This is a genomic window from Terrabacter aerolatus (genome assembly GCF_007991735.1).
Lineage (GTDB): Bacteria > Actinomycetota > Actinomycetes > Actinomycetales > Dermatophilaceae > Terrabacter > Terrabacter aerolatus.
Genome location: NZ_BJYX01000003.1, coordinates 115,344 through 171,847, shown reverse-complemented (window position 1 = coordinate 171,847; position 56,504 = coordinate 115,344). Strand labels below are relative to the sequence as shown.

Annotated in this window: 50 protein-coding genes (1 of these 50 only partly in view); 26 read left to right on the top strand and 24 right to left on the bottom strand. The window is 71.8% G+C overall.

Annotation, left to right across the window (positions count from 1 at the left end):
* Together TAE01_RS04590 and TAE01_RS04585 are read left to right on the top strand one after the other, a co-directional pair.
* A protein-coding gene (locus tag TAE01_RS04590) for a YgjV family protein (protein WP_147063887.1) crosses the window boundary here: on the top strand, positions 1–508 show its 3' portion. 104 nt of this gene lie to the left of the window's left edge; the window shows 508 of its 612 coding nt (coding positions 105–612); its start codon lies beyond the left edge, outside the window; the stop codon is at positions 506–508.
* A gap of 147 nt (positions 509–655) precedes the next feature.
* Complete coding sequence (locus TAE01_RS04585) at positions 656–988, top strand: 2TM domain-containing protein (protein ID WP_246111134.1); 333 nt, start codon at positions 656–658, stop codon at positions 986–988.
* 7 nt (positions 989–995) lie between these two features.
* On the opposite strand, the gene TAE01_RS04580 is transcribed toward TAE01_RS04585, so the two are convergent.
* Positions 996–1,976 carry a DMT family transporter gene (locus TAE01_RS04580; RefSeq protein WP_186815036.1) on the bottom strand — a complete coding sequence of 327 codons (981 nt, stop codon included), beginning with the start codon at positions 1,974–1,976 and terminating at the stop codon, positions 996–998.
* A 34-nt stretch (positions 1,977–2,010) separates the two neighbouring features.
* Complete coding sequence (locus TAE01_RS04575; protein ID WP_147063883.1) at positions 2,011–2,385, bottom strand: thioesterase family protein; 375 nt, start codon at positions 2,383–2,385, stop codon at positions 2,011–2,013.
* A 254-nt stretch (positions 2,386–2,639) separates the two neighbouring features.
* Here TAE01_RS04575 and leuS point away from each other — a divergent pair, with 254 nt between their 5' ends.
* From leuS to plsY, 3 genes are read left to right on the top strand one after another with little or no spacing between them, the layout of a single operon-like run.
* On the top strand, positions 2,640–5,579 hold the full coding sequence (gene leuS / locus TAE01_RS04570) for a leucine--tRNA ligase (RefSeq protein WP_147063881.1): 2,940 nt from the start codon (positions 2,640–2,642) through the stop codon (positions 5,577–5,579).
* A gap of 30 nt (positions 5,580–5,609) precedes the next feature.
* Complete coding sequence (locus tag TAE01_RS04565; RefSeq protein ID WP_147063879.1) at positions 5,610–6,506, top strand: DegV family protein; 897 nt, start codon at positions 5,610–5,612, stop codon at positions 6,504–6,506.
* The gene (plsY, locus tag TAE01_RS04560) at positions 6,503–7,105 is read left to right on the top strand and encodes a glycerol-3-phosphate 1-O-acyltransferase PlsY (RefSeq protein ID WP_147063877.1); all 603 of its coding nucleotides are present in this window, start codon (positions 6,503–6,505) and stop codon (positions 7,103–7,105) included. Before TAE01_RS04565 ends, plsY begins: the two co-directional genes overlap by 4 nt.
* Before the next feature lie 6 nt (positions 7,106–7,111).
* Here plsY and TAE01_RS04555 read toward each other — a convergent pair whose 3' ends face one another.
* The 5 genes from TAE01_RS04555 to TAE01_RS04535 are packed head-to-tail and all read right to left on the bottom strand — an operon-like array spanning position 7,112 to position 13,511.
* Complete coding sequence (locus TAE01_RS04555) at positions 7,112–9,334, bottom strand: efflux RND transporter periplasmic adaptor subunit (RefSeq protein ID WP_147063874.1); 2,223 nt, start codon at positions 9,332–9,334, stop codon at positions 7,112–7,114.
* A complete protein-coding gene (locus TAE01_RS04550) occupies positions 9,327–10,199 on the bottom strand; it encodes a DUF5666 domain-containing protein (protein WP_147063872.1) in 873 nt (290 codons plus the stop codon). Before TAE01_RS04550 ends, TAE01_RS04555 begins: the two co-directional genes overlap by 8 nt.
* Positions 10,200–10,206: 7 nt before the next feature.
* Entirely contained in the window at positions 10,207–11,430 is a 1,224-nt protein-coding gene (locus TAE01_RS04545) for an ABC transporter permease (RefSeq protein ID WP_147063870.1), read from the bottom strand.
* A complete protein-coding gene (locus TAE01_RS04540) occupies positions 11,427–12,218 on the bottom strand; it encodes an ABC transporter ATP-binding protein (RefSeq protein ID WP_147063868.1) in 792 nt (263 codons plus the stop codon). The genes TAE01_RS04545 and TAE01_RS04540 overlap by 4 nt, the downstream gene beginning before the upstream one ends.
* A 3-nt stretch (positions 12,219–12,221) precedes the next feature.
* The gene (locus TAE01_RS04535) at positions 12,222–13,511 is read right to left on the bottom strand and encodes an efflux RND transporter periplasmic adaptor subunit (protein ID WP_147063866.1); all 1,290 of its coding nucleotides are present in this window, start codon (positions 13,509–13,511) and stop codon (positions 12,222–12,224) included.
* A gap of 365 nt (positions 13,512–13,876) precedes the next feature.
* Here TAE01_RS04535 and TAE01_RS04530 point away from each other — a divergent pair, with 365 nt between their 5' ends.
* Positions 13,877–15,433 (top strand): outer membrane protein assembly factor BamB family protein, encoded by a 1,557-nt coding sequence (locus tag TAE01_RS04530; protein WP_246111133.1) that lies wholly within the window; start codon positions 13,877–13,879, stop codon positions 15,431–15,433.
* Between the two features lie 93 nt (positions 15,434–15,526).
* Here the strand turns inward: TAE01_RS04530 and purU are convergent, their stop codons facing one another.
* Positions 15,527–16,369, bottom strand: a complete 843-nt coding sequence (gene purU, locus TAE01_RS04525) for a formyltetrahydrofolate deformylase (protein WP_147063864.1) — start codon at positions 16,367–16,369, stop codon at positions 15,527–15,529.
* A 155-nt stretch (positions 16,370–16,524) separates the two neighbouring features.
* On the opposite strand from purU, the gene TAE01_RS04520 reads away from it, so the two are divergent.
* Positions 16,525–17,634, top strand: a complete 1,110-nt coding sequence (locus TAE01_RS04520; protein WP_222594059.1) for a helix-hairpin-helix domain-containing protein — start codon at positions 16,525–16,527, stop codon at positions 17,632–17,634.
* 8 nt (positions 17,635–17,642) lie between these two features.
* Positions 17,643–20,225 carry a ComEC/Rec2 family competence protein gene (locus TAE01_RS04515; protein WP_147063862.1) on the top strand — a complete coding sequence of 861 codons (2,583 nt, stop codon included), beginning with the start codon at positions 17,643–17,645 and terminating at the stop codon, positions 20,223–20,225.
* Positions 20,226–20,247: 22 nt separating this feature from the next.
* On the opposite strand, the gene TAE01_RS04510 is transcribed toward TAE01_RS04515, so the two are convergent.
* From TAE01_RS04510 to TAE01_RS04485, 6 genes are all read right to left on the bottom strand, one after another.
* A complete protein-coding gene (locus TAE01_RS04510) occupies positions 20,248–20,772 on the bottom strand; it encodes a cupin domain-containing protein (protein WP_147063860.1) in 525 nt (174 codons plus the stop codon).
* Between the two features lie 34 nt (positions 20,773–20,806).
* Entirely contained in the window at positions 20,807–21,682 is an 876-nt protein-coding gene (locus TAE01_RS04505) for a DUF1295 domain-containing protein (RefSeq protein WP_307723821.1), read from the bottom strand.
* Positions 21,683–21,687: 5 nt separating this feature from the next.
* Positions 21,688–23,013 (bottom strand): class I SAM-dependent methyltransferase, encoded by a 1,326-nt coding sequence (locus tag TAE01_RS04500; protein ID WP_371860824.1) that lies wholly within the window; start codon positions 23,011–23,013, stop codon positions 21,688–21,690.
* Positions 23,014–23,091: 78 nt separating this feature from the next.
* Complete coding sequence (locus TAE01_RS04495; RefSeq protein ID WP_147063858.1) at positions 23,092–24,615, bottom strand: gamma-glutamyltransferase; 1,524 nt, start codon at positions 24,613–24,615, stop codon at positions 23,092–23,094.
* Positions 24,612–25,193, bottom strand: coding sequence for a peroxidase-related enzyme (locus TAE01_RS04490; protein WP_147063856.1), 582 nt, complete (start codon positions 25,191–25,193; stop codon positions 24,612–24,614). Before TAE01_RS04490 ends, TAE01_RS04495 begins: the two co-directional genes overlap by 4 nt.
* A gap of 64 nt (positions 25,194–25,257) precedes the next feature.
* On the bottom strand, positions 25,258–26,205 hold the full coding sequence (locus tag TAE01_RS04485) for a LysR family transcriptional regulator (protein ID WP_147063854.1): 948 nt from the start codon (positions 26,203–26,205) through the stop codon (positions 25,258–25,260).
* Positions 26,206–26,289: 84 nt separating this feature from the next.
* Here TAE01_RS04485 and TAE01_RS04480 point away from each other — a divergent pair, with 84 nt between their 5' ends.
* Complete coding sequence (locus TAE01_RS04480; RefSeq protein ID WP_147063852.1) at positions 26,290–27,234, top strand: Sir2 family NAD-dependent protein deacetylase; 945 nt, start codon at positions 26,290–26,292, stop codon at positions 27,232–27,234.
* 37 nt (positions 27,235–27,271) lie between these two features.
* Here TAE01_RS04480 and TAE01_RS04475 read toward each other — a convergent pair whose 3' ends face one another.
* Positions 27,272–28,216 (bottom strand): hypothetical protein, encoded by a 945-nt coding sequence (locus TAE01_RS04475; protein ID WP_147063850.1) that lies wholly within the window; start codon positions 28,214–28,216, stop codon positions 27,272–27,274.
* Positions 28,217–28,225: 9 nt separating this feature from the next.
* Positions 28,226–28,951 carry a transcriptional repressor LexA gene (lexA, locus tag TAE01_RS04470; RefSeq protein ID WP_147063849.1) on the bottom strand — a complete coding sequence of 242 codons (726 nt, stop codon included), beginning with the start codon at positions 28,949–28,951 and terminating at the stop codon, positions 28,226–28,228.
* A gap of 228 nt (positions 28,952–29,179) precedes the next feature.
* Here lexA and TAE01_RS04465 point away from each other — a divergent pair, with 228 nt between their 5' ends.
* The 3 genes from TAE01_RS04465 to TAE01_RS04455 all read left to right on the top strand — a co-directional run bounded on the left by TAE01_RS04465 (position 29,180) and on the right by TAE01_RS04455 (position 31,986).
* Complete coding sequence (locus TAE01_RS04465; RefSeq protein ID WP_147063846.1) at positions 29,180–29,602, top strand: LysM peptidoglycan-binding domain-containing protein; 423 nt, start codon at positions 29,180–29,182, stop codon at positions 29,600–29,602.
* Between the two features lie 321 nt (positions 29,603–29,923).
* The gene (locus TAE01_RS04460; protein WP_147063844.1) at positions 29,924–30,226 is read left to right on the top strand and encodes a hypothetical protein; all 303 of its coding nucleotides are present in this window, start codon (positions 29,924–29,926) and stop codon (positions 30,224–30,226) included.
* Positions 30,223–31,986: an alpha/beta hydrolase gene (locus TAE01_RS04455; protein ID WP_147063842.1), complete on the top strand. Its 1,764-nt coding sequence runs from the start codon at positions 30,223–30,225 to the stop codon at positions 31,984–31,986. Before TAE01_RS04460 ends, TAE01_RS04455 begins: the two co-directional genes overlap by 4 nt.
* Positions 31,987–32,072: 86 nt before the next feature.
* Here TAE01_RS04455 and TAE01_RS04450 read toward each other — a convergent pair whose 3' ends face one another.
* On the bottom strand, positions 32,073–33,365 hold the full coding sequence (locus TAE01_RS04450) for a sensor histidine kinase (RefSeq protein WP_147063840.1): 1,293 nt from the start codon (positions 33,363–33,365) through the stop codon (positions 32,073–32,075).
* Positions 33,366–33,493: 128 nt separating this feature from the next.
* Between TAE01_RS04450 and TAE01_RS04445 the strand changes: the two genes are divergently transcribed.
* The 5 genes from TAE01_RS04445 (at position 33,494) to TAE01_RS04425 (ending at position 40,383) form a co-directional block, all read left to right on the top strand.
* Positions 33,494–34,144 (top strand): ArsR/SmtB family transcription factor, encoded by a 651-nt coding sequence (locus TAE01_RS04445; protein ID WP_147063838.1) that lies wholly within the window; start codon positions 33,494–33,496, stop codon positions 34,142–34,144.
* Entirely contained in the window at positions 34,141–35,403 is a 1,263-nt protein-coding gene (locus tag TAE01_RS04440) for an MFS transporter (protein WP_147063836.1), read from the top strand. Before TAE01_RS04445 ends, TAE01_RS04440 begins: the two co-directional genes overlap by 4 nt.
* Positions 35,404–35,866: 463 nt before the next feature.
* Entirely contained in the window at positions 35,867–36,364 is a 498-nt protein-coding gene (gene nrdR, locus TAE01_RS04435; protein ID WP_147063834.1) for a transcriptional regulator NrdR, read from the top strand.
* A gap of 95 nt (positions 36,365–36,459) precedes the next feature.
* Positions 36,460–39,384 (top strand): vitamin B12-dependent ribonucleotide reductase, encoded by a 2,925-nt coding sequence (locus TAE01_RS04430; RefSeq protein WP_147063832.1) that lies wholly within the window; start codon positions 36,460–36,462, stop codon positions 39,382–39,384.
* Between the two features lie 288 nt (positions 39,385–39,672).
* Entirely contained in the window at positions 39,673–40,383 is a 711-nt protein-coding gene (locus TAE01_RS04425) for a hypothetical protein (protein ID WP_147063830.1), read from the top strand.
* A 198-nt stretch (positions 40,384–40,581) separates the two neighbouring features.
* Here the strand turns inward: TAE01_RS04425 and TAE01_RS04420 are convergent, their stop codons facing one another.
* The 4 genes from TAE01_RS04420 to TAE01_RS20810 form a co-directional block, all read right to left on the bottom strand.
* Positions 40,582–41,514, bottom strand: a complete 933-nt coding sequence (locus tag TAE01_RS04420) for a cation diffusion facilitator family transporter (RefSeq protein ID WP_147063828.1) — start codon at positions 41,512–41,514, stop codon at positions 40,582–40,584.
* Complete coding sequence (locus TAE01_RS04415; RefSeq protein ID WP_147063826.1) at positions 41,511–41,990, bottom strand: ArsR/SmtB family transcription factor; 480 nt, start codon at positions 41,988–41,990, stop codon at positions 41,511–41,513. The genes TAE01_RS04420 and TAE01_RS04415 overlap by 4 nt, the downstream gene beginning before the upstream one ends.
* A 124-nt stretch (positions 41,991–42,114) precedes the next feature.
* On the bottom strand, positions 42,115–42,843 hold the full coding sequence (locus TAE01_RS20815) for a polysaccharide deacetylase family protein (protein ID WP_281289267.1): 729 nt from the start codon (positions 42,841–42,843) through the stop codon (positions 42,115–42,117).
* A complete protein-coding gene (locus TAE01_RS20810) occupies positions 42,737–43,015 on the bottom strand; it encodes a hypothetical protein (RefSeq protein WP_246111130.1) in 279 nt (92 codons plus the stop codon). Before TAE01_RS20810 ends, TAE01_RS20815 begins: the two co-directional genes overlap by 107 nt.
* A 214-nt stretch (positions 43,016–43,229) precedes the next feature.
* On the opposite strand from TAE01_RS20810, the gene TAE01_RS04405 reads away from it, so the two are divergent.
* Positions 43,230–44,615, top strand: coding sequence for an NAD-dependent malic enzyme (locus tag TAE01_RS04405; RefSeq protein ID WP_147063824.1), 1,386 nt, complete (start codon positions 43,230–43,232; stop codon positions 44,613–44,615).
* Positions 44,616–44,741: 126 nt separating this feature from the next.
* Here TAE01_RS04405 and TAE01_RS04400 read toward each other — a convergent pair whose 3' ends face one another.
* The gene (locus TAE01_RS04400) at positions 44,742–45,149 is read right to left on the bottom strand and encodes a transferase (RefSeq protein WP_147063822.1); all 408 of its coding nucleotides are present in this window, start codon (positions 45,147–45,149) and stop codon (positions 44,742–44,744) included.
* A 214-nt stretch (positions 45,150–45,363) separates the two neighbouring features.
* Between TAE01_RS04400 and TAE01_RS04395 the strand changes: the two genes are divergently transcribed.
* The 7 genes from TAE01_RS04395 to TAE01_RS04365 all read left to right on the top strand — a co-directional run bounded on the left by TAE01_RS04395 (position 45,364) and on the right by TAE01_RS04365 (position 53,530).
* Entirely contained in the window at positions 45,364–46,374 is a 1,011-nt protein-coding gene (locus TAE01_RS04395) for an aldo/keto reductase family protein (RefSeq protein WP_147063820.1), read from the top strand.
* Positions 46,375–46,483: 109 nt separating this feature from the next.
* Positions 46,484–48,148, top strand: a complete 1,665-nt coding sequence (locus TAE01_RS04390; RefSeq protein WP_147063818.1) for an NERD domain-containing protein — start codon at positions 46,484–46,486, stop codon at positions 48,146–48,148.
* A gap of 75 nt (positions 48,149–48,223) precedes the next feature.
* A complete protein-coding gene (locus TAE01_RS04385; protein WP_147063816.1) occupies positions 48,224–48,652 on the top strand; it encodes a hypothetical protein in 429 nt (142 codons plus the stop codon).
* A 307-nt stretch (positions 48,653–48,959) separates the two neighbouring features.
* Positions 48,960–51,050, top strand: a complete 2,091-nt coding sequence (locus TAE01_RS04380) for a CARDB domain-containing protein (RefSeq protein WP_147063814.1) — start codon at positions 48,960–48,962, stop codon at positions 51,048–51,050.
* A gap of 104 nt (positions 51,051–51,154) precedes the next feature.
* On the top strand, positions 51,155–51,523 hold the full coding sequence (locus TAE01_RS04375; RefSeq protein ID WP_147063812.1) for a hypothetical protein: 369 nt from the start codon (positions 51,155–51,157) through the stop codon (positions 51,521–51,523).
* Positions 51,524–51,688: 165 nt separating this feature from the next.
* The gene (locus TAE01_RS04370) at positions 51,689–52,606 is read left to right on the top strand and encodes a universal stress protein (protein WP_186815035.1); all 918 of its coding nucleotides are present in this window, start codon (positions 51,689–51,691) and stop codon (positions 52,604–52,606) included.
* Positions 52,607–52,648: 42 nt separating this feature from the next.
* Positions 52,649–53,530, top strand: a complete 882-nt coding sequence (locus tag TAE01_RS04365; RefSeq protein WP_147063808.1) for a universal stress protein — start codon at positions 52,649–52,651, stop codon at positions 53,528–53,530.
* Between the two features lie 102 nt (positions 53,531–53,632).
* Here the strand turns inward: TAE01_RS04365 and TAE01_RS04360 are convergent, their stop codons facing one another.
* Complete coding sequence (locus tag TAE01_RS04360; RefSeq protein ID WP_147063806.1) at positions 53,633–54,187, bottom strand: universal stress protein; 555 nt, start codon at positions 54,185–54,187, stop codon at positions 53,633–53,635.
* Positions 54,184–55,647, bottom strand: coding sequence for an MFS transporter (locus TAE01_RS04355; RefSeq protein ID WP_186815034.1), 1,464 nt, complete (start codon positions 55,645–55,647; stop codon positions 54,184–54,186). Before TAE01_RS04355 ends, TAE01_RS04360 begins: the two co-directional genes overlap by 4 nt.
* Before the next feature lie 233 nt (positions 55,648–55,880).
* Between TAE01_RS04355 and TAE01_RS04350 the strand changes: the two genes are divergently transcribed.
* Positions 55,881–56,321 (top strand): ChaB family protein, encoded by a 441-nt coding sequence (locus TAE01_RS04350; protein ID WP_147063796.1) that lies wholly within the window; start codon positions 55,881–55,883, stop codon positions 56,319–56,321.
* Positions 56,322–56,504: the final 183 nt, after the last annotated feature.

Genomic DNA, 56,504 nt, shown 5'->3' with positions numbered 1-56,504 from the left:
CGGCTGTGTCGTCCTGATCGTCTACAACGCCGTCAACCACGTCTGGCCGATGGTCGGCCTCAACGTCGTGCTCGCCGGCATCAACATCGTCCAGCTGACGCGGATGTCGCGACAGAAGCACGACGCCGGTGCCTACGAGGTGCTCGAGGTGGCTGGTGACGACACGTACCTGCGGCACGTGCTGCGGGTGCACGAGGGCGACATCCGGCGCTACAACCCCCAGTTCGTGCACGACCCCTTCGCGGGGGACCCGTCCTACCTCGTCCTCCGCGGCGACGAGACGGTCGGCGTGGTGCTCATGCACGACGCGGGTGGGGGCACCGCGCAGCTGCTCCTCGACTGGGTGACTCCACGTCACCGGGACCTGACGCCGGGGGAGTTCGTCTTCGGGGCGGAGGGCCCGTTCCGGCGCCGCGGGTTCCGGCGGGTGCTCACGCCTCCCGACATGGTCGAGCCGTACTACGAGAGTCTCGGCTTCCGCCGCGACGGCGACGCCTACGTGCTCTGACCGACGTCTGCCGTGCGACTGGGCTCGACTGCGGGAGTGGGTGATCCACCGCACGGTCCCAGGTCAGGCGACGTCGGCCGGCCTACGCTGGAGGTGGGAGCCGTGTGGGTCCGCTGCACGGCGGCCCGCGAAGGAGCGGTGAGCCCGATGACCGCGAACCAGATCCCGGTCGACCCCCACCCGGACGTGCCCGACCCGACCGTCGACCGCGTCGTTGCGCCCCAGGAGGACCTGCGCGGCAGAGCCCTCGGCCGGCTCAAGAAGAAGGCGGACTTCCGGATCCACCTGCTCATCTACGTCCTCGTCAACGCGATGCTCGTCCTCATCTGGGCCATGACCGGGGCGGCCTTCTTCTGGCCGGCCTTCGTCCTCGCCGGCTGGGGCATCGGCCTCGTGGCCAACGCCGTGGACGCCTACGTCGTGGACGAGCCGACCGAGCAGCAGATCGAGTCCGAGATGGAGCGGCTGCGTCGGCGGTGACCCGGAGTCAGGGTCGACGGGAGGCGTCGGGTGCGCCCTGCGGACTCCCCGACGTCGACGGGCTGTCGTGCTCGCCGCCTCCGGCGCGGTCGTCGGCGTCACCGGGCTCACCGGGCTCACCGGGCTCACCGGGCTCACCGGGCTCACCGGGCTCACCGGGCTCACCGGGCTCACCGGGCTCGGCCCGGCTCGCCAGGGCGATGCACCCGGCGAGGGTGACGACGAACGCCGCAGCCGCCCACGGGGCGCGCCCCGGCGCGACCCGGTCCCCGAGCGCCGCCAGGCCCACTGCCGCGGGCAGGACCGTCTCGGTCGCGAACGTCAGTGCGGCGACCGTCGTGACGCGGCCCCGGGTCAGCGCCATCCCGTAGGCGACGGTCGCCAGCACCGCGTGGACGACGAGGGCCCAGGCCAGCCCGTCGGTGGCGAGCGCCCACACCGGGGAGGGGATCACGAGGAGGCGGGCGGCGACGCCGACGCCGCCGAAGCCGAGACCCGCGGCGATGCTGAGCAGGACGGCACCGTGTCGCCGGTCGCGGACACCGGCGACGAGCAGGGCCCCGACGAGCACGGCAGCGACGAACAGCCACCACGTCGCTGCAGGCCCCGCTTGCACGGCGGGTCCGTCCGCTGCCGTGAGGGCCAGGCCGGTGAGGCCCACGCCGACCGCGAGCAGCCCGACGACCTCGGGCAGTCCGAGGCGGACGTGCAGGACGAGCACCGACAGCACGGCCGTGACGGCGACCGACGAGGCGACGGCCGACTCGACGAGGAAGAGGGGCAGCGTGCGCAACGCCGCCACGGACGCGAGGAAACCGAGCCCGTCGAGAGCGAGGCCCACGGCATACGGCCACCCGGCGCGGATGCGCCCGGTGACGGCCGTACCGGCCGGCAGGGCTGCAGCGCGGCGGACGCCCACCGCCTGGAGCACGGTGGCCGCGCCGTAGGCGAGCGCCGCGAGGAGGGCGCCGATCAGACCGAGCGTCACCCGGCCATCGTCCCAACGGCCGCTGGGAAGCCGCTCAGAGCACCCGCTGGCACTTGCTCATGAAGCGGTCGGGGTCCACGACCGCGCGGTGGATCTCGCCGCGGGCGAGCTCCTCGCCGTCGGAGTCCTTGACGGTGACGTGGCACACGAGCCGGCGCCCGTCGTTGATCGGCTCGGCGCACAGCACGGTGATCTCTGAGCCGACGGCGCTGCCCTTCACGTGCTCGATCTTCACCGTCGTCCCGACCGTCGTGTGGTCCGAGTCGATCGTCTGCTGGCAGACCTGGAAGGCGGCGTTCTCGCACCACGTGATGAGACGCGGTGTAGCGAGGACGTCGAGGTCACCACTGCCGACCTTGGCGGAGGTGTCGTCGGCGGTGACCGTGTGCTGGAACTTGCGCATGGGCATTGGACGAGTCTGGCAGACAACGCCACGTTCGCCGACTCGTCTCGACAGGTGGTGGACCCCGCAGCCGAGCAGCGGGCAGCGAGCGGGCGACGGGGCGGCGCGGAGGGCCTGCGCTAACCTTGGCACCATGGCTGGCCTGCTGCTTCTTCCGCAGCCGCGTTGACGAAGGTCGGGACTCCCGACATCAACGCGGCTTCCCCTCCTGTGCGAGGGGTTTTCTTTTGCCCGGGCCCAGCAGCGACGAAAGAGAAGACATGAGCGAGCAGACGAACGACACCCCGTTCCGCTACACCGCCGCGATGGCGCAGCAGATCGAGACCGCCTGGCAGGACCGCTGGGAGGAGGAGGGCACGTTCAACGCGCCCAACCCGGCCGGACCCTGGGCCGAGCCCGAGAAGGTCGCCGCCCGCGGCGAGAAGCTCATCGTCCTCGACATGTTCCCCTACCCCTCGGGCGTCGGCCTGCACGTCGGCCACCCGCTGGGCTACATCGCCACCGACGTCTACAGCCGGTTCCACCGGATGCTCGGCAAGAACGTCCTGCACGCGCTGGGCTACGACGCCTTCGGCCTGCCCGCGGAGCAGTTCGCCGTCCAGACCGGCCAGCACCCTCGGAAGACCACCGAGGAGAACATGACGAACATGAAGCGCCAGCTGCGCCGGCTCGGGCTGGGCTTCGACAACCGCCGCACCTTCGCGACGATCGACGACGACTACTACCGCTGGACGCAGTGGATCTTCCTGCAGATCTGGGACGCGTGGTACGACACCGACGCCGTGCGCGAGGACGGCGGCCGGGGCAGGGCGCGCCCGATCAGCGAGCTCGTCGAGGAGTTCGAGTCCGGCCGTCGTGCCGTCCTCGATGCCGAGGGTCGCGGCTGGGCCGACCTGTCCGCGACCGAGCGCGCCGAGGTCCTCGAAGGCTACCGCCTGGCCTACACCGACGAGGCGCCCGTCAACTGGTGCCCGGGCCTGGGCACGGTGCTGTCCAACGAGGAGGTCACCAACGAGGGCCGTTCCGAGCGGGGCAACTTCCCGGTCTTCCGGCGCAACCTCAGCCAGTGGAAGATGCGCATCACGGCGTATGCCGACCGGCTGGCCGACGACCTCGACGGGGTCGAGTGGCCCGAGAAGGTCAAGCTCATGCAGCGCAACTGGATCGGCCGGTCCAAGGGCGCCCGCGTCACCTTCCCCGTCGTCACCGCCTCGGGCGAGCAGCACGGCATCGACGTCTTCACGACGCGCCCCGACACGATCTTCGGCGCGACCTTCATGGTCATCGCGCCCGAGCACCCGCTCGTGGACTCCCTGGTGCCGCAGGGCAGCTGGCCCGATGGCACCAAGGAGGCCTGGAAGGGTGCGGACACCGACGCGAGCGCCACCCCCGAGGCGGCCGTGACGGCATACCAGCTCGCAGCGTCCCGCAAGGGCGACGTCGAGCGCCAGACCGAGGGCAAGGACAAGACCGGTGTCTTCACTGGCTCGTGGGCCACGAATCCCCTGACGGGAGAGCGCATCCCGGTCTTCGTCGCCGACTACGTCCTGATGGGCTACGGCACCGGCGCGATCATGGCCGTGCCCGGCCAGGACACCCGCGACTGGGAGTTCGCCGAGAAGTTCGACATCCCGATCGTCCGCACCGTGCAGCCGACGGAGGGCCACCCCGACGACGAGCCGTTCCTCGGCGACGGCGTCGCCGTCAACAGCTCGAACGAGCGCATCTCGCTCGACGGGCTCCACGTCGCGGACGCCAAGGCGAAGATCATCGACTTCCTCGACGCGGAGGGCATCGGCGAGGGCACGATCAGCTACCGCATCCGCGACTGGCTCTTCAGCCGCCAGCGCTACTGGGGCGAGCCGTTCCCCATCATGTTCGACGAGGACGGGGTGGCGTATGCCGTCCCCGACGACGAGCTGCCGCTGACCCTTCCCGACGTGCCCGACTACAGCCCCAAGACGTTCGACCCCGACGACGCGCAGAGCAGCCCGGAGCCGCCGCTGTCGCGCGTGCCCGAGTGGGTGCAGGTCGAGAAGGACCTCGGCGACGGCCGCGGGCTGCGGACGTTCCGCCGCGAGACGAACACGATGCCCAACTGGGCCGGCTCGTGCTGGTACTACCTGCGCTACCTCGACCCGGCCAACCACGAGGCCTTCGTCGACCCGGCCAACGAGGCGTACTGGCTGGGCCGACACGACACGCCCGTCGAGGGCGCCCCGGCCGGCACGCGCGACCCGGGCGGCGTCGACCTCTACGTCGGCGGCGTGGAGCACGCGGTGCTCCACCTGCTCTACGCCCGTTTCTGGCACAAGGTCCTCTTCGACCTCGGCCACGTCAGCAGCGAGGAGCCGTTCCGGAAGTACTTCTCGCAGGGCTACATCCAGGCGTACGCCTACACCGACAGCCGCGGCCAGTACGTCACCGCCTCGGAGGTCGAGGAGCACCCCGGCAGCCACGGCGCGGAGCCGACGTTCACGTGGGAGGGCCAGCAGGTCAACCGCGAGTACGGCAAGATCGGCAAGTCGCTGAAGAACTCCGTCAGCCCCGACGAGATGTACGACGTCTACGGCGCCGACACCTTCCGCGTCTACGAGATGTCGATGGGCCCGCTCGAGCTGAGCAAGCCCTGGGAGATCCGGGCCGTCGTCGGCAGCCAGCGCTTCCTGCAGCGACTGTGGCGCAACGTCGTCGACGAGGCGACCGGCGAGGTGCGCGTCGTCGACGCGGCGCTCGACCAGACGCTGACGACGCAGCTGCACCAGACGATCGCCGGGGTCCGCGAGGACTTCGAGGGCCTGCGCTTCAACACGGCCATCGCCAAGCTCATCGAGCTCAACAACGCCGTGACGAAGCTCGACGCCCCGCCGCGCGAGGTCGTCGAGGCGATGGTCCTCATGCTGGCGCCCGTCGCCCCGCACATCGCCGAGGAGATGTGGCAGCGCCTCGGTCACGAGGGCGGGGTGGCGTATGCCGCGTTCCCCGTGAGCGACCCAGCCAAGATCGTGCTGGAGCAGGTCACCTGCGTCATCCAGATCAAGGGCAAGGTGCGGGACCGGGTCGAGGTCAGCCCCGACATCTCCGAGGACGAGCTGCGCGAGCTGGCGCTCGGGCGTGAGAAGGTCAGGGCGGCCACGGAGGACGGGATCCGGACCGTGATCGTCCGGGCCCCGAAGCTCGTCAACGTCGTGCCGATGTGACGAGCTGACCGACGACGGAGGGAGCGTGACGTGACCACGAGGATCGTCACCGACTCGACGGCCTACCTGCCCGAGGAGGTCCTCGAACGGCACGCCGTCGATGTCGTGCCGCTCCACGTCGTCGTCGGTGGTCGCGACCACGTCGAGGGGCAGGACATCTCCGCGACGCAGGTCGCGGCGGCCCTGCGCGAGTACACCGTCGTCACGACGTCGCGGCCGACCCCGGAGGTCTTCGCCGAGACCTACCGGCGGCTCGTCGACGACGGGGCGACGGGCATCGTCTCGATCCACCTGTCGTCGCAGATGTCGGGCACCGTCGAGGCGGCCCGGCTCGCCGCGTCCGAGGCGTCCGTGCCGGTCGAGGTCATCGACAGCGAGACGATCGGGATGGCCATGGGGTTCGCGGTGGTCGCCGCCGCCGAGGCGGCGGCCGGAGGCGCCGACCTGCCCACGGTCGTCGAGGCCGTGCACGCCCGGCTGGGACCGTCCGGCGTGCTCTTCTACGTCGACACCCTCGAGCACCTGCGTCGTGGCGGCCGGATCGGCGCGGCCTCGGCGCTGCTCGGATCGGCCCTCGCGATCAAGCCGATCCTCGCCGTGCGGGGTGGCCGCATCGTGCCCGTCGAGAAGGTGCGCACCTCGTCGCGCGCGGTGGCGCGCATCGAGGCGATGGTCGTCGAGCAGGTCGCCGCCGGCGGCACCGCCGTCGACCTGGCCGTCCACCACCTCGACGCCCGCGCCCGCGCCGACCAGATCGCCGGCGAGCTGCGCGACCTGGTCCCGGGGTCGCCCGAGGTCCTCGTCGTCGAGCTCGGGGCGGTCGTCGGGGCGCACGTGGGCCCGGGCACCGTGGCCATCGCCGTCTCACCACGCCCCGGCGAGCCGCTGCCCCGGACCCCGTCACCGGGTGAGGCCACCGAGTCGTGAACCCCGCCACCGTGCTCACCTGGGCCGTCGGCATCCTCGCCGCCTTCCTCATCGGCTCGCTCAACCCGGCGACGATGATCGCGCGCGTGCTCGGCAAGGACCTCGCGTCGTCGGGGTCGGGCAACCCCGGCGCCACGAACGCGGGCCGGGTCCTGGGCCGCAAGTGGGGGGTCGTCGTCGGCGTGCTCGACGTGCTCAAGGGACTCGTCCCGACGTTCGTCGCGGGCCATCTCCTCGGTGCCCACGCGGCCTACGCCGTCGGGATCGCGGCCGTGCTCGGGCACATCTGGTCGCCGTTCCTCAGGGGCCGCGGGGGCAAGGGCGTCGCGACGACGTTGGGAGCCATCCTCGGGGTGCACCCGTGGGTGGCGCTCGTCGTGCTCGTCGTCTTCGGGGTCGCCGTCCTCGTCACGCGGTGGGTCGCCGCCGGCTCCATCTTCGGTGCCCTGTCCATGGCGGTCGTCGCTGTCCTCATCTGGACCGGGCACGCCCCGGGGGACGTGTGGACCGGTCTCTGGCTCATGGCGATCGGGTTGCTCGTGATGCTGCGCCACCAGAACAACGTCGTCGGCTGGTGGCGGCAGCGGCACGTCAGCTGACCCGGTTCAGCCTCCCGCACCGCCACCCGTGGCGGCGCGACCCGCACCACCGGTGCCCGTTCCACCGCCGGCCCCTCCGGTCCCTCCGGCGGCGCCCCCGCCACGACCTGCGAAGCCACCACCGCCCAGCCCGCGCAGGCCGGTCGTCTGGTTGGACGGCAGGGCGGCCGAGGCGTCGGCCAGCACCACGCGGTCACCCGGCTGGAGCCCGGAGAGGACCTGCGCGAAACCACCGCCGACGGCGCCGACGGTGACCGCCCGCGAGGCCGTGCCGGTCGCGGTGCCCGAGAGGACCTGGACGACGGCAGAGCCCGACTGCACCCCGGACAGAGCCGACACCGGCACGCGGTCCGCGTCCGGCGCCTGCGCGACCGTGATCGCGACGGACACGACCGACCCGCTCGCCATCGACCGGGTGGGGTTGGGCACGACGACCGTGGCGGGATAGGCCGGGGTCGTCGCGGTCGAGGATGCCGGCAGGAGGGTCACGCTGTCGACCGTGCCCGGCACGGCGGAGACGTCACCGGCCGGTGTCACGTCGGCCGCGAGCCCCGAGTGCACGAGGCCCATGTCGGCCAGGGGCACGTCGACGGTCACGTCGGCGGCCCCGGACCCGACGACGACGATGCCCGTCGAGGCCGTGGAGGCCTGACCGACGGAGAGGTCGATGCGACCCACGGTGCCCGCGATCGGCGCCTTGAGCGTCGCTCCGGCGAGGTCGGACCGCGCCTGGGTGACGGCGGCCTGGTCCTGCAGGATGGCCACCTCGTCGGAGGCGACCCGCGTGGCCGGGCTGCCACCGCCTGTGCCGCCACCACCAGCGCCGCCACCACCTGTGCCAGCTCCCGTGCTGCCTCGCGTGGTCACGCCGGCCGGCGTCGTAGACGTCCGCGAGGTGCCGCTGGCCGACGTTCGGCCGGTGGAGCTCGAGGCGCCGCTGGAGCCCGTGGTGCCTGAGGTGCCAGGAGCACGGCCCGTCGAGGGGGCGCCGGACGCCTGCCCGGCGGCTGCGTGCATGACGACGGTGAGCTCGTGGACGATCTGCGTGGCGAGCGTGCTCATGGCCGACTCAGCGGCGTGCTGCGCCGAGGAGACCGACGCCATCGCGGCTGCGCAGGTGCGCAGCTGGTCCGGCGTCGGCGTGCCCCCGCCTCCGCCCCCGCCGACAGGCGGAGGGCTCGTGGGCGAGGCAGTCGTCGTGGGCGTGCTCGTCGCGGTGCCCGTCGGTGTGCTCGTGGGGGAGCCCGTCGGGCCGCCGGTGGCGGTCGGCGCGGGCGTGCCGGTCGTCGTCGGTGCGGTCGTCCCGCCGACCGTCGGCGTCGCGGTGGAGCTCGTCGGGCGGGAGTAGGCCGCGGGGTTGGCCCGGGCCGCGCCCGACGTCGTCGGCGCACCGGTGGGGCCGGGCGATCCACTGGGTGGCCGGGTGTGGCCGCCACCTGACGAGGGCGTGCCGATCACCGGGGCGCAGGCCTGCTCCTCGGCGAGCAGCGCCTGCTGGGCCCGGGCCAGCGAACGCTCCATCGCGCGCGTGCTGAGTGGCGGGAGTCCGGATCCGCCGGTGGACGAGTGGCCGCCCGCGGCCGCGCCCGATCCGCCGGAGCGACCGGTGCCGGTCGTGCTCTTCGTTCCCGTGCCCTTCGTTCCGGTCGTGCTCTTCGTTCCCGTCGTGCCTGCACCGGATGACGTGCGGGAGGAGGTCGAGGCGCTGCGGCTCGTCGTCCCGACGCTTCCGCTCGAGCCCGTGGTCGAGCCGCCGCCGGACGCGCTTCCGGAGGCCGACCGGGTCGTGGTGCCGGTGCCGGTGCCCGTGCCTGCCGTGCCCGTGGTTGAGCTGGTGGTCGTCGTCGCGGTCTGGTCGGCGATGAGCGAGGCCTCGTCCTGCGCCAGGGTCGCCTGGGCCGCGAGGAGGGCTGCCCGGAGCGCCGTCGGGTCGATGGTGGCCAGGGACTCTCCGGTCGAGACGTGGTCGCCGACCGCGACCCCGATGTGGGTCACGGTGCCGTTCGCCGGGAAGGTGGTGGTGACCTGGTCGACGCGTTGGGCGGTCCCGGTCAGGGTGAGCACCTGGTCCACCGGGCCCCGGCTCACGACGGTCGTGCGGTAGTCGGCAGCCGCTGCGCTGCTGGTGCTCGCCGAGGCGGTGTAGACGCCGCCGGCGACGAGCAGCACGGCGAGCAGGCCGGCGCCGGCGACGAGCGGCCCCCGCCGGACTCCGGTGCGCTCAGGCATTGCCGGCCCCCGCTGTGCTCGGGGCGCCGGTGCCGCGTCCACCGCCGAAGCGTCCACCGAAGCCGCTCTGGCACGTGCCGTTGGTGGGTGCGCTGACGGCGATCGACCTGGCGGTCAGGGCTCCCGTGTCGTCGGTACGGCCCTGGGCCGTGACGCACACCCCGACCTTGACGGCGCTCGCGCTCGCCGCGGCGAGGCGGGTGAAGGTCGTCGAGGACGTGTAGTCGACGGTCAGCGGAGTGACGGCGCCGCCGCCGGCCTGCCCCACTGGGGAGACGGTGAACTGTCCGGATCCCACGGCGGAGACGGTGCCGACGGCACCGAAGCCACGACGTCCGGCACCGCCGCCGGCGCCCGATCCCGGGGTCGCCGGTGCGCTGGGGGTGCCCGACGGGCGGGCGCCGGTCCGGCCGCCGAAGCCACCGAGCGCCCCGAAGGAGCAGCTGCCCCCTTGCCCGGGCAGCAGCTCGACCGTCGCGGCTGCCACGGTCGTGGTCGGGGTGCCCGTGCTGCCCGAGCCACCGGTACCTGCGGCCCCCCGGGCCGGGCGAGCCATGACGCACTCGCCGACCTTGACGGCCGCAGCCGTGGTGGCGACCTGGGCGGTGAAGCGCGTCGTCGAGGTCCAGCTGACGGCAGTCTGCTGCGTCGCGCCCTGCACCTGCGCCGTCGTGCCGCTCACCGCCGCCACCAGCCCGGAGACACCGGGGAAGCGCCCGCCACCGGGACCCGGCGCGGTGGGCGAGGTTCCGGCGGCGGGGGTCTGTCCCGAGCCGGTGACGGACGCCGACTGGGCGGCGCCGCTGCACCCGGCGAGCCCGAGGGCTGCGGCTGCGGCGACGATGGCGAACACGGTGCGCTTCATGGGGAACTCACTCACTTCTCAGGGCGTCGATGGGGGCGAGGCGGGCGGCGCGGTTGGCGGGGTAGACCCCGGCCGCGACACCGATGACGAGCGAGACGGCGAGCGCGCCGAGCGCGGCGGTCGCCGAGAGTGCGACGGGCTGTCCGAGGAGCTGGGGGAGCGTCAGGGCGCCGGCGACACCGAGTCCGACCCCGAGCACGCCCCCGACGAGTCCGAGCAGGCTCGCCTCCGTGAGGAACTGGCGCAGGATGACTCGCGGCGTCGCGCCGAGGGCCTTGCGCAGACCGATCTCCCGGACGCGCTCGGTGACGGAGACGAGCATGATGTTCATGACCCCGATCCCGCCGACGAGCAGGGAGATCGCGGCGATGCCGCCGAGCAGGACGGTGAGCGTGCGGGCCGTGCTCGTCGCGGTCTGCACGAGCGAGGCCTGGCTGCTGACCTGGAAGTCGGCCGCGGCCGGAGTCACGCCGTGCGAGGTGAGCATCGCGTTGCTCGTCTCCTGGTATGCGGCCGAGAGGTCCTGCTGGCTCGCGGCCTCGAGGTAGATCGACGAGACGGACGTGCCACCGGCGGAGAAGTCGTCGGCGAACGTCGTCGCCGGGATGACGACCTGGTCGTCCTGGTCGCCGCCGACCGTCGAGCCGGCGGTGTTGAGCTCGCCGATGACGGTCAGCTGCACGCCGCCGACCGACAGCGTCTCGCCGACGGGGGAGCGCACCCCGAAGAGCTGCTGCGCCGTCGTCGACCCGATGACCGCCACCGGGGCTGCCGCGCTCATCTCGGACGGGCTGAAGAAGCGGCCCGTGTCGGTCGAGCGGGCCCGGACGGCCGGCCACTGCGGGGTCGTCCCGACGATGCTCGTCGTCCAGTTCTGCCCGTTGGCGACGACGCTCTGCGACGAGGTCGAGACCGGCGCGACCGCTGCGACGTCGGGCACGACCTGCCGGTTGGACAGCACGGCCGCGTCGGCGGTCGTCAGGGTCGTCGCGGAGCCGCGCCCACCGCGGACACCGCCGACCTGCGTGGAGCTGCCGGGGGTGACGATGAGCAGGTTGGAGCCGAGGGCGTTGATCTGGTTGGCGACCTGGGCCTGCGCGCCCTGCCCGAGGCCGACGGTCAGCATGACGGCCGCGATGCCGATGAGGATCCCGAGCACGGTCAGCGCCGAGCGCATGCGTCGTGTGCGGATCGCGTCGTATGCCGTGCGGAGCGTCTCGGTCCACGTCACGGTCTCGTCCCTCCCGTCACGAGCTGGTCGTCGACGACCCGCCCGTCGAGGATGTGGATGACGCGCTCGGCCTGGAGGGCGACGTCGGGTTCGTGCGTGATGAGCACGACGGTGCGACCCTGCTCGTGCAGCTCGCGGAAGAGGCCGAGCACGTCCGTCGTCGAGACGGAGTCGAGGTTGCCGGTGGGCTCGTCGGCGAGGATCAGGCTGGGGTCTGTGACAAGGGCCCGCGCGACCGAGACGCGCTGCTGCTGCCCGCCGCTCAGCTCACCGGGACGGTGGTCCACCCGCTCGGACAGGCCCACGCGGCCGAGCGCCTCGAGGGCGCGAGCGCGACGTTCGGCACGGGGCACCCCGGCATACACGAGCGGCAGCTCGACGTTGCGCCACGCGGGCATGGCCGGGAGGAGGTTGAACTGCTGGAACACGAAGCCGATCCGTCGGTTCCGGATGTCGGCGAGCTGGCGTTCCTCCATGTCGCTGACGTCCTCGCCGGCCAGTCGGTAGCGCCCGCCCGAAGGGACGTCGAGGCAGCCGAGGATGTGCATGAGGGTCGACTTGCCCGAGCCGGACGGACCCATGACGGCGACGTACTCGCCCTCCTCGACCGTGAGGTCGACCCCGCGAAGGGCATCGACGGCAAGCGAGCCGCTGCGGTAGGCCTTGCCGACGTCGACGAGCTCGAGGATCGGCGTGGGTCGGCTCCCGGCGGTCGTCGTCGCGGCGTGGCCTCCGGGTTGGGCAGGACCGTCGAAGAGGTCGTCGCCGTAGAGGGGCAGCTCGGTCATGCCTCAGCCCCCGTTCCGTGTGCCGCTGCCGGCGCCGCCACCGAAGCCGCCGCCTCCGAGGCCACCGCCGCCGCCGAATCCGCCACCGCCGCCGAATCCGCCTGTCCGCGCACCGGTTCCGGCGCCTGTCCCGGCCCCGCGGGTGCCGAACGTCGTGGGCAGCACGACCTGGGCGCCGTCGGAGAGCCCGTGGGTGATCTCGGTACGGGCGCCGAAGATGCGGCCGACGGTGACCGGGGTCGTGACCTGTTGGCCACCCTGCAGCACGGCCACCGTCGTCCGGCCTCCCGAGCTGCTCAGCGCCACCGTCGGTACGGTCAGCACGTCGTCGAGCTGCTTGACGACGATGGAGACGGTGGCCGACGTGCCGGCATACAGCCCCGCCGGGGTCCCGGTGACGGCCACGGTGACCGGGAACTGCGACGTGCCGCTCGAGCTCGACGACGCGACGATGCCGATCGCCTCGACCGTGCCGAAGATCGTCGTGCGCGACCCGCTGGGCAGGATCTGGGCCTGCAGGCCCTTCTTGAGGCTCGCCAGGTCGGCGTTGGCGACCTGCGTCTGCACGATCCAGGCGTCGGTCGAGATGACCGAGACGGCCGCGGTGCTCGCCGACGACCCCGAGGCACCCGCGGCCGCGCCGGACCCCGACCCGCCGCCGGACCCCGACCCGCCGGCGCTCGCGGTGCGACCCGAGCCGGAGCCCGAGGACCCCGACCCGCCGGTGCTTGCCGAGCCGGCCGAGCCTCCGACCGTGGAGCCGACCTTGACGTTGACCGCGGCGACGACCCCGTCGATGGGGGAGGTGAGCCTGGCCTGGGAGAGGGCCTGCTGAGCCGCGACGAGCTTGGCCTGCGCAGAGGCGAGCTGGGCGTCGGCCGCCGCGATCTGGCTCGCGGAGCCGCTCGTCCCGGCCGCGGTGACCTGAGCCTGCGCCTGCGTGACGACGGCCTGCGCGAGGGTGACCTGGCTCTGGAGCGACGTCGTGTCGATCGAGGCGAGGACCTCACCCTTGCTGACGTGCTGGCCGACCTCGACCCCGACGCTGTCCACGGTGCCGGCCGAGGGGAACGACAGGTCGTCCTCGGTGGCCGGCTCGATGGTGCCGCTCGCCGACACCGTCTGCTGCACGGTCCCGTGGGTGACCGTCACGGTGCGGGGCTGCGTCTGCGCGCTCGCGGTTCCGTGGTTGACCGCGAAGGCGACCCCACCGCCTGCCAGGACGAGCGCCGCCACCGCGATGACGAGCACCCTGCGGCTGCGCCACCCCTTGCCCTGCCGTGCCCTGGCCATCTGGTCTCCGCCGTCTTCGCGATCCGATTCGTCCTGTCACGCGAGAACGTAGGTCGGCAGTCTGGAAGAAGGGGTGGCCGTTGCTATCAGGACGCTATGTGTTGTCCACGAGTCTGCTGGGTGACGTCACGTGCGCCCGTCGCGGCCATGAGGGCGGGATGGACAGGAACCGGGGACGGGCTGGCGTGATCCGTGAGCAGCCCTGTGCCCCAGAGGGTTTGACCGCCTTCATCCCATGCGTCCCGCGAATCCCGGTGGTTCCGTCGGGAAGGCCGGACGGGCGAGCGCCGCGGGGGCTAGGTTCGTGCACGTCCAACAGGGGTCACTCGACGGCCCCCTGCGGGTCGTCAAGGCTAGGAGCTGAGATGACCAGGATGATGCGTCATGCACGGCTGTTGCTGGCGGCTGGGGTCGCGGGGGCCCTGCTCGTCGGGGGACCGGCAGCAGCCGAACCGGGGGGAACGTGGTGGAGCTCGGCCGGCGGGGACCGGCAGAACACGAGGTACGCCGCCACGGAGACGAGGATCTCGCCGACGACGGTCGGTGGACTCAAGGAGAAGTGGGACCTGACGACCGGCGGCGACGTGTCGGCCACCCCCGCCGTCGACGGCACCCGGGTCTACGTCCCGGACTGGGCCGGCAACCTCTATGCCGTCAACCGGGCCACCGGCGCCGTCGTGTGGCAGCGGACGATCAGCAGCTACACCGGGATCGCCGGTGACAAGGCGAGGGCCACTCCGGCGGTGACCGACAGCACCATCGTCATCGGCACCCAGGGACCCTTCGGCGGCGGGGGCAAGGTGCTGGCGATCAACAAGGACACCGGGGCTCTGCTGTGGAGCACCCAGGCCGACAGCAACGCCGGAGCCATCATCACCCAGTCGGCCACCGTCTTCGACGGCGTGGTCTACGTCGGGGTCGCCTCGCAGGAGGAGGCCTTCTCGGCACTCACCCCCGGCTACCAGTGCTGCACCTTCCGCGGCAGCATGCTCGCCCTCGACCTCGTCACCGGCCGGATCCTCTGGAAGACCTACCTGACCCCCGAGGGCTTCCCCGGCGTCGCGGTCTGGGGCAGCTCGCCGGCGATCGACACCAAGCGCGGCTCGGTCTACATCGCGACGGGCAACAACTACGACGCTCCGCAATCGGTGCTGACCTGCGTGGCCGCCGCCGGCAGCAACGCGGATGCCCAAGCAGCGTGCCTCCCCGCCGACGACCACTTCGACTCGATCCTCGCGCTCGACCTGAGGACCGGGGCCGTCAAGTGGGCCACGCGCGCCCTGCCCTTCGACGCGTGGACCGTCTCGTGCATCTTCGGCAACCCGGCCAACTGCCCGCAGCCGTCCGGACCGGACTACGACTTCGGCCAGGCACCCGCCCTCTTCTCGGTGAGCGTCAGCGGCAAGCCGCGCGACCTCGTCGGAGCCGGCCAGAAGAGCGGCGACTACTGGGCCCTCGACGCCAGCACCGGCGCGGTGGTCTGGAAGACGACGACCGGCCCCGGTGGCACGGCCGGTGGGCTCCAGTGGGGTTCAGCGGTGGACGGCAAGCGCGTCTACACGGCCGACGCGAACAGTGATCGCAAGCCGTGGCCTGCCAGCTCGACCGACACGAGCGGCATCTGGTCGGCCCTCGACGCGGTCACGGGCGCGATCGTCTGGCAGACGCGTCCGACGTTCGGCGGTGGCACGTCCGGTCCGGCCACGACGGCCAACGGCGTCGTCTTCGGCTGCTCGCTCGACGCGCTGGGGCACATGTACGCCCTCAACGCGGCGACCGGCGTCGTGCTCTGGAGCTTCGCGAGCGGCGGATCGTGCCTCTCGGGTGCCGCGATCTCCAACGGCTCGGTCTACTGGGGCTCCGGGTACAGCAACTTCGGCTTCGGCACGCCGAACCACAAGCTGTACGCGTTCGGTCTCTGAGCTCCGCCCTCGCTCCCGTCGTGGCGACCACCACGACGGGAGCGAGGTGCTCCCGGGACGGCGGTCACGGCATACGCAGGCCGTGGTCCGGGCTCAGAAGACGATGGTGCGCCGGCCCGAGAGGAAGACGCGGGACTCCGCGTGGTCGCGGACGGCCCGCGAGAGCACCCGCCGCTCGACGTCCCGCCCGATGGCCACGAGCCGCTCGGGAGACTCGGCGTGGGTGACCCGGACGACGTCCTGCTCGATGATCGGCCCCTCGTCGAGGTCGGCCGTGACGTAGTGCGCCGAGGCGCCGATGAGCTTGACGCCCCGGTCGTGCGCCTGGTGGTAGGGCTTGGCGCCCTTGAAGCCGGGCAGGAACGAGTGGTGGATGTTGATGGCGCGTCCCTCGAGGGCGCGACACAGGTCGTCGCTGAGGATCTGCATGTAGCGCGCCAGCACGACGAGGCCGACGTCCTCCTGCTCGACGAGGCGCAGCAGCTCGGCCTCCGCCTCGGCCTTGGTGTCCTTCGTGACCGGGATGACGGAGAAGGGCAGGCCGTAGTAGTCGACGAGGCCACGGCAGTCCTCGTGGTTGCCGACGACGCCGACGATGTCGATGGGCAGGTCGCCCGACTTCCACCGGTAGAGCAGGTCGAGCAGGCAGTGGTCGAACTTGCTGACGAGGATGAGCGTCCGGCAGTGCTCGTCCTCGGGGCGCGCCGCCAGGTGGTGGTGCGCGATGGCAGGGCTGTCACGGATCGCCGACAGCACCTGCTCGACCTCGTGGGGCTCGGCGTCGAAGACGGTGCGCATGAAGAAGAGGTCGGTGTCCTCGTCGGAGTACTGCTGGTTCTCGACGATGTTGGCCGAGACCGCGAGCAGCGCCGCGGACACGGCGGCCACGATGCCGGGTCGGTCGTCGCAGGTGAGGGTCATGATGTGCCGGGCCATTGGAGCAGTCTGGACCAGCCGGGCGCGGAGGGGTGAATCGACGCGCGGGCCGTCTCGGGAGGTGGCCGTCCACATCCCCTCGGTGGTCGGGGCCGTTGTCCCCAGCGGGTGCTCGGGCGTGCGGGTGCGAGCGTGCGGCTTCCTACCGTCGGGGTATGCCGTTCCGACCCTCGCAGAGACCCCCTGACCTCGAGCGGGTGGCCCGGGTGCTCGGCGGCCGTGCGGACGGGCCGCGGGACGCGGGCCAGCGGTCGCCCCGCCCGGGGACGGCGGGAGGCGGCTGGGTGCCGCGAGCGCCGGGGCAGTGGTCGGCGCCGGGGCAGCGGTCCGAGCCGGGTGACTGGTCGGACCCGGAGGAGGACGGCGCTGCCGAGCCCGACGGGGCGCGCGACGGCGGCTCCGGTCCGGGAGAGGTCCTGGGCTCGGTCTCGGCGGCGGTGCGGCGGCTCGCGCAGCGGGCGAGCGCGGACGACGATGAGGTGGCCAGGCTCGCCGCGGACCTGCGCCGCGCCCGTCGACCGGGCGTGCTCACGGTGCCCGACGAGCTGCGGACCGGACGCCGCGCCGTGAGCAGTGCCGCGGTCGTGTCGCTGCTGGCGCTCGCGGTGGCGGTGGGGTGCGCGTTCGTGCTCCGGGTCCTGTGGGCCGAGCGATCGGCCTCCGTGCCGGACGAGCAGCCCGGAGCGTCGCGATCGGTCCAGGTCGTCGGTGGTGCGGTGGTCACGACGGCGTCGGCCCGGCCAGCGGCGACGGCGACGGGTGGTCCCGCGAGTCCTTCGGGCACGGCGGCGGCCGGGCCGACGGGCGCAGAGATCGTCGTCCACGTCGTCGGGCAGGTCGTGCGCCCGGGGCTGGTCCGGTTGCGTCAGGGAGCCCGGGTGGCCGACGCGATCGCGGCCGCGGGAGGCACGCGCCCCGGCTCGGACCTCGCCGCCCTCAACCTCGCGCGACTCGTCGTCGACGGCGAGCAGATCCACGTGCCCCGGCCGGGCGAGACTCCCGTGCCCGCGGGTGCAGCAGGGGGTGGCCCTCCCGCTGCGGGGGGCTCGGGTGCGTCCGCCGGCGGGTCGGGCGCGCCGGTGAGCCTCAACTCGGCCGACGCCACCGCTCTCGACGGTCTTCCCGGCGTGGGGCCCGTGCTCGCGCAGCGCATCATCGACTGGCGCACCGAGCACGGCCGCTTCACCTCCGTGGACGAGCTCGGCGAGGTCAGCGGCATCGGCGACAAGCTCATGGCGCAGCTGCGCCCGAAGGTGACGCTGTGAGCAGGGCGATGTCTCCGACGGCTTCGGACTCGTCACGCTCCCCGGGTTCCCCGGGCTCTCCGGTCTCTCCGGCCTCGGCGGCACGGAGGGAGCGCGAGCAGGCTCCCCGCGGACCGTCGCTCGTCGTCCTCACGGGTCGCGAGACGGTGCGCCGGGTCCGGCCCCGGTCCCCGTCCCGGCTCGACCTGCGCCTGCTCGTGCCGGTCGTGGTCGCCTGGCCTGTCACCGCCTTCTGGGGACTCGTGGCGCCGGTGTGGCTCGTGACGACCGCAGCAGCGGTTGCCCTGGCGACCGGGGTGCTGACGGCCGTCGCCGGCACGGCGCGGGATCACGGATGTCGCGGGCGCGGGCGAGTCATGCGCTCCCGGGGAGCAGCAGGTCGCGGGTCCTGGTCAGGGCACCAGGGGCTGCGGGCCGTGACATCCGCCTGCGCCCTGCTGGGGCTGCTGCTCGGGGCTGCGGCCGGCCATCGCGCCGTGCGCACCGCCGGGCCCGTCGAGTCGCTGGCGTCGGAGCGGGCCGTCGTGACCCTGGACGCCACGGTCGCGGCCGAACCGCGTGCCGTGCGGGGACCCGGACCGGCGGCCGCTGAGCACCCCCCGGCCGCCGCCATCACGGTCGTGCGCCTCGACGTGTCGCAGGTGTCCGGTCGTGGCCGCACGACGCACGTCAGTGCGCCGGTCCTCGTCATCGGTCGTGGCGCGGCCTGGTCGGCGCTGCGCTGGCACGACTCGGTGCAGCTCGTCGTGCGGCTCGGACCGGCCGAGCCCGGCGACGACGTCGTCGCCGTGGCGACGCCGAAGGGGCCGGTGCAGGTCGTCGCCGGGCCCGGTGGGGTCTTCGAGGCCGCAGATGTCGTCCGCGACCGCTTCCGCGCGGCGACCTCCGGGCTCTGGCCGGACGCCCGTGGTCTCGTCCCGGCGCTCGTCGTGGGCGACACCTCCCAGACGCCGCCGGACCTGACGGCGGTCATGCTCGCGACAGGGCTCAGCCACCTCAGCGCCGTGTCCGGCAGCAACGTGACCTTCGTCCTCGCCGCCGTGCTCTGGCTGTGCGGGCTCGTCGGCGTCCGCCGCCGCTGGCGACCGCCCGTGGCGGCGTTGGGCCTCCTCGGTTTCGTGGTCCTGGCCCGACCGGAGCCGAGTGTCGTCAGGGCGGCCGTGATGGGTCTCGTCGGACTCCTCGCCCTGTCGACCTCACGCCGACGCGCGGGGGTGCCCGCCCTGGCCGGGGCGATCGCCGTGCTGCTGGTCTGGGACCCGTGGCTCGCCCGCTCGTACGGCTTCGCCCTGTCGAGCGTCGCCACGCTCGGTCTGCTCGTCCTCGCCGGTCCGTGGGGACGCACCATCGCGCGGCGCCTGCCGGGACCGCTGAAACCCCTGGGGCCCGTCCTGGCCATCCCGGTCGCGGCCCAGGCCGTCTGTGCGCCGCTCGTCGTGCCTCTCCAGGGCAGCGTGTCGTTCGTCGCCGTCCTCGCGAACCTGCTCGCCGCCCCCTTCGTCGCGCCCACCACCCTGCTCGGGGTGGGCGTGGCCCTCGTAGCGGTCGTCTGGGTGCCGGGAGCCGCGTGGCTCGCCTGGGCGGCCGCCCTGCCGGCGCAGGCCATCGCGGTGGTGGCCCGATGGTCGGCGGACCTGCCCTTCGGCAGCATCAGCTGGGGTGACTCCGCCGGCGCCGCCGTGCTCCTCGCGGTCCTCACGGCCGGGGTCGTCGCCACGGCGCCGTGGGCCTGGCACCGCAGCCGGCACCGCCCCACGGTCGCCGTGGCGGTCGTGGTGCTGACGGCCGGCCTGGGCCTGCCGACGGCCCCCATCGCCTGGCCCCCGCCCGGCTGGGCCCTCATCGCCTGCGACGTCGGCCAGGGAGACGGCCTCGTCGTCGACAACGGCAGCGGGCACGTCGTCGTCATCGACGCCGGACCCGACCCCGAGCCGATGCGATCGTGCCTGGACCGACTCGGGGCGACGAACGTCGATCTGCTCGTCCTGACCCACTACCACGCCGACCACGTCGGCGGCCTGGCCGCGGTCCTCGAGCTCCCGGTCGCCGAGATCAGGGCCTCCCCGGTGCTCGACCCGCCTGCGGAGGCGACGCGGGTCGCCCGGCTGGCTGCGGCCGCCAGGGTCCCGATGGGTGAGCTGCGCGCGGGACAGCGAGTCACGGTGGGGTCCGTCGCGGCCGACGTCTGGTGGCCAGCACGCCGGATCGACGCCGGCTCGGTGCCCAACAACGGCTCCGTCGTGCTCACCCTGCACGTGCACGGGATGTCGATCCTGCTCGCCGGCGACATCGAGCGCGAGGCGGCCGCGCAGGTGCTCCAGGAGTCGGCGCGCGACCCCGGACGCTGGGGGCGTATCGACGTGCTCAAGGTGGCCCACCACGGCTCGAGCAACCGTGACGACCGCCTGCTCGACCGAGTCGCGGGGCGTCTGGCAGTCATCAGCGTCGGGGAGGGCAACGACTACGGCCATCCCGCACCCGCGACGTTGACGGCGTTGCAGGAGAGAGGTTTCGAGATCCACCGCACCGACCTCGAGGGCGACGTCGCCGTGGTCGCCGACGGGGGTCAGGTGCGGGCGGTGGGGCGTTGACCGCGTGCCGCCGCGAGCCTGCTCAGGCGGGGTTGGTCGGCTCCGACGGATCGACGGGAGCGTCCTCGGGACCGGCCGGGGCGCGCTGCACCTCGTCGTCGGCACCCTCGTCAGGAGCCGAGCTGCCGAGCTGGAAGTCGGCGAAGTCGAAGCCGGGGGAGACGAGGCAGCTGACGAGGGCATCGGCCGACCCCGGGAGCGTGCGCTGCCAGACGTGGGCCGGTACGACGGCCTGGCTCTCCTCGGCCGCTGCCAGGTCGACGCCGATCACGACCCTGCGCGCCGCACCGTCGGCGGGTGGACGCCCCGCGTCGCCTCCCAGCTCGAGCACGACAGAGCCGGTGTGCGCCAACCAGACCTCGTCGGAGGCGACCCGGTGCCACGCGGACGACTCGCCGGCGGGCAGCAGGAAGTGGATGAGGGTGGCCGTCGCGCGGACCCGACCGTCGGGGAGGGTGACGGCCTCCGGTGAGACCCACGTCTGGCGGTACCAGCCACCCTCGGGGTGTGGCTGCAGGTCGAGGAGCTCGGCGAGAGGCGGACGCATGCCGCCCATCATCCCTGACCCGCAGCGGGTGTCGTCAGTCCCGCTCGACCGACGGGTCGGCGGGCTTCGGTGGCCACGGGAAGAAGCCGCTCGTGCGGCGCACGTAGTCGGCGTAGTCCGGGCGGCGGTCACCGATGTCCTTCTCGAGCAGCTTCTTGCCGGTGCCGCCGTAGAGGTTCCACACCATGACGGCCGGCGAGAGGATCGTCAGCACGCCGGGCCACGCGCTCGCCGCGACGAGGAAGAGCCCCGTCCAGACGCTCGCGTCGCCGAAGTAGTTCGGGTGCCGGGTGTAGCGCCACAGCCCCGTGTCGAGCACGGTGCCCTTGTTGGCGGGGTCGTTGCGGAAGCGCGTCAGCTGCAGGTCACCGACCGACTCGAAGAAGAAGCCGACGGCCCACACGACGACCCCGAGCCACAGCACCCAGCCGATGCCGCCCTCGACGAACATCGCGATCTGGACCGGCAGCGAGACGAACCACATGATGAGGCCCTGCGGCAGGTAGATGTGCAGCACGGCGTACGCGTTCGGGTTGCCGTCGGCGCGCTCGAGCATCGCCTCGTAGCGCGGGTCCTCACCCTTGCCCCGCGACCGGCTGAAGATGTGTCCCGCCAGGCGCAGCCCCCAGAGGGCGGTGAGCACGAGGGCGAGCCAGCGGCGCAGCCCGTCGCCGTGACCGCCACTCGTGACGAAGGCCGTGAGGGCGATGGCGACGAAGCCCAGCCCCCACGTCACGTCGATGACGGCCTGCTTGCCGACCCGTAGGGCCACCGCGAAGGTGACGGCGAGGACGACGACGACGGCCAGAGCGGTGAGCAGCAGGGTGCGCCCGAACGCCCCGCCGTCGAAACCCGCGGCCTCGGCCGCCGGAGCCACGACGGGGGCGACGGTCGTCCAGACCGACGTCACGGTGGTCACCAGGCCCGGACGGGCGGCATACCGCTGCGGCCGTCGGCCGTCGGCTTGACGGCGAGGATCTGGTCGACACCCATGCGGCCCTCCTCGAAGGCGAGCGCGCCGCCGACGAGGTAGAGGCGCCACACGCGCCCGACCTCCTCGCCGACCATCTCGACGACCTTGTCCCAGTTCGCCTCGAACGTGTCGTACCAGGCGTTGACGGTCCACACGTAGTGCTCGCGCAGCGCGTGCACGTCACGGACCTCGAGCCCGGCCTGCTCGATGAGGTCGACGGTCTCGCCGACGGGACGCATGTGCATGTCGGGCGCGATGAAGGCCTCGATGAAGGGGCCTCCGCCGGGACGGGTCGTGCGCGACATCTGCTGGATCAGGGCGCGGCCGCCCGGTCGGAGCAGCCGGCGGATCTGCCCGGTGAACGTGGGGTAGTTCTTCTGCCCGACGTGCTCGCCCATCTCGATCGAGGAGATGGTGTCGAAGGGTCCGTCCGGCACCTCGCGGTAGTCCTGGAGCCGGATCTCGACGCGGTCCTGGAGGCCGCGCTCGCGGATTCGCTCGTCGATGAACGCCTTCTGCTCGCTCGAGATGGTGACGCCGACGACGCGGGCGCCGAACTTCTCGGCGGCGTGGAGCGACAGCGAGCCCCAGCCGCAGCCGATGTCGAGGTGGCGGCTGCCGGGCTCGATGCCGAGCTTGCGGCACACGAGGTCGAGCTTGTCGCGCTGCGAGTCCTCGACGGTGTAGCCGGACTCCGTGCTCGTCCAGTAGCCGCACGAGTAGGCCATGTGCGGGTCGAGGATGAGCGAGTAGAACTCGTTGGAGAGGTTGTAGTGGTGCTCGATGGCGCTGCGGTCGCGGGTCTTGGTGTGGAGCCGGCCACGCAGGCGGGCCTGCGAGACGGGCGGCTCCGGCGGCAGGCCGACGACGCCGAGGTCGAAGGCCGTTCGGATGCCGTTCTTCGCGACGGCGGCCACGGTGCCGGCCGACGGTCGGCCGCCCGTGAGCGTGCGGGCCGTCGACCAGACGCGCCGGAAGCCCTCGAGCAGGTCGCCCTCCACGTCGAGCTCGCCGGTGACGTAGGCCTGCGCGAGGCCGAGCTCGCCGGGATGGCGCACGAGTCGGCGCAGGGCGGCGGGGTCGCGCAGGACGACGGTGGGGGCGTCGGCCGGCCCGGCGACGGTGCCGTCCCACGCCTTGAGGCGCACGGGGAGCTGCCCGCCGAAGAGCGGCTCGACGACGGCCGCCAGCCGGGCGGCGATGCCGTTCGGGCGGGAGGACGCCGCGGAGGGGGCGGGAGCGTCGGGGCGGTCGTCGGTCATGGTCATCGGGGTGGCCTCTCGTTGGGGTCGACTCGAGATGATTCGGTGCCGGCCGCGCGTCGGATGGGAGGGCGCAACGCACCCTCATGGAGATACCCCCACCGACCCCTCCCGTCTCGCGTCACCGGCGGCGACGAGTCCGTCGGGCCCGAGCACCGCCGCGCCGACCCCGCCGAAGTACATGTGCGGACCCGGGAACCGGTGCGACGGCAGGCCGCTCGCCTCGACGGCTGCCGCGATGTCGTCCGAGGGCTCGTGCTCGACGCGCGGGGAGCCGTCCTCCGGGAAGCTCACGTGCAGCCGTGGCGCGTCGATCGAGTGCTGGAGGTCGTCCCCGCGCAGGAGCCCTCGGCCGAGCACCTGCATGAGGGCCGTCGTGATCCGGTCGGCGCCGGGAGAGCCCACCGCGAGCGCGGTGCCGGCGGAGCTCCGTCCGGTCGTCGGTGCCATGTTCGAGGCGAGCCGCGTGCCCGGTGGCACGGCGTGGATGCCGAGCCGGTTGAGCTCCGGTTCACCGAGGGCGTTGTTGAGCAGGATGCCGGTTCCGGGGACGACCATGCCGGCCCCGTATCCGCACGACATCGTGATCGCACAGGCGTTCCCGTGCTCGTCCACGGCCGAGACGTGCGCGGTGGACGCCGAGGTGGGCAGCCCTGCCAGCCCGTGCCGCTCCACCGCCTCGAGGAGGGCGTGGCCGTCGGCGTCGAGGTCGCGGGACCGGTCGTGGACGGAGAGGCGGTAGGCCAGTACCCGGCGCTGGATCTCGATGACCTCGGTCCAGGTCCAGTCCTCGTGGCGCGCCAGCTGACCGAGCATGGCCGCGAGCATCGGGCCGCCCACGGACGGGGGCGGGTTGAGGGCGATGGTCCACGTACCGACGGTCCGTATCGTCGGTTCACGCACGATGGGCTCGTATGCCGTGAGGTCGGCCGCCGTGATGAGGCCGCCGTTCGCGGCCATGTCCTCGACGAGCACGCGTCCGACGGCTCCGGTCGTGAAGAGCGAGGCCCCTTGTGCTGCAAGGAGGTCGAGGATGTCGGCGAGGTCGACGTTGAGGGAGGTCTCACCCGGCTCGAGCGGCCCACCGTCGGCCCCGGTCACGAGCGCGTGGGCCTCCGGGTCGTACCCGAAGAGCGTGTCCCGCACGATACCGAGGTAGAGGGCGGCGGCCGCGCCGATCCGGTAGCCCTCACGGCAGATGCGGGCCGAGGGCTCCACGAGCCGCCGCCAGGGCACGGTGCCGAATCGGTCCCGGGCGGCCGAGAGCGCTTGCACCGCACCGGAGTTCGCGACCGCCGCGTGTCCCGCCCCGATGGTCACGCCGCCGCCGTAGGTGGTCGGGACCTGTCGCACGCCGTGACCGAAGGCCGACGGGTCCAGCCCCCGGCCCGGCATCTCGACGTTGCCGTCGATGACAACGGGGTCCTCGCCCGCGAGCCACACGTTGACGAACGCACCACCCATCAGGCTGACGACCCCGGGCTCGGTGCTCATGGCGGCCAAGGACGCGGCGATCGCCGCGTCGACGGCGTTCCCGCCCTCGGCCGCCACCTCGAGCCCCGCCTGCAGGGCCGCCGGACCCGGCGCGGCGAGCGCCACCCGGTTCACGAGGTCGCTCTGCCGCTGGAGTGGTACTCCGCGTTGGGCACGAAGCCCAGAGCCGTCGACACGCGGTTCGTGAGGTTGAACATCCCGACGACCTGGACGAGCTCGACCACCTGGTGGTCATCGAGCCCGGCGGCTCGCAGCGGAGCGAGGTCGGCCTCCGTGACCTCGGCGGGACGGAGGGTCAGCCGTTCGGCGTACGAGGCCATCGCGTACTCCCGCTCGGCGAGCCCCGCCTGTCGCCAGTTCGAGGCGACGAGGTCAGCGGTCTCGGGGTCCGACGTGTGCTCCCGGAGGGCCGCGCCGTGGCTCACCTCGCAGTACGTGCAGCGGTTGACGCTGCTGACGACGACGGCGAGGAGCTCGCGGTCGGCGTTGCTCAGGTGGCCCTCCTTGTTGACGAGGAGGTTGAAGTAGCCCCACCACGCGAGGAACTGCTCGCCGTTGACCGCTTGGGCCCGGAAGACGTTGGGCACGAACCCGAAGGCCTCCTGCGCCTTGTCCCAGAGGCGGCTCACGCCCTCCGGGACGTCGTCGCGCTCGGGCACGGGCAGGTAGGAGATGCGCTGGCGGTCACCCATGAGGCCACCGTATGCCGGGTGGGTGCCGCGCGCCCGTGGCGCGCCGCCCACGGACGACCGGCCGTCAGGCCTCCCCGCCCACGAGGTGGGCGGGGGAGACGCCGGGGTCGGCCCCGGCCGCCTCGCACAGGGCGTCGAGGGCGGCGGCGACGGCCGGCACCCGCAGCAGGTCCGGCGTCGTGACCGCGAGGATCTGGCGGCGCGAGGCGGGGGAGAGCGGCAGCGTCGCGACCTCGTCGTGCTTGGCGGCGTTGAGGATGAGGTCGGGCACGAGGGCGACGCCGAGCCCGGCCGTGACGAGCCCGAGCTGGGCGACGTAGTCCTCGGTCTCGAACGCGACGTTGGGCCGGAAGCCGGCCGTGTCGGCGAGGGCGAGCAGGTGACCGCGACAGCGGGGACAGCCGGCGATCCACTCCTCGCCCGAGAAGTCGGCCAGCGTCGCGGCCTCGTCCTCCGCGTGCGGGTGCGTGCGGGGCACGACGAGCCGGACCTCGTCGTCCAGGAGACGGCGGGTGACGAGCAGCGAGAGGTCCTCCTCGAGCTCCCCGAGGTCACCGCCCTCGTAGGCGAACGCGACGGCGACGTCGCAGTCGCCCCGACGCAGGGCGGCCAGGGACTCCGGCGGCTCGGCCTCGGTGAAGGTCACGGTGATGTCGGGGTGGCGAGCCTTGAGGATGGCGAGCGTCCGCGGCACGAGGGTGGCCGAGGAGCTGGGGAAGGCCTGCAGGCGCACCCGACCGGCGCGCAGGCCGGCGATCGCCGTGATCTCCTCCTCCGCCGCGTCGAGTGCCGCGAGGACGCCGACGGCGTGGCGGGCCAGCACCTGACCGGCCTCGGTGAGCCGGACCTGTCGGCCGTAGCGCTCGACGAGGACGGTCCCGGTGCGCTGCTCGAGCCGGCGGACCATCTGGGAGATGGCCGGCTGGGTGAAGCCGAGCGCGTTGGCGGCGCTCGTGAAGCTTCCCTCGTCGGCAATGGCCTTCATGACCCGCAGGCCGGCAGCATCGATCATGGACCAATCATAACGGGTGATTATGGAAACGGCTCTCAACCGGCTGCTCGAAAGGGGTCGGCGCGTGACCCGTAGGCTGGAAGGGTGCAGCAGCCGAACGGCATACCCCCGCAGTCGACCGCGACGACACGGCTCTCCACGACGCGCACCCTGCCCCTCGAGACGCACGACCTCGGCACGTTCGACGACCTCGTCGACCTCGTCAGCGGTGGCGGCGTCGTGGTCCTCTCCGGGGCCGGCCTCTCGACGGAGTCGGGCATCCCCGACTACCGGGGACCGGACGGGACGCGCCGAGTCGAGCCGATGACGTACGGGGAGTTCGCCGGGTCGAGCGCGGCCCGGCGCCGCTACTGGGCACGGAGCTACATCGGTTGGCAGCGGTTCAACGCGGCCGAACCCAACGAGGGCCACCGCGTCGTCACCGACCTGCAGCGCGCGGGCTACGTCGGGCCGGTCATCACCCAGAACGTCGACGGCCTGCACCAGGCTGCCGGCGCGACGGACGTCATCGAGCTGCACGGCTCGCTCGACCGGGCCGTCTGTCTCAACTGTGGTGAGTACACCACGCGAGTCGGTCTGCACGAGAGGATGACCGAGGCGAACCCCGGCTTCATGGAGCGCTTCGCGCAGATGGCCCACGCCGTCGGCTCGCAGTGGGGGGAGCAGGTCCGACCCGACGGCGACATCGTGCTCGCGGACGCCCTCGTCGAGTCCTTCCACGCCCCACGCTGCCTCGTCTGCGGCCACGACACCGTCAAGCCCGACGTCGTCTTCTTCGGTGAGTCGGTGCCCAAGTCCGTGGTCGAGCAGTGCTTCTCGCTCGTCGAGACGGCCGGCGCCGTTCTCGTGCTCGGCTCGTCGCTGTCGGTCATGAGCGGCTACCGGTTCGTCCGCCGCGCCCACCAGCGCGACGTGCCGGTCGCCATCGTGACGCGGTCGGCGACGCGCGGGGATGCCGAGGCGACCCTGCGCCTGCACGCCCCGCTCGGCCCGACCCTGACCGGACTCCGAACCGCGCTGGGCCACTGAGGGAGGTCGCGGAGGGCGGCGCGGCCCGTCGGTGCCGCTACTCGACGACCGACCGCGTCGCGCGCGCCTCGACCCCGTCGGAGGCGCGGAGGTCCCACAGCTCCTTGGTCTGCACGCCCCAGTAGGCGGCAAAGAGCACGATGACGATGACCTCGGCGATGAGCACGAGGTGGTCGAAGCCGTGCACCCTCAGGGCGGCCACGACCGTCACACCGAGGGCTGCCGCCAGCGCCAGGGCGATGGCGATGTAGAGCCGCTTGTAGACCGTGCCCTCGTCGGCGCCCCGGTGGCGTTCCTCGGCCCGCAGCGCGCTGAGCACCATGACGGCGATAACCCCGGCCACCATGGTGCCGGCAGCGATGTCGTGGCTGAGGGCGATGAACCGGTCGGGCAGCGCGAGGAAGAGGACGAGCTCGCCCAGCAGGACCGCCCCGCAGGCGACGGTGACGAGCACCGATCGCACCGACGGCCGTTCCGAGGAGCTGCGCGTCGTCGCGCCGCGCTTGAGCCAGGCGGTCACGGCCGCCGAGAGCACCGCCACGACAACCAACGACCAGATGTTGTTGCGCACGGCAGCGGCGATCTCGGCCGGGGTCTGGCTGTAGGCGTTGGGACCGCACCGGTCGTCCGGGACGGTCGGCACGAAGGCGACGACGAAGGCCATGAGCCCGGAGAAGCCCAGCAGCACGTCCTCCTCGGGAGAGTGCCCCTTGTAGGCGACGAGGCTGGCCCCGAGCGCGCACAGCGAACCGACGAAGACGGCGCGCGCGGGCGTGTAGTAGTACGCGCTGATCGACCCGAGCCAGCACGAGTGGCCCGTCTCCCACCACCACTGGTAGCCGACCGAGAGCAGCAGCAGGAGCAGCAGCGCGATCATCGCCCCGCGCAGGTAGCGGTAGGTGAGCACGACGTCCCGGGTGCGCGACGTCGGCAGCGACGGGTCCGAGGGCAGGTCCGAGGGCAGGTCCGACGTCAGGGGCATCGATGGGCCTCAGAGACGGCGCAGGACCGCGGTGACCTTGCCGAGGATCGTGGCGTCGTCGCCGTCGATGGGGGAGAAGTCGGGGTTGTGCGGCATGAGCCAGACGTGGCCGTCCTTGCGCTTGAACGTCTTGACGGTCGCCTCGTTGTCGAGCATCGCCGCGACGACGTCGCCGTTGTCGGCGTGCTGCTGCTGGCGCACGACGACCCAGTCGCCGTCACAGATCGCGGCCTCGACCATCGAGTCGCCGTTGACCTTGAGCAGGAAGAGGTCGCCCTCGCCCACGAGCTGCTTGGGCAGCGGGAAGACGTCGTCGACGACCTCCTCGGCCGTGATCGGGACGCCGGCCGCGATCTGGCCCAGCACCGGCACGTAGGACGCCTCGGGCCGGGCGTCACCCGAGTCGGTCTCGGTGTCGTACTGGTCCCCGCGCGGACGCAGCGGGGTGGCGTCGCCCCCGCGGTAGCCGAGCTCCTCCGCCTTCGCGTCGGGGGAGACGACCTCGAGGGCCCGCGGCCGGTTGGGGTCGCGTCGCAGGTAGCCCTTGGCGACGAGCGCGTTGAGCTGGTGGGAGACGCTCGAGGGGCTGGCCAGGCCGACCGCGTCGCCGATCTCGCGCATGCTCGGCGGGTAGCCGCGGCGGTCGACGGAGTTGCGGATGACCTCGAGCACCCTCCGCTGGCGGACGGTCAGGCCGTCGCCGGTCTCGCGGTCGGGAAGCTCGGTCACGCCCATGGTGTCCCCTTCGTCGGCTCGTCAGGCCGCGCTGTGACGCCGGGTGGGAGGCCAGTGTCGGTGGTGGCTGATGAGGTCTGTGGTGTGAGGAAAGACTACGGAGTTCGAACACAGTTGCCAAACACCTGTTCGAGGCGTGTCTCGACTTCATCGAACATACGTGCTATAACTCGTACAGACGTTCTATCGAACATGTGTTCGCCAGTTCTGGAGCAAGGGGAGGTCACCATGAGCGCCATCGTCCTCGAGGCCGTTCGTCACCAGCAGGCCGAGGAGCCCACGCGGTCGCCGTCGACCGGTCGGCCACGTCTCGTCCTCGTGCCCACGGGGGCCGACGCCGCGCGGGCCGCCCGCGCAGCTCGTGCCGCGCAGCCTCCGCTGCGCCTGACCCGGTTCGGACGGCTCGTCGTGTCCCTGCTCGTCGCTGCCGTCGTCTCCGTCCTGGGGGTGGGTCTGGCCGGCCAGCTCGCCTCGGCCACGGGCGAGCCACGCACCGTCACGGTGCGCGCGGGTCAGACGCTGTCCGGGGTCGCCGCCCACGAGCTGCCGGAGCTGACCACCGCCGAGGGCGTCGTCGAGCTCCAGGTCGCCAACGCGCTGAGCAGCACCGCCATCCACACCGGCCAGAAGCTCGTCATCCCGGCTCGCTGAGCTCGCCGGTCCACGGTCCCGGTCGACCGTGTATGCCGTGTTTCGGCTCCCTGTCCACCCTCCCTCGATCTGCCGCGTTGGCTCCACCTTCAGCGGCTGGCGGTAGCGGCGCTTCGACCCCGCCGTTCCTGCCCCGAACGCCGCACCCCTGACCGGGGTGCGGCGTTCTGGCGTTCTGGCGTCCTGGCGCCCTGAGCGGCCAGGGACCGGGTGTTCCGGTTTCCCTTGGGGCGCAGCGGTGCCCGATCAGCTCCTGTGGATGACGTCGGTGGCCCGCCCGTCGCCCGGCCTAGCGTGGCTGTCCTCGGGAAGGGAGAGGACATGCGCTACGACGTGGACACGGCGACGCTGCGCGACGACGTCGCCTCGATGACGGAGGCCGTGCTGCGGGTGCAGGGGCTCGGGGTGGCCGGCGAGCTGGAGCCGATCGCCGGTGCGCTGCCCGGAGCCCGGGTCGCACCCGGGCTGCGTGAGATCTCGGCCCTCTGGGACGCGCGCCTGTCGGCGACGCGCCGCGAGCTGCAGCAGCTGGGCCGCTCGCTCGAGGCGGCGGCGGACGCCTATGACGCCGTCGACGACCGTGTTCGGGACAGCGTCGGGCGATCGTCCGGGGCCTCCCGATGACCGTCGGGGGCATCTCGTCGGCCGTGTCGGTGCGCGATATCCGCTCGACCCGCCCGCAGGTGCTTGCTGCCGTCGGCCGCGGGCTCGAGGACCGTCGCCGACGGGTGCTGGTGGTCGCGGAGTTGGTGCTGTGGCGCCGCTCAGCCGCCCCACGGTGGTCGGGGGCGGCCTCCTCCGCCGCGGCGGACCGCTACGGCCTCGTGGTGGCAGGGCTCGGTGGGCTCGCGGCGAGCATCGCCGTCGCGGGGCAGGCGGTGGGGCGCGCGGCGGGGCGCATGCAGGCGGCGATCGACCTCGTCGGCTGTGCCGACCGGCGCGCCGCCGACGAGGGTGCATGGGTCGACGGCGAGGGGCGGCTGTTCCTGCCCGTGCGCGCGGCGCTCGGCGAGCCCGCGCTCGAGGCCCATCGTGCCCGCCTCGACGACCTCCTCCGAACCGAGGTGCATGCGTGCCTGGCGCAGGCGTGCCGGGCCGCCTCCGAGACCCACGAGGAGCTGCTGCGCGACCTCCTGTCCTCGGCACGTGGTGCGACGGCCGGCGTGATGGGTCCGTCGGGCACGGGGACCCTGCCCCCGGCTCCGCCCCGACCGAACGGGGCCGGCGCAGGCGGAGCGGTCTTCGCCTCTGCGGCGTGGTGGCGGTCGCTGACCGACGAGGAACGCCGGACGGTGATCCGGGAGCGGCCCGAGTGGGTGGGGCCACGTGACGGTGTGCCGGCGGAGGCGCGCCACGAGGCCAACCTCGAGCTGCTCGCGCGGGCCGAGGCGGTCGCCGGGGAGCGGGCGCACGCGGCGCAGCGGTCGATCGGCCTCGCCGGCCTCGCAGAGCGTCGCCGTGCCGACGAGCACCTCGCAGCCCTCCGGGCTGTCCGAGACGTCGTGGCGCGGCGTGACGGCGGCGAGCGGCGGCTGCTGCTCGTCGACGCGAGCGGCCCCGATGTCAAGGCGGTCGTCGCGGTCGGGGACGTGGACCGCGCAGAGCACGTCGTGACGTTCGTCGGAGGGCTGTCCACCATGGTCGGCACCGACCTGCGCCGCTACGACGACACCTTCGTGCGCATGCGTTCCGAGGCGCGGGCGGTCGCCTCCGGGCACGACGTCGCCGTCGTGACGTGGATGGGCTACGACGCGCCACAGGTCCGGGAGATCGTCACCTCCGTCGACCGCAACGTCCTGAACGCCAAGCTCGCTCGGGACAACGCCGCTGCTCTGGCCGACTTCACGACCGGTCTCGAGGCGGCGCGTGACCGACCGGCGCACCAGACCGTCTGGGCTCACTCCTACGGGGCGCTGCTGGCGGGGTTCGCCTCGCTCCGCACGAGTGCCGTCGACGACGTCGCGGTGTTCGGCGCTCCGGCGCTGCCCTTCTCCGACGTCTCGGCGACCGCGCTCAAGCCCGGTGCGCTCAACGTGCTCGGGGCCCTGGGCGACGACGTCTTCGACTACGGGTGGGCCGTGCACGGCACCCCGTCCGGAGCGGTCGTCGGTGCCACACGCCTGTCGACCTTCGCACTGAAGGAGGCAGGCGCGGGGTGCAACCACTGGCTGCGACCGCGGTCCGACTTCGTGGACGTCGGTCGCACGTCCACCGGCCACTCCGACTACCTGCGCGAGGGCACCGACAGCAGGCGCAACCTCACCGCCATCGCTGCCGGCCGGCCCGACCTCCGCGTCCTCCAGGGCGCCGACGAGCGGGCCTGCACGACCATTGGCCCCAGCGCGGGGACCGATCCCCTGAGGTTCCCGCGGATGGTCCCCTGAGCCACGCCTCCGAGCCCGCCGTCCACGCGTCCCCGAGCTGCCGCTCGGCAGTCCTCGGACGTCTCACGCCCGGGGGCCGGCTGCCGTCAGTCGCGCTCCGGGCCCGGTCCGTCGGGAGAGTCCGGGCGCGTCCCCTCGTCCTCGACGACCTCCGCCGGGAGCTCGAACCAGACGACGGTTCCCGGGCCGTCTGCCGACCGGATCCCGATCGCGCCGCCGTGCGCCTCGATGATCCTCTTGACGGTGGCGAGGCCGATGCCGCTGCCGTCGACCGAGGTCTCGACCCGGTTGAACAGCTCGAACACCCGGTCGCGGTCCGCGGCCGAGATGCCGATGCCGTTGTCGTGCACCTCGACGCGCCAGCTGTCACCGCAGTGCTCGGAGGACACGCGGACGGACGGGGCGACGTCGGGACGTGCGTACTTCACGGCATTCGAGACGAGGTTGAGCAGGACCGAGTAGAGCTGCTGCTCGTCCGCGGGGAGCGTGGGCAACCCGCCCGAGACGACGGTGGCCCCTCGCGCTTCGAGCGTGGGCGCGAGGTCCTCCAGCACCGAGGCCAGCACCGCTGCGAGGTCCGTGTCGGTCCGGTGGAGCTCCGCGCCGACCTTGGCGTGGGCGAGGATCTGCTCGATCATCCCGGCCATCCGCGTCGCGGACCGATGGGCCGTCGCGACGAGACGCTCGGACCAGGCGTTACCGGTGACCCCCGGCTGCTGACCGAGCATCTCGGTGCTCGCCATGATCGCGGTGAGAGGGGTGCGCAGGTCGTGGCTCACCTGGCCGGCGAAGACCGACAGTGCCTCGTTGGAGCGGTGGAGCTCGTCCTTCGTCTGCGTCAGGGCGTGCAGGGAGTCCTCCAGCTCACGGGTGCGCAGGCGCAGCTCGAGCACGTCGACGACGCGCTCGGCGATCGCGACGAGGGCTGCCTCCTGGGCTTCGAGGAGCTCTCGGGGTTGTGGGTCGAAGACGCACAGACGGCCGATGATGACCCCGTCCGGAGTCGTGAGGGGCGCCGACGCATAGAAGCGAACGTTGCCGAGGATCCCCGTCACGAAGGGGTTCTCCCGGAACCGCGCGTCGAGACTGGCGTCCGCGACGACGACCCGGTCGGTGTGGTCGAGCACGGCGGCGCACATCGAGTCCTCACGCGCGCAGATCGATGCGGCGAAGCCGGTCGTGGCGATCTGCCGCTGCTGGGTCGCCGTGATGATGTTGATCGCGGCCCGGGGGACGGCGCACACCTGGGCGGCGATGTCGACGAGCGCCTGGAGCTCACGTTGCGGTGGGTCGTCGCCCAGCACGCCGTAGTCGGCCAGCGCGTCGTCGCGTCGGCGGGCCGTCTCGAGGACCTCTGATGCTGATGTCCGGATTGTCACGATAGGAAGACTCTGTCATGGAGCTGCCGTGGGCAAGGACCCGGACCGGCGCATCTCGATGACGGAGACGCCGGGGGACTTATACAAGAAGCCTTGTCGGACTCGTGCTGTCGGCCGAGACTGCATGCATGCCTCGACGCCGTGCCTCCGAGCGCCACCTGCCCACGAGCCCCGTCACGACCGGCGAGGTCGGTGGTGAGACGGGCAACGCCCTGCTCGACGTGCTCACCGCCTTCCACCACCCGACGCGGCGATGGCTCTGCGAGCTGCTGGCGGTCGAAGGGCCTGCCACCGTGGGCATGCTGGCTCGGCGGACCGACCTCGCCGTCGGCTCGGTGAGCCACCATCTCGGCACCCTGCACCGCCACGGCTTCGTCGAGCCCGCACCCGAGCTGGCCCGAGACACGAGGGAGAGCTGGTGGCGCAGCCGCCCACGGCAGGTGTCGTGGGAGTCCACCGACTACGGCGATGGGACCGTCGCGCGCCGGATCGCCGCGACGGCGGAGGCGGAGAACTTCCGTCACCACGTGCGCGCCGTGCAGCGGTGGCTCGCCGAGGGAGAGTCCGCGGCGCCGGAGGTGCGGCGCGCCGCGGTGGCGACGGACACGCTCATGGCCGCCACCGTCGAGCAGATGGCCGAGCTCAGCCGTCGCTTCACCGAGCTCGTCGTCGAGTGGAGCGAGGAGTGCCGGGCCGACGCGGGAGTGCATCCCGGAGCGGAGCGCCTGCCGGTCCGGGTGTCCGCCCGGGTCTTCCCCAGCGGGCCGGTGAAGCCGTGAGCGCCGAGCCCGACACCGCGACGGCCTCGGCCGGTCCCCTCGCGCACCCGACCCTGGTGGGCGAGTCGCCGCCGCGTCTGGGCCGGGACCGCATGGTGCAGGCCTGGGTTGCCACGATGGCCGTGTCGTGGTTCGGCGACGCCGTGTGGACGGTGGCGCTCGCCTGGACCGCGGTGCACACGCTGTCACCGGCGATGGCCGGGCTCGTGCTCGGCGCCGAGATGCTCCCGCAGGCCGTCTTCGTGCTCGTCGGTGGAGTCATCGCCGACCGCTGGGACACCAGGAGGATCCTCGTCACGGGACGGCTGGTCCAGGGACTCGTCCTGGTCGGGGGCGCGCTCGCGTGGTCGGCCGGGGTGCGCGGCGCGCCCCTCCTGCTGTCCATGGGGGTGGTGCTCGGGACCGCGACGGGGCTCACCCTCCCGGCCTCCGCCACGCTCTCCCGGCAGCTCGTCCGCTCGAGCGACCTGGCGACCGTGAGTGGCTGGAGCCAGATCGGGGGCCGGCTGGCGCGCCTCCTCGGTGCTCCCGCGGGTGGGATGGCCGTCGCCGTGGCAGGCCCCTCAGGGGCCATGCTCGCGAATGCCGTCACGTTCGTCGCGGTCGCGGCCGTCCTCACGTTCGTCGTGCGCCCTCGCTACCGCATGCCGAGAACGCCGCACTCGTCGTGGGTCTCGAGCCTGCGCGACGGCGCGGCCTACCTGCGTCGGGACGAGTCGGCACGGTTGCTGGTGCTGGGGCTCGCTGCCCTCAACGTCTTCGTCTCGCCCGTCATCGCCCTCGGGGTCGCGCTGCGCGTCAGCGGCTCCGGGTGGGGGCCGGCCTGGTTGGGGGCGGCCGAGGCGGCCTTCGCGACCGGCGCCATCGCGGGGAGCGTCCTCGCGATCCGCTGGCGCGTCGCCCGGCCTGCGCAGGCGGGCTTCACCGTGCTCGTCGGGCAGGGCCTGTGCCTCGCGGCCACGGGGATCGGGTCACGGGTGACCCTGATCGCCGCCATGGCCCTCGTCGGGGTCGCTGCGGGTTCGGCGTCGGTCTGGCTCTCCGGGACCTACCAGCGCACCGTGGCGCCGAGCCACCTCGGGCGGGTCTCCTCGGTGTCCAGCCTCGGGGACATGGCACTGGTGCCCCTCGCGATCCCGGCGTTCGGGGCGCTCGCCGCCGGGTCCTCGGTGCTCGCGGCGGCGTGCGTCTACGGCGCGGCGATGGCAGCCCTCTGCCTGTGGTTCGCGACCCGTCCCGGGATCGCCCGGCTCCGCTGACCCGGGTCGTGCGCGCGCCCCGGTGTCGCGAGCACGCGGCATACGCGAGGTCGTCGGACCCGAGACCCGCACAGCGGTAGATGGGGGATCGCCGAGACGTGCCCACCCCAACATGTGGGGGTCCGGCGACGGCGACACGCCCGGTGCGGATGGGACTCGAGTGGCATTTGTGCAGGTCAGCGGCCCGACGCGCCGGATCCGTCGCGTGTGCTTGCGATCAGGGTCACACCATGCCTACAGTTACCCCTACATCTAGTAGTTACACAGATGTAAGACGTCCACATGTAGTCCCCAGCCAAACGGGGGTTACCCACAGGTCATCCCCACGTCGTCCCCAGATCCGTCCCCAGACCCGCCCGGTCCCACGAACACCGGTCGGCCGGGGACCTCGGTCGCGGGCGGCGGCCGGGACGGCCGCATCTCGTCGGAACGACTGGGTCTCGGGAAGGGAAGGTGAGCAGACGTGCACTGTCCGTTCTGTCGCCACACCGACTCGCGGGTCATCGACTCGCGCACGACCGACGACGGCGCGTGCATCCGCCGCCGCCGCCAGTGTCCCGAGTGCAACCGCCGCTTCACCACGCTCGAGACCTCGAGCCTCAACGTGATCAAGCGGTCCGGCGCCTCCGAGCCGTTCAGCCGGGCCAAGGTCCTCACCGGTGTGCGCAAGTCATGCCAGGGACGTCCGGTCAGCGAGGACGACCTCGCCCTTCTCGCGCAGAAGGTCGAGGAGACCATCAGGTCGCAGGGAAACGCCGAGATCGAGGCGCACGAGGTCGGCATGGCCGTCCTCGAACCGCTCCGCGAGCTCGACGAGGTCGCATACCTCAGGTTCGCCAGTGTCTACCAGGCGTGGGAGAGCCTCGAGGACTTCGAGGGAGCCATCGCGCTCCTTCGAGCCGAGCGCGACGCGCTGGGGGAGGAGCCCACCGCTCCCACCCCGCTCGACGCCCAGCGGTAACCACCCTCCACGCACCACCGGAGCACCCGCCCACTGTCGGTGCTCCACGCAAGACTCATCCCCAGCAGCAGATTCGGTCAGGGAGGCCGCACGACATGACGGAGATCGGTAACCGCAGCTCACGCTCGAAGGCAGGCGCCAAGGGCGTCAAGATCGAGCGCATCTACACCACGCCCGGCGTGCACCCGTACGACGAGGTCACGTGGGAGAAGCGCGACGTCGTCCAGCAGAACTGGAAGACCGGCGAGACGATCTTCGAGCAGCGCGGCGTCGAGTTCCCCGACTTCTGGTCGGTCAACGCCAGCACCATCGTCACCACCAAGTACTTCCGAGGAGCCGTCGGCACCGCGGCCCGCGAGGTGTCGCTCAAGCAGCTCATCGACCGCGTCGTGCTGACCTACGCCGCCGCGGGCAAGAGCAACGGCTACTTCGCCTCGCCCGACGACGCCGAGATCTTCGAGCACGAGCTGACGCACGCCCTGCTGCACCAGGTCTTCTCGTTCAACTCGCCCGTCTGGTTCAACGTCGGCACCAAGAGCCCGCAGCAGGTCTCCGCATGCTTCATCCTCTCGGTCGACGACTCGATGGACTCGATCCTCAACTGGTACAAGGAGGAGGGGAAGATCTTCCAGGGCGGCTCCGGCGCCGGCCTCAACCTCTCCCGCATCCGCTCCTCCAAGGAGCTGCTGTCCTCCGGCGGCACGGCCTCGGGCCCCGTCTCCTTCATGCGCGGCGCCGACGCGTCCGCCGGCACCATCAAGTCGGGCGGGGCGACGCGTCGCGCGGCCAAGATGGTCGTCCTCGACGTCGACCACCCCGACATCGAGGAGTTCGTCGAGACGAAGGCGCGCGAGGAGGACAAGATCCGCGCCCTGCGCGACGCCGGCTTCGACATGGACCTCGGCGGCAAGGACATCGTCTCCGTCCAGTACCAGAACGCCAACAACTCGGTCCGCGTCAACGACGAGTTCATGAAGGCCGTCGAGGACGGCACCGAGTTCGGCCTGCGCTCGCGCAGCGACGGCTCCGTCATCGACACCGTCGACGCCCGTGAGCTCTTCGGCAAGATCGCCAAGGCTGCCTGGGAGTGCGCCGACCCGGGCATCCAGTACGACGACACGATCAACGCGTGGCACACCAACCCCGAGACGGGCCGCATCACCGCGTCCAACCCGTGCTCGGAGTACATGTCGCTCGACAACTCCTCGTGCAACCTCGCCTCGCTCAACCTGCTGAAGTTCCTCCGCGACGACGACACATTCGACGCCGTCACCTTTCAGAAGGTCGTCGAGCTCGTCATCACGGCGATGGACATCTCCATCTGCTTCGCGGACTTCCCGACCGAGCCCATCGGCGAGACGACCCGCAACTACCGCCAGCTCGGCATCGGCTACGCCAACCTCGGTGCGCTGCTCATGGCGACCGGCCACGGCTACGACTCCGAGGGTGGCCGCGCGCTCGCCGCCTCGATCACCTCGCTGCTTACGGGTGCCGCCTACAAGCGCTCCGCCGAGATGGCGTCGGTCGTCGGCGCCTACGCCGGCTACGCCCGCAACGCGGACGCCCACAAGCGGGTCATGCGCAAGCACCAGGCTGCCAACGACAACATCAAGACGCTCGACGCGATGGACTCCGACATCCACCAGCTCGCGACGAAGGCGTGGGACGACGTCGTCAAGCTCGGCGAGAAGCACGGCTACCGCAACGCCCAGGCGTCGGTCCTGGCCCCCACCGGCACCATCGGCTTCATGATGGACTGCGACACGACCGGCATCGAGCCCGACTTCTCGCTCGTGAAGTTCAAGAAGCTCGTCGGCGGCGGCTCGATGCAGATCGTGAACCTGACGATCCCCCGGGCGCTGCGCAAGATGGGCTACACCGGCGAGACCGTCGAGGCGATCGTCGAGTACATCGCCGACAAGGGTCACGTCATCGACGCCCCCGGCCTCAAGCCCGAGCACTACGAGGTCTTCGACACCGCCATGGGCGCACGCTCGATCTCGGCCATGGGCCACGTGCGCATGATGGCCGCGACGCAGCCGTTCCTCTCCGGTGCCATCTCCAAGACGGTCAACCTGCCCGAGACGGCCACGGTCGAGGAGATCCAGGACGTCTACATGCAGGGCTGGAAGCTCGGCATCAAGGCGCTCGCGATCTACCGCGACAACTGCAAGGTCGGCCAGCCGCTGTCCGACGGTGGCTCGACGGCCAAGGACAACAAGGCCGCCGCCGACGCTGCTGCTGCCGAGGTCAAGGTCGAGAAGGTCATCGAGTACCGCCCGGTCCGTCGCCGCCTGCCCAAGCGCCGCAGCTCGCAGACGACGTCGTTCGCCGTCGGTGGCGCCGAGGGTTACCTCACGGCCGGCACGTACGACGACCAGCAGCTCGGCGAGATCTTCCTCAAGTTCGGCAAGCAGGGCTCGACCCTGGCCGGCGTCATGGACGCCTTCTCGATCGCGGTCTCCATCGGTCTGCAGTACGGCGTGCCGCTCGAGACGTTCGTCGAGAAGTTCACGAACCTCCGCTTCGAGCCGGCCGGATTGACGGACGACCCGGACGTGCGCATGGCGCAGTCGATCATGGACTACGTCTTCCGCCGCCTGGCGCTCGACTACCTCGACTTCGACACCCGCTCCTTCATGGGCATCCACACGGCGTCGGAGCGTGCTCGCCAGGTCGAGACCGGCTCCTACGAGGCCATCGAGTCCGACGAGTCCGACGAGGACCTCGAGGACGAGCTCGAGTCGCTGCAGCAGTCGGCTCCGGTCTCGAAGAAGGCCGAGCCGAAGGCTGAGGAGTCGTCCAAGGGCGAGCTCGACGCGACGGAGGTCAAGTCCGGCGCCGGTGCCGCGTCTGCTCGTCAGGCGTCGTCCGACGTGCACAGCTCCGCCGAGCTGCTCGAGAAGTTCGGTGGCATCACCGCCGACGCGCCGATCTGCATGACCTGCGGCACGAAGATGCGTCCCGCCGGATCCTGCTACGTCTGCGAGGGTTGCGGCAGCACCAGCGGCTGCAGCTGATGAGCTCACCGGTCGAAGTCTGACCTGACCGTCACTGGGGCGGCACCGTACATCGGTGCCGCCCCACGTGTTTTCCCCATCGGGGATGACGGCCGGTCCGCCCCGACGATCGCCGAGGGCGAGCCGGGCATTCTTCTCAAAACGGCTCCGCATCAGCTGGGCGCCTCGTACGATCCGGGTGAACCCAGCGCCGATTCCCTCACCGAGCCGCCAGGGTCCGGCTGATCGTTCGGACAGTCGGGACACCGTCGACGTCGTCCCTGACGTCGCACCTGCTGGGAGTCACTCGTGAACAAGGTTCGAATCGCCGCGTCGTTCGCCACGTCCGTCGTTCTGCTCGCTGTCATGTCCGGCACGGCCAGCGCCGCCACGGGCGGCAACCCGGCCTCCGCGGTCCCGGCCGGCTGCTCCTTCTCACGGGGCGTCACGACATGCACGACGACGACGAGCACGGTGGGGACCCCGATCGTCACCGTCACACCAGCTCCCGCGACGTTCACGTCGACGTCCGGACCGGCCTACGACCTCGAGTACGCAGTGAACATCGCGGGCGCCTGCACCCCGGGTGCGCCAGTCCTGACTGCCTGGACGACGACCACGACCACCCCTTCGAGCGTGACCACGACCACGACCGCGCACCACGGCGCCCCCGGCAGCCACGGCGAGGAACTCCCGACCCAGACCAGCACCGTCTCCGGGCCCACGACCACCACGACCAGCACGACGCAGCCCCCCTCGCCCGGCACCATCACCCTCGCCGGCACCACCGCTACCGCGGTCTTCACGGGGCTACGAGCCAACGCCCTCTACGGCGTCGGCGTCCGTTGCGCCGGTCACGCGGTCGCCTTCTGGACCGACCCGACCGGGGCTGCCACCGTCACCCTCGACCTCAGCCCGTTCACCGGCCAGCAGATCCAGCTCGAGATGTTCGCCGAGCCGAACGACTACTTCGGTCCCGACTACGCCGTGATCGCCCCGCTCACCCCCAGCGCCCTCTGATTGATCGGTATCCGGCAGCGGGGATGCACACCGCCGGCTTTCGCGTGTGCAGCAGTTCCGAGGCCCTCTGGGGGGCGCCGCGCTGCGGATGACAGCGGACCTGATCAGCGAAACGGCCCGAACCCACTGGGGTTCGGGCCGTTTCGCGGTGGCAGCCCTCCCGGCACCGAGGCCGTCGTGGCTGATGGCCGGAGGTTCTCACCAGGTCGTCTGGGCGCACGCGCTGGATCCGGCCGGTTCGACCTGGAGGGTGGCGTGCTCGATGCCGAAGCGGTCGCGCATCACGGCAGCGGCCTGCGCGAGGATCGTTCCGGCGTCCGCCGACGCCTCGCCGGGCTGCGCCGCGGCGGTGACGAGGTGTGCGGTGGCGACGTTCATCCCGGACGTCAGCGTCCACACGTGCAGGTCGTGGACCTCGACGACGCCGGCGACCTCACGCAGCGCGCGCTCCGCGTCGTCCGGGTGCATCCCGGCCGGGGCGTGCTGGCCCAGGACGGTGAGGACCTCACGACCGAGCATGACCGCCCGGCCGGCGACGAACAGCGCGATCGCCAACGCCACGGCTGTGTCCCACCACTGCTGCCCCGTCGTGCTCACGAGAACGGCGGCGACGATGACCCCGACCGAGCCGAGCGTGTCGGCGAGGACCTCGAGGTAGGCGCCCTTGACGTTGAGGCTCTCACTCGCCCCGCCGCGCAGCAGGGCGATGCTGACGACGTTGATGACGAGTCCGATCGCGCCCACGACGAGCATGGGGCCGGAGGAGACCTCGGCCTCTGCTCCGATGCGTCCGACCGCCTCGATGCCGATGTAGACCGAGACGCCGAGCATGAGCAGGACCGCGAGACCGGAGGCGAAGACCTCGGCCCGGTAGGAGCCGAAGGTCCGGCGTCCCGTCGTGTCCTTGCGCGTCGCGATGCGGGTGGCGACGATCGCCGACCCGAGAGCGACCACGTCGGCCGCCATGTGGCCGGCGTCGCTGACGAGAGCCAGCGAGCGGGTGCTGAGGCCGGCCACGAGCTCCACGACGAAGAAGACCGCAACCATTGCGAACGCGAACTGGAGCCTCCAGCGGTGCGCGCCCGCGGCCGAGGGACCGCGGCCGTGTCCATGTCCGTGTCCGTGGCTCACGCCTCGGCCCCCGAACGCACGGGACGTCGTCCGCCCGCCCGTCGCGTGGACTCGATGGGGCGGACCGCCGCGACGTGCTCCGCCCCGTTGCCGGCGTCGGGCTCGTGGGTCAGGTGCTCGCGGGTCAGGTCGAGCAGCATGCGCACGTGGGCGTCAGCGAGGCGGTAGTACATGAGGCGCCCCTCGCGTCGCGCCGTCACCACCTGCGAGGCCCGCAGCAGGCGCAGCGACTGCGACGCGGTGGTCTCGGCCACGCCTGTGGAGGCGGCGAGGTCGCAGACGCACAGCTCCCCGGCCTCGAGGAGGGCGTAGAGCAGCTTGGCGCGCGTCGGGTCCCCGAGCAGCTTGAACACCGCCGCGACCTGAGCGAGGTCGTTCTCGGGCAGGGCTCGGGAGCGGACGTGTCGCACCGTCTCGGGGTGCACGCAGTGGTCCGTGCACTCGCCGATCTCCAGAACTCCATCATCTGAACGCATGATCAGATGTTAGGGCGACGGTCTCGCTCGGCCAAACCTGCGCGTGGGCGAACCTCCGCCGTTCGCCTCCAACTCCTGCGATGGACCAACGCTCATCGACGAAGCCACCCGTCTCGGGGAGTCGTCAGGGCGCCGGGCCGATGACCGCGGCCAGGGTGACGAACGTGTAGCCGCGAGCGCGCAGCTCACTGACGATGCGGGGCAGCGCGTCCGCGTCGAGGGTCGAGTGGTCGGTCGGGTGCGCGCCGACGTGCATGAGGACGATCTCTCCGGGTCGTGCGGCGGACGTGACTCGCGCGACGACGGAGCCGACGGACTGTCCACCCGAGGTGCCTTCCCAGCCGAGCGTATCGACGGTCCAACGGAAGGGGACGTAGCACTCGGCGTTGACGACCGAGATGGTCCGAGCGTCGACAGCACCGAAGGGGAAGCGGAACCACGGGCGCGGGTCCTGCCCCGTGACCTCCTTGATGCGCGTTGCGGCACGGCGGATCTCGTTACGGATCGCCGACGAGGCGAGCGTGGTCAGGTCCGGGTGGGAGTAGGTGTGGTTGCCGACCGGGTGGCGGGACGCGATCGCCCGCGCGCTGCCGGGAAACGCGTCGACGAACTGACCGGTGAGGAAGAAGCTGGCCGGGACGCGCTGCGACTCCAGGGTCCGCAGGATGGAGGGGACCCCCTCGTTCCCGCTGCCGGCGTCGAAGGTGAGCGCCACGACTTTCCGATCGGTCCCCAGCGTGGTCAGGTCACGACCCGTCAGCCGCGACGGGATGGAGCAGGTCGCCGGTGACGGGGTGCTCGTCCGCGTCGTCGGCGGCGTCCGCGTCGTCGGCGCCGTCGATCGGGTGGTCATGGACGGCGACGGCGACGGCCACGGCGTCGGTCGGGTGGTCATGGACGGCGGCGGCGATGTCGGTGACGTGGGTGAGGGGAGGGTCTCGGTGGACGCCGACGGGCCGATCGGCGAGGCGCTCGTCGGGGAGGTGACCGATGCCGCGGGCGTGGGTCCGGCCGAGCTTTGGCACGCTCCGAGTGCCAGCGCCAGCGTGGCCGCGATGGTCATGGTCCGCAGGCAGGACGTACGGCTGGTCATGGTTCCTCCCACTCCATTGCACCGCCTGCCGTCCGGGGCGCGACACCGATGTGCCCGACCAGACAGTCGCCACATCCTGACCCGTTCGCCTCCCGGGGTGGAGGATGGCCGGGTGGGGTACTGCCGCTCCGCGCGAGAGGACTGACATGGCCATCCCGAGTCCTGGCTACTCGATCACCGTCCGGGTCGAGGTCCCTGCCGCGGCCAACGCCACCGCGGCCCTCACGACGGCCGTTGCCTCGACCGGTGGCGCGCTGACGGCGCTCGACGTCGCCGGGAGCCGCACCGATCGCCTCGTCGTCGACGTCACCTGCGACACCCGCGACGAGGCGCACGGGCATCTCATCACCGGCGCGATCGCCGCGATCCCCGGCGCGGTCGTCCGCAAGGTCAGCGACCAGACCTTCCTGCTGCACCTCGGCGGCAAGATCGAGGTCAACCCCAAGGTGCCGCTCAAGCACCGTGACGACCTGTCCCGGGCCTACACGCCCGGCGTCGCGCGCATCTGCCACGCCATCGCCGAGCACCCCGAGGACGCCCGCCGGCTCACCATCAAGCGCAACACCGTCGCGGTCGTGACCGACGGATCGGCGGTGCTGGGGCTCGGCAACATCGGACCGCTCGCCGCGCTCCCCGTGATGGAGGGCAAGGCGGCACTCTTCAAGCAGTTCGGGGGAGTCGACGCCTGGCCCGTGTGCCTCGACACCCAGGACGCCGACGAGATCGTCGCCACCGTGCGCGCGATCGCGCCGGTCTACGGCGGCATCAACCTCGAGGACATCTCTGCGCCACGGTGTTTCGAGATCGAGGCACGGCTGCGCGACCTCCTCGACATCCCTGTCTTCCACGACGACCAGCACGGCACGGCCATCGTCGTCCTGGCGGCCCTGAAGAATGCCCTGCGGGTCGTCCACAAGTCCATCGACGACGTCCGCATCGTCGTCTCGGGAGTCGGGGCTGCCGGGCACGCGATCATCCGCCTGCTGCTCACCCAGGGCGCCAGGGACATCGTCGCGTGCGGCCGTACGGGTGCGGTCCACAACGGGAACGAGGGGATGGAGCCGTTCCGCCAGTGGATCGCCGACCACACCAACGCGAGGCACGAGAGCGGCACCCTGAGGGAGGTCCTCGTCGGCGCCGACGTCTTCATCGGCGTCTCGGCCCCCGACCTGCTCACCGGCGACGACATCGCGACCATGGCGCCTGACGCCATCGTCTTCGCGCTCGCGAACCCCGTCCCCGAGGTGGACCCGATCGCCGCCAGCGAGCATGCCGCCGTGGTCGCGACCGGCCGTTCGGACGCGCCGAACCAGATCAACAACGTCCTCGTCTTCCCCGGCTTCTTCCGGGGGTTGCTCGACGCCCACGTCTCGGACATCACCGACGCCATGATGGTGGCGGCGGCCACGGCGATCGCCGACTCGGTCCAGCCCGGCGAGCTCAACGCGAGCTTCATCATCCCGAGCGTCTTCGACGCCGCCGTGGCACCAGCAGTCGCCGCAGCCGTATGCCGGGTGGCCGAGTCGACCTAGGACCGGACCCCCGGGCGCGGCGGCTCGGCCACCCCGGGCGACGCAGCACCTGCCCGAGCCGCACATCGGCACATGTTCCGCACGGAGCACCGATCCACCGATCGGTGCGACTGCGGAGAGAGGCCGCTAGGCGGCGTGACGCCGACGGGTGTCCGTGCGCACGACGGCACCGCGAGGCACGACGTCGTCGGAGTCGACACGGGCGCCGTCCCAGACGTGGGTGTCGGCGCCGATCTTCGCCCGAGCGCCGATCCTGGCGTCACGCCCGATGACGGCTCCCGAGGCGACGTGCGCCCCGGTGCCGATGCTGGCTCCGGCGTGGACGACGGCTTCGCGCTCGACCCAGGCGCCGCCGGCCACCCGGGCGCCCGTGCCGACCACGGCGCCGCGGTCGACGTAGGCGGTCTCGCCGATGTAGGCCGTGGGATCCACGTGGGCGTGCGACTCGACGAATCCGCCACCGTTGTCGTGGCGGGCGTAGCGCAGCAAAGCCCCGTTGTCCGCCTCGAACTCCTCGTACTTCCGTCGCCTCATGGTGCACCCCCTTCGGGTTCGTCGTGGACGGCAAGTCCACGTTTCCACGTGCGCTTCAACGTTCACGTGTACTTGAAGATTCCGCTCCGGTCGGCGGATGGGCCGCCGGTCCTTGAGCAACGTTCGTACCCGCGTCGAGAGTTCCATTTGCACCCGTCTCACGCCTCGACCGGGCGCCTCTTCCCGACTCGATCGGGCGGCATACGGTAGACGAATGAACTTCCGATACCTCGGCAACAGCGGACTCAAGATCTCCGAGATCACGTACGGCAACTGGCTGACCCACGGCTCGCAGGTCGAGAACGACGTCGCCACCCAGTGCGTGCAGGCGGCGCTGGACGCCGGCATCAGCACCTTCGACACGGCCGACGTCTACGCCAACACCAAGGCCGAGACGGTGCTCGGTGAAGCCCTCAAGGGCGAGCGTCGCGAGAGCCTCGAGATCTTCACGAAGGTCTACTGGCCCACCGGCCCGGGCGGCAAGAACGACACCGGGCTCTCGCGCAAGCACATCATGGAGTCGATCAACGGCTCGCTCGAGCGGCTCCAGACCGACTACGTCGACCTCTACCAGGCTCACCGTTACGACACCGAGACGCCGCTCGAGGAGACGATGCAGGCCTTCGCCGACGTCGTGCGGCAGGGCAAGGCGCTCTACATCGGCGTCAGTGAGTGGACAGCCGAGCAGATCCGTGAAGGCGTCACTCTCGCAAAGGAGCTCGGCTTCCAGCTCATCTCGAGCCAGCCGCAGTACTCGATGCTGTGGCGCGTCATCGAGGACGAGGTCGTCCCGACGTGCGAGGAGCTCGGCGTGAGCCAGATCGTGTGGAGCCCGATCGCGCAGGGTGTGCTGACGGGCAAGTACCAGCCCGGACAGCAGCCGCCCGAGGGCTCGCGTGCCGCCGACGAGAAGGGCGGTGCCGACATGATCAAGCGCTTCATGAACGACGACGTGCTCACCCGCGTCCAGAACCTCAAGCCGATCGCCGACGAAGCCGGCCTGACCATGGCCCAGCTCGCCGTCGCCTGGGTGCTCCAGAACCCGAACGTCGCGGCCGCGCTCGTCGGTGCCTCGCGTCCGGAGCAGGTCGGCGAGAACGTCAAGGCCGCCGGGGTGAAGCTCGAGCCGGAGCTCATGACGAAGATCGACGACGTCCTCGGCGACATCGTGGAGAAGGACCCGGGCAAGACCAAGGAGACCGCGCCGCAGCAGCGCGTCGCCTGACGCCCACTCGCTGGGTCTGCACGAGGGCGTATGCCGTCCGCCGCGTTCCCCTGGGACGCGCCGGACGGCATACGCCCCGCGTGTCACCCCGACCGGCTAGCGTCGCGCCATGGTCAGGGTCCCGGGGGAGACGCCGCGGTTCGCGCACGAGTCGGAGCGGGTCGTCTGGGACCTGCTGCGGCAGCAGAAGGACGCCGACTGGGTCGTGCTGGCCAACCAGCGGCTGACGACCGCGAAGAAGGACCATGAGCTCGACCTCGTCGTGCTCATGCCCGGCGAGGGCGTCGTTGTCGTCGAGGTCAAGGGCGGGTCGGTCTGGATCGACGAGCAGGGACGATGGCGCCAGGGGAACCGGCGGGACAACCTCATCCACCCCGTCGACCAGGCGCGCGACGGCAAGTACGCCCTGCGTGAGTACGTCGAGCGTGACCCCCGGTGGCGAGACTCGTCGCGTCGTCGCATCCGGTGGGGTCATGCGATCGTCCTGCCGTTCAGCGACGTTGCGGACGACTTCGCCACCCCGGACTGTCCTCGGTGGACCATCTCGGGTCGGAGCGACCTCGACCAGCTCGCCGAGCGGCTGCGGGACGTCGTGGCTCGGCAGGAGACCGCATGTCGTCGCCCGGACGAGGACGACCTCGACCTCGTCGTCGAGATCCTGTCGGGGCGCAGTCTCCCCGTCCACGACGTGGCTGCCGAGGCCGAGGACCGCGAGGCCGTCGCGGACCGCCTGACGCAGGAGCAGGCCGCCCTTCTCTCGGTGACCCGGCTCATCCGGCGGATGGAGATCCGCGGCGGAGCCGGCAGTGGCAAGACGATTCTCGCCCTCACCCAGGCCAAGGACCTGACGCGCGGGCAGGGAGAGCGCAGGTCGCAGCGGGTGGCCCTCGTCTGCTACTCGATCGGGCTCTCGCAGTACTTCCGGCGACAGCTCGCCGGGGTGCCGCGCCACCACCGCCCGGCGTTCGTGGGCTCCTTCGAGGACCTCGCCAACGCGTGGGGCATCGACACGGCCTCGCACGACCGCAACGACGCCGAGTTCTGGGAGCGGGACCTCGCGACCCGGATGACCGAGATCGCCGCGAGCCTGCCCGATGGCAAGAAGTTCGACGCGGTGATCGTCGACGAGGCCCAGGACTTCGCCGACCACTGGTGGTACCCGCTCATGAAGGCCCTGCGCGACGAGGACGACGGCGGTCTCTACGTCTACTCCGACGAGAACCAGCGGATCTTCGCCCGCTTCGGCCAGCCACCAGTGCCGCTCGTCCCACTCGTGCTCGACCACAACCTGCGCAACACCCAGCAGATCGCCCGCGCGTTCGGGCCGCTCGCGCCGATGAGGATGCACCTCCGCGGGGCAGCGGGCGCCGACGTCCGTTTCGTGCCCTGCGACCGTGAAGGCGCGATCAGCACCTCCGACGACCAGGTCGACCTGTTGCTCGAGGAGGGCTGGCTGCCGCAGCACGTGGCACTGCTCACCATGGGTTCACGGCATCCGGCCCAGGTGGAGCGCCAGGAGTCACTGGGTCAGGTCGGCTACTGGCGTTCCTTCTGGGACGAGGACGACGTCTTCTACGGTCACGTCCTCGGGTGCAAGGGTCTCGAGCGTCGGGCCGTCGTCCTCTGCGTCAATGGCAGGACCAGCGACCGGGCTCGGGAGATGCTCTACGTCGGCATGTCCCGTGCCACGGACGAGCTCGTCGTGGTCGGCGACCCCCAGTTCATCCGTGAGATCGGTGGCGACCAGGTCGCGCACCGGCTCGGCATCCGCTGACCCGGTCTCGCGCCACCGCGGGGGGCTGGGGACAACGTCGGCAGGGCGGTGGTGCGGACGACGAGCATGGCAGCCATGACCTTCGAAGACCTGCCCGCACGGGCCAGCGAGATTCCCCTGACCGACCGACGTGTTGCCGCCGACGTCATCGACCTGATCCTGAGCGACTCCGACCGCGCGGCCGGCTGCGTGGGGGTGATGATCTGTGATGCCGAGGACCGCGGCGTCCAGCCGATCGTTCTCCACGACGTACCGCCGGACGCAGCGGCCGGCGACTTCGTCAGGCTGCTCGACCTGCTGCTCCCGCTCGTGGCCGACGACGACGGCTCGCTCCTCATCGGTCGCGGGCGAGCGCACGGGACGGCGCCGACCGACGTGGACCGGGCCTGGCACGAGCTGGCGATCGCGCGGTGTGCTGCCCACGACGTCGGCCTGCTCGGGTTCTACCTCGCGACCGGCGACGGGGTCTTCCGGCTCCCTGACGCGCTGTCGGCCGCGTCCTGAGACCTCGAGCCGTCCGGCCGGTCTCAGAAAGGCGGTAGGTCGCTCGGCCAGTGGTCACCTCGTCACGCCGGGTGTGCGGTCGAGCGCCTGATGCGCCACCGCTGCCTACCGGCCGTCGTTGCCGGCCCGACCCAGCGTCTTCCCAGCAGACGTCCAGCCGTTGCTGACCATCTCTTGACCCACCGACACGTAGCCCCGTCCGTGGCCACCTCGTTGAACTGGTCGAGCGAGGGCCCACGTCGTCGCTCGACGGCCTCGGCCGGACACCTCGGGGGTGTCCTCTTCCCTGGATCCAGGAGCTGCCCGCATGATGCCAAGCCTGTTCCGCAGAAACCCGTCCCGTGCCCTGCCGTTCGTCGCGGTGGCCGGCCTCGTCGGAGCCCTGGGCGTGGCCGCCCCGGCACTCGCCGCGACGCCCGCCTCCGGGACGGTGTCCGACACGAGCACCAGCGTCCAGTGGACGGCCGGTCCCTTCGCGGCGCCCAACGTGACCGGGACGACCGGGTCGGTCACGTGCGGCCCCGGCCTCTGTGACGACTTCGCGCTCCACGTCTCGACCCCCAGCACGTACGGCGACACGCACCAGCTGACGATCAAGGTGGGATGGGCCAACTCGGCCGCCGACTTCGACATCTACCTGCTCGACCCGAAGGGCACGATCGTCGCCTCGTCGGCCTCGAACTCGGACCCCGAGACGATCGTGACGCCCCCGAAGAGTGGCGACTACACGGTTCGGGTCGTGCCCTACGCCCCCCTGGGTGAGTCCGTCACCGGGACGGCGACCCTGACGGAGGTCCCGGCCAACCCCGCGCCCAGCACGGCCACCCCACCGACCTACAGCCAGTACGGCGCTCCCGAGTCCTTCGGTCGGGCGCACTCCGCCGGCGAGCCGTCGATCGGGAGCAGCCACACGACGGGCTCGACCTTCTACCAGGCCCTCTACGACACCTACAAGGCCACGTGGGACGACAGCGTGAGCCCCTCGAAGGTCACGTGGGCCGACGTCTCGGCGACCCCGGCCAAGGGGTGCCTCACGGGCGGTGCGGCGTCGCTCGACCCGATCGGATTCACCGACCCGAAGACGGGCCGCGTCTTCGAGAGCCAGCTGGCCGGCAAGACCTCGCTCATGTGCTACTCGGACGACGAGGGCACGACGTGGTCGCCCAGCCAAGGCGGCGGGCTCAACTCCGGTGTCGACCACCAGACGGTCGGGGGAGGCCCCTACTCGCCCAACGGGGTCGGTGCGCTCCCGACCTCGCCGTACGCCAACGCCGTCTACTACTGCAGCCAGGACATCGCCGACGCCAACTGCGCTTCGAGCCATGACGGAGGCACGACCTTCGGACCCGCGGTCCCGATGTACTCGCTGCTCGACTGCGGCGGCCTGCACGGGCACGTCAAGGTCGCCCCGAACGACGGCACGGTCTACGTCCCGAACAAGTCGTGCGGCGGCAACCAGGCGGTCGCGGTCTCCGAGGACGGCGGCACCACGTGGTCGGTGCGCAAGGACCCGGCCAGCACCGCGGGCGACTCCGACCCCAGCGTCGGCGTCGGCGCCAAGGGCACCGTCTACATGGGCTACCAGGCAGCCGACGGCACCCCCCGCATCGCTGTGAGCCGTGACAAGGGCAAGACGTGGACCGACGACCAGAACGTCGGAGCCGCCCTCGGTGTGCACAACACCGTCTTCCCCGCCGTCGTCGCCGGTGACGACGACCGCGCGTCCTTCGCCTTCATCGGCAGCACGACCCCGGGCAACTACCAGGACGCCACGAACTTCACGGGCGTCTGGCACCTCTACGTGTCGACCACGTACGACGGCGGCAAGAGCTGGGTCACGGTCGACACCACGCCGAGCGACCCGGTCCAGCGCGGCTCCATCTGCACGGGCGGCACGACCTGCGGCAACGACCGCAACCTGCTCGACTTCATGGACGCCACGGTCGACCGCACCGGACGCGTCGAGGTGGGCTACGCCGACGGCTGCACGGGTACCTGCGCCCAGCCCGGGGGCGCGCAGAACTTCGACGCCTACGCCACCATCGCGCGCCAGCAGACGGGCAACACGTTGTATGCGGCATACGACGCCCTGCCCAACCTGACGCCCACAGCCCTGTCGGTGACGAAGAGCGGCTCCCTCTACGCAGCGTCCGCCACCATCGCGGACACCGGCAAGGCTCCTGCCTCGGGCACGACGGCACGGCTTCTCGTCGACGGGGTCGAGGTCGCCACGTCCGCGCCGGTGGACCTCGCGGCCGGCCGCTCGGCGTCGGTCACCTTTCCCGGCGTGCGGCTCGGGAAGGGGACCCACGCGGTCGCCGTCGTGGCGGACCCCGACGGGCGGATCCGCGAGTCGAACGAGACCGACAACCAGCGGCAGATCCAGGTGACCCGGTGAGCCCGGGGGCCCGTCGCGGGCGGGCGGTGTCGGCAGCCGCGCTGGGTGCACTCGCCGCCGTGATGCTCCTCGGTGCATGTGGAACCGACGAGATGGAGTCGGCGATGGCTGCGCCGGGAGGGACCGCGACGCAGGCCGCCCTGGTCTGCGCGAAGGACGCCAAACCCGTCGACCTGCCAACCTCGTTCCCGGCCCAGGCGAGCCTGCCTGCCGGCTACGTGGTGACGGGCGTCGAGTCCCGGAGCGCCGGTCGCACGGTCGTGACCGCGGTCTCGCCGAAGCCCTTCAAGCAGACCCTGGCCGAGATGCAGGGCGCCTACTCGACCCGCGGGTGGACCCCGTCCGAGGGAGAGGTCGAGGAGCGGGACGCCGAGTCCAACTTCGACGGCAACGGCCTGCGCGGCAGGTGGGCCATCCGCGAGCTGCCCGACTGCACCGACAACACCACCGTGAGCGTGCTCCTCGGCTCGTAGGTCCGCAAGGCCGGTCTCCGCACACGGCAGGGCGCACCGAGCGCCCTGCCGTCGGGGTGCTCGCGGTTGTCTGGGCTGTCACAAGTCGACCCCGGACGCGCTCGGACGCGGGACGATGGAAGTGGCCGGAGCATGCGGCCCCGACCGCACCGGAAGGGGAGAGCGATGAACGCCGCAGCCAGCTCGACGAACGACACCACGAGCCATGGCATCGTCGTGGGCTACGACGGGTCGCCGGGGTCGCGCCTGGCCCTCGACTGGGCCGTCCAGACCGCCAAGCGTGACGACCGGCAGCTCACCCTGCTGCACTGCGTGGGTCTGACCATGACACCCACCTTCCGCGCGTACGACCCGGGGGTGCAGGCCCACGCGTACGACGAGATGTCGCAGGGGGTGCTGGCCGAGGCGATCGACATCGCCACGAAGACGTTGGACCGCAAGGACATCCATTCGCTCAGCGTCATCGGGAGCGCCGCCGCCGAGCTCGTCGGCGCGTCGACGCAGGCTGATCTCGTCGTGACCGGCTCCCGGGGCCACGGCGCCATCTCGGCCGGCCTGCTCGGCTCCACGTCGTATGCCGTCACGGCGCACGCGCACTGCCCTGCGGTCGTCGTTCGTGGCGACGAGGTGGTCCACGCCGGTCGTGACCACCCGGTCGTCGTGGCCTTCGACGACTCCAAGAACGCCCAGAAGGCCCTCGAGACGGGCGTCATGGTGGCTCTTGCCGCCGAGGCTCCGCTGCACCTCGTCGCAGTCGACAACGTCGGCGGTCTCGACGCCTGGCCCGAGACGGACGGCATGCTCGGCCGCGAGGAGATGATGGACCAGATGCACCGCCGGGTCGGCGAGGTCCTGCAACAGGTCGCGGACGAGGCGGCCCGGGCGCATCCCGGTCTCGACGTGCACACCAGCGTGCTCGGAGGAGGCGCCGGCGCCGCGGTCGCCGCCTACGCGGTGGACATGAGGGCCGGCCTCGTCGTCATGGGTTCGCGCGGCCACGGTGGCTTCACGGGGATGCGCCTCGGGTCGGTCAGCCACCGCGTGGTGCACGACGCTCCGTGCCCCGTCATGGTCGTCCACTGACCGGAAGATCACCGGAATCGACTGTGTGCCAGAAGGCCTCACATGGACGTGCGCGGGCTCGCCAACGGTGTCATCGTCGTGGGTTACGACGGGTCACCGGCGTCGCAACGCGCGCTCGTCTGGGCCGCGGCCGTGTCGCGCGCCCTGGGTGACTCGCTCAAGATCGTCCACGCCGTCGAGCTCGACGTCGTGCCCAGCCGCCGTGGCTACGCCCTGAGACCGCTGCAGCCGTCCCTCGAGATGGTCGCCGAGACGGTCGTCGGTAGTCCGTCCACCTGGCCGGGCACCCCGTTGGGACGCTCACGGGTCCGAGCGGTTCATGCCTTCGGCGGCCCGGCGGCAGAGCTCGTCGACGCGTCGATGACGGCCGATCTCGTGGTGCTCGGAACGCGCGGCCGTGGCCGCGCGCGCAGCTCCCTCGCGGGCTCCGTCTCGGGCGCAGTGGTGGCCAGGTCGTACTGCCCGGTCGTGGTCCTCCACGGCGTCGGGAACCACCCTCCCGGGACTCGTCGTGACGTTCCGGTGCCTGGTCCAAGCTGCGAGGTGGTCTGTGCCGTGAGGAGTGGCGCGGGCAGTGCCGAAGTGGGCAAGGTCGAGCGAATCGTCTCTGCTGCAGCGAGACTCGCATCGGCGTGCTCGGCACCGCTGCGCCTGATCACGGTCGGGGACGGTGGGCGCGCTGGCTCCGGTAGTGGCGTCGAGCCGTATGCCACCGACACGTTGGCCCTGGGCCACCCGGACACCTCCGTGACGGCTCAGGCCCTCGCCGGTGACCCGGTCGAGGTGGTAACACGGACCAGTCGTGACTGCGGCCTCCTGGTCATCGGAGCCCCACGTCACGGCGGAACGGCAGCCGTGCTCGCCGGCACCACGGCCCACCGGATCATCCACGACGCCACCTGCCCGGTCATGATCGTCCACTGAAGGGCAGAGGTGGGTCCCGGGCCCGAATCGCTGCAACTCGCAGAGGATCCGGGTCCCGGGACCGGGGCCACACGGCATACGACCGCGGGCGGGGTGGCAGGGTCAGGTGGTGGGCGGGTGCTGGAAGCCGGGACGACCGGCGGTGCCGGCTGCACGCTCGACCGAGCGACCCAGGCGGCCGACCGCGACGCCGAGGGGGCTCGACCCCCGGTCGCCGAGTGCCGGAGGCACGACGACGACGGGGCAGTGCGATGCCCGCACGAGACGGCTACCGAGCCAGCGGGCTTCGACCTCGGTCGACTGACCGGCGTCGATGACGACGAGGTCGGCGTTGCGGCTCTCCTCGACGAGGACGGCGCGGCGCTTGCCGGCCACGACCCGTGTCTCGACGAGGTGGTCGCGGCCGAGGACGTGCACGACGTCCTCGGCCAGACGCGCGGCCTCGACGTCTAAGGCGCTGTTGTCAGAGACGATCGACGGCACGCGACCGCCGGTCGCCGTCTCGGGCGCGTGCGGGCGCCAGGCCCGCACCGCGACGACGCGGCCGCCCCGCAGGGAGGCCTCCTCGACCGCCCAGCGCAGCGCGCCGGGGGAGCCACTGGTGGGACTCACCCCCACGACGATGGTGTGGGCACGCCCGAGATCGGCGACGTTCATGCGGCCGCTCCCGACTCCTCCGAGACCTTGCTCAGCGGGTCGGCCACGTCCTCGAGCGACTTCTGCTCGGCGTCGATCCCGATGAGCCAGGCGACGACGCCGCCGAAGATCATGATCACGGCTCCGGCGACGTAGCCCCACGTCAGCGGCATGCGATCCTTGCCGTCACCGATGAGCGCACCGTAGAGCACCGGCGCGATCGCACCGGCGCACTGCGCGACGACGAAGAAGTAGCTGATCGCCTGACCGCGCACCTCGAGCGGGAAGATCTCGCTCACCGTGAGGTAGGCGGCCGACGCGCCGGCCGACGCGAAGAAGAACGCGACGCACCAGAAGATCGTGTGCGTCGTCGCGTTGAGGATCTGGGCGTGGAACGCCCAGGCCGACGCGAGCAGCACGACGCCCGCGATCGTGTAGGTGCCGAAGATCATCTTGCGACGCCCGATGGTGTCGAAGAAGTGTCCCAGCAGCAGCGGACCGAGCAGGTTCCCCGCCGCGAACGGCAGGAAGTAGAGCGAGGTGTCCGCCTTGCTGATGCCGTAGAAGTTCGTCAGCACGAGCGCGTAGGTGAAGAAGATCGCGTTGTAGAGGAACGACTGCGTCACCATCATCGTGAGGCCGAGGACCGTGCGGCGTCCGTAGCGGTGGACGAAGACGTCCCACAGCACCTTGGCGCCCATCCGGTCCTCGGGCTTGACGAGGATCGCCTTGCTCTCGTCCACCTCGGGGATGTCGCCGCCCTCGCGGCGCACGCGCTCCTCGATCTCGTCGACGGTGCGCTCGGCCTCCTCACCACGACCGTGGGTGAGCAGCCAGCGCGGGCTCTCCGGGATGTGGCGGCGTAGCCAGATGATCGACAGGCCGAGGATCGGGCCGATGAAGAACGCCAGACGCCAGCCGATGTTCTCGGCGACGTTGTCGGGGTTGAGCAGGTAGAGGTTGGCGAGCGCACCGAAGAACGCGCCGAACCAGTAGGTGCCGTTGATCGCGATGTCGACGCGGCCACGGAAGCGCGAGGGGATGAGCTCGTCGATGGCCGAGTTGATCGCGGTGTACTCGCCGCCGATGCCCATGCCGGCGACGAACCGGCACACCCAGAGGAACCACATGTTCGGAGAGAGACCGGCGAGGCCCGATCCGACCAGGTAGATCACCAAGGTGATGATGAAGAGCTTGCGGCGCCCGAGCCGGTCGGTGAGTCGACCGAACGTCAGGGCCCCGACGACCTGTCCGACGAGGTAGACGGTGCCCGTGAGCCCCACCTGTGCGGCGGACATGCCGAGCGACTTCTGGAAGCCGGACTCGGACACGATCTGGATCTCGAGCCCGTCGAGGATCCATGAGATCCCGAGCCCGAAGACGACCGACCAGTGGAACTTCGTCCACGGGAGCCGGTCCATGCGGGCGGGCACCAGACTCCTGATGGCCCCGTCCGTTCGTTGTGCGACAGCTTCGCTCATCCCATCTCCTTCGATCCGAATCGCTGTGAACCGTCGGGTCAGGGCGCGCGGCGCCGCGTCCTCACCGCCGGAGTCCGTACCCCCTGCGCGCGCGGGACGAACGTGCTTCGTGCCCTCTTGTGCCGGTGGCCACCACCGGGTGCGTAGGCCGGGTGGTGGTCACGCGTCGCCCGGCTGGGTACGTCACGGTGGCAGGGCACAGGCGCCCTGCCTCGAACCGCAGGAGGAACGACATGCCGGCCAGGAAGAGCACGAGCGGGGACACCGACCTGCCCTCGACCCTCGAGCGGTCGTCGAAGAAGGCGCAGGAGACGTGGCTCGCCACCCACGACGCCGCCGTCGAGCAGTACGGCGAGGGCGAACGCGCCCACCGCACGGCCTGCGCCTCGCTCAAGCACTCCTTCGAGAAGGTCGGAGACCACTGGGAGGAGAAGGCCGAGAAGGGCCCGAGCGACGCCCAGGCGGCCCGCAGGGGCGCCGAGGCGCGGGCCCACCTGGACGACGGCGACTCGGCCGGTGGCGTGAACGCGAACGCCTCGAAGGCGCACCTGCTCGATGTCGCCCGTCGACTCGAGGTGAGGGGTCGCACCCGGATGACCAAGGACGAGCTCGTCGAGGCGATCCAGAAGGCCAACGACCGCGCCACCGCGGCTGCTCGGGCCAGAGAGTCCTAGCCGATCCGCCTGTCGCACGGACGTTTCCGGCACCACGGGTCGAAGGGGACGAAGACGTGCGGCGCGGTCCTGGCAGGTCGCTCTCTTTGGTCGCATCCCCTGACCGGGCTCGCGCCGAGCCCCTAGCGTGGTGAGCTGGGCCGTCGCAGGAGTCGGCCCAGCGGCGGGACGCTCATGCCGCCG

Excerpts from the sequence above, each read along its gene's own strand:
- TAE01_RS04350 (WP_147063796.1), top strand. The coding sequence starts at position 55,881 with ATGCCGGCCAGGAAGAGCACGAGCGGGGACACCGACCTGCCCTCGACC.
- TAE01_RS04455 (WP_147063842.1), top strand. The coding sequence starts at position 30,223 with ATGACCGTCGGGGGCATCTCGTCGGCCGTGTCGGTGCGCGATATCCGC.
- TAE01_RS04490 (WP_147063856.1), bottom strand. The coding sequence starts at position 25,193 with ATGGGTGACCGCCAGCGCATCTCCTACCTGCCCGTGCCCGAGCGCGAC.
- TAE01_RS04500 (WP_371860824.1), bottom strand. The coding sequence starts at position 23,013 with ATGACCATGACCGACGACCGCCCCGACGCTCCCGCCCCCTCCGCGGCG.
- TAE01_RS04375 (WP_147063812.1), top strand. The coding sequence starts at position 51,155 with ATGGCTGCGCCGGGAGGGACCGCGACGCAGGCCGCCCTGGTCTGCGCG.
- TAE01_RS04540 (WP_147063868.1), bottom strand. The coding sequence starts at position 12,218 with ATGACCGAGCTGCCCCTCTACGGCGACGACCTCTTCGACGGTCCTGCC.
- TAE01_RS04370 (WP_186815035.1), top strand. The coding sequence starts at position 51,689 with ATGAACGCCGCAGCCAGCTCGACGAACGACACCACGAGCCATGGCATC.
- TAE01_RS04380 (WP_147063814.1), top strand. The coding sequence starts at position 48,960 with ATGATGCCAAGCCTGTTCCGCAGAAACCCGTCCCGTGCCCTGCCGTTC.
- TAE01_RS04355 (WP_186815034.1), bottom strand. The coding sequence starts at position 55,647 with ATGAGCGAAGCTGTCGCACAACGAACGGACGGGGCCATCAGGAGTCTG.
- TAE01_RS04535 (WP_147063866.1), bottom strand. The coding sequence starts at position 13,511 with ATGGCCAGGGCACGGCAGGGCAAGGGGTGGCGCAGCCGCAGGGTGCTC.
- TAE01_RS04550 (WP_147063872.1), bottom strand. The coding sequence starts at position 10,199 with ATGAAGCGCACCGTGTTCGCCATCGTCGCCGCAGCCGCAGCCCTCGGG.
- TAE01_RS04465 (WP_147063846.1), top strand. The coding sequence starts at position 29,180 with ATGAGCGCCATCGTCCTCGAGGCCGTTCGTCACCAGCAGGCCGAGGAG.
- TAE01_RS04575 (WP_147063883.1), bottom strand. The coding sequence starts at position 2,385 with ATGCCCATGCGCAAGTTCCAGCACACGGTCACCGCCGACGACACCTCC.
- TAE01_RS04510 (WP_147063860.1), bottom strand. The coding sequence starts at position 20,772 with ATGCGTCCGCCTCTCGCCGAGCTCCTCGACCTGCAGCCACACCCCGAG.
- TAE01_RS04460 (WP_147063844.1), top strand. The coding sequence starts at position 29,924 with ATGCGCTACGACGTGGACACGGCGACGCTGCGCGACGACGTCGCCTCG.
- TAE01_RS04515 (WP_147063862.1), top strand. The coding sequence starts at position 17,643 with ATGTCTCCGACGGCTTCGGACTCGTCACGCTCCCCGGGTTCCCCGGGC.
- TAE01_RS20815 (WP_281289267.1), bottom strand. The coding sequence starts at position 42,843 with ATGACCACCCGATCGACGGCGCCGACGACGCGGACGCCGCCGACGACG.
- TAE01_RS04415 (WP_147063826.1), bottom strand. The coding sequence starts at position 41,990 with ATGCGTTCAGATGATGGAGTTCTGGAGATCGGCGAGTGCACGGACCAC.
- TAE01_RS04365 (WP_147063808.1), top strand. The coding sequence starts at position 52,649 with ATGGACGTGCGCGGGCTCGCCAACGGTGTCATCGTCGTGGGTTACGAC.
- TAE01_RS04475 (WP_147063850.1), bottom strand. The coding sequence starts at position 28,216 with ATGCCCCTGACGTCGGACCTGCCCTCGGACCTGCCCTCGGACCCGTCG.
- TAE01_RS04530 (WP_246111133.1), top strand. The coding sequence starts at position 13,877 with ATGACCAGGATGATGCGTCATGCACGGCTGTTGCTGGCGGCTGGGGTC.
- leuS (WP_147063881.1), top strand. The coding sequence starts at position 2,640 with ATGAGCGAGCAGACGAACGACACCCCGTTCCGCTACACCGCCGCGATG.
- TAE01_RS04360 (WP_147063806.1), bottom strand. The coding sequence starts at position 54,187 with ATGAACGTCGCCGATCTCGGGCGTGCCCACACCATCGTCGTGGGGGTG.
- TAE01_RS04485 (WP_147063854.1), bottom strand. The coding sequence starts at position 26,205 with ATGATCGATGCTGCCGGCCTGCGGGTCATGAAGGCCATTGCCGACGAG.
- TAE01_RS04400 (WP_147063822.1), bottom strand. The coding sequence starts at position 45,149 with ATGAGGCGACGGAAGTACGAGGAGTTCGAGGCGGACAACGGGGCTTTG.
- TAE01_RS04520 (WP_222594059.1), top strand. The coding sequence starts at position 16,525 with ATGCCGTTCCGACCCTCGCAGAGACCCCCTGACCTCGAGCGGGTGGCC.
- TAE01_RS04585 (WP_246111134.1), top strand. The coding sequence starts at position 656 with ATGACCGCGAACCAGATCCCGGTCGACCCCCACCCGGACGTGCCCGAC.
- purU (WP_147063864.1), bottom strand. The coding sequence starts at position 16,369 with ATGGCCCGGCACATCATGACCCTCACCTGCGACGACCGACCCGGCATC.
- lexA (WP_147063849.1), bottom strand. The coding sequence starts at position 28,951 with ATGGGCGTGACCGAGCTTCCCGACCGCGAGACCGGCGACGGCCTGACC.
- TAE01_RS04395 (WP_147063820.1), top strand. The coding sequence starts at position 45,364 with ATGAACTTCCGATACCTCGGCAACAGCGGACTCAAGATCTCCGAGATC.
- TAE01_RS04555 (WP_147063874.1), bottom strand. The coding sequence starts at position 9,334 with ATGCCTGAGCGCACCGGAGTCCGGCGGGGGCCGCTCGTCGCCGGCGCC.
- TAE01_RS04405 (WP_147063824.1), top strand. The coding sequence starts at position 43,230 with ATGGCCATCCCGAGTCCTGGCTACTCGATCACCGTCCGGGTCGAGGTC.
- TAE01_RS04430 (WP_147063832.1), top strand. The coding sequence starts at position 36,460 with ATGACGGAGATCGGTAACCGCAGCTCACGCTCGAAGGCAGGCGCCAAG.
- TAE01_RS04385 (WP_147063816.1), top strand. The coding sequence starts at position 48,224 with ATGACCTTCGAAGACCTGCCCGCACGGGCCAGCGAGATTCCCCTGACC.
- TAE01_RS04390 (WP_147063818.1), top strand. The coding sequence starts at position 46,484 with ATGGTCAGGGTCCCGGGGGAGACGCCGCGGTTCGCGCACGAGTCGGAG.
- TAE01_RS04445 (WP_147063838.1), top strand. The coding sequence starts at position 33,494 with ATGCCTCGACGCCGTGCCTCCGAGCGCCACCTGCCCACGAGCCCCGTC.